This window comes from Cellulosimicrobium sp. MI9406 (assembly GCF_040595865.1).
Lineage (GTDB): Bacteria > Actinomycetota > Actinomycetes > Actinomycetales > Cellulomonadaceae > Cellulosimicrobium > Cellulosimicrobium funkei.
Genome location: NZ_JALIZI010000005.1, coordinates 341,231 through 393,555 on the forward strand (window position 1 = coordinate 341,231; position 52,325 = coordinate 393,555).

The 52,325-nt window shown below is 74.8% G+C and carries 49 protein-coding genes (1 of these 49 cut by a window edge); 28 read left to right on the forward strand and 21 right to left on the reverse strand.

Going from position 1 to position 52,325, the window contains the following annotated elements; all coding sequences use genetic code 11:
- Both nrdG and nrdD read right to left on the reverse strand, forming a co-directional pair.
- Positions 1–67 carry the beginning of an anaerobic ribonucleoside-triphosphate reductase activating protein gene (gene nrdG, locus MT994_RS11770; RefSeq protein WP_354806397.1) on the reverse strand. It extends 506 nt beyond the left edge of the window, so 67 of the gene's 573 nt are visible here — the first part of the coding sequence; its start codon is at positions 65–67; its stop codon lies off the left edge, out of view.
- Positions 68–69: 2 nt separating this feature from the next.
- Positions 70–2,268 carry an anaerobic ribonucleoside-triphosphate reductase gene (gene nrdD, locus MT994_RS11775; RefSeq protein WP_021482385.1) on the reverse strand — a complete coding sequence of 733 codons (2,199 nt, stop codon included), beginning with the start codon at positions 2,266–2,268 and terminating at the stop codon, positions 70–72.
- A gap of 256 nt (positions 2,269–2,524) precedes the next feature.
- On the opposite strand from nrdD, the gene MT994_RS11780 reads away from it, so the two are divergent.
- From MT994_RS11780 to MT994_RS11815, 8 genes are all read left to right on the forward strand, one after another.
- A complete protein-coding gene (locus tag MT994_RS11780; RefSeq protein WP_354806398.1) occupies positions 2,525–3,298 on the forward strand; it encodes a YwiC-like family protein in 774 nt (257 codons plus the stop codon).
- Positions 3,299–3,399: 101 nt separating this feature from the next.
- A complete protein-coding gene (locus MT994_RS11785; protein ID WP_034655042.1) occupies positions 3,400–3,744 on the forward strand; it encodes a MazG nucleotide pyrophosphohydrolase domain-containing protein in 345 nt (114 codons plus the stop codon).
- A 34-nt stretch (positions 3,745–3,778) separates the two neighbouring features.
- Positions 3,779–4,309: a DinB family protein gene (locus MT994_RS11790; RefSeq protein WP_354806400.1), complete on the forward strand. Its 531-nt coding sequence runs from the start codon at positions 3,779–3,781 to the stop codon at positions 4,307–4,309.
- Between the two features lie 48 nt (positions 4,310–4,357).
- Positions 4,358–4,735, forward strand: coding sequence for a hypothetical protein (locus tag MT994_RS11795; RefSeq protein WP_354806401.1), 378 nt, complete (start codon positions 4,358–4,360; stop codon positions 4,733–4,735).
- A gap of 203 nt (positions 4,736–4,938) precedes the next feature.
- Positions 4,939–5,097, forward strand: a complete 159-nt coding sequence (locus tag MT994_RS11800; protein WP_009861736.1) for a hypothetical protein — start codon at positions 4,939–4,941, stop codon at positions 5,095–5,097.
- Positions 5,094–6,248 (forward strand): glycosyltransferase family 2 protein, encoded by a 1,155-nt coding sequence (locus MT994_RS11805; protein ID WP_354806402.1) that lies wholly within the window; start codon positions 5,094–5,096, stop codon positions 6,246–6,248. Before MT994_RS11800 ends, MT994_RS11805 begins: the two co-directional genes overlap by 4 nt.
- Before the next feature lie 65 nt (positions 6,249–6,313).
- The gene (locus MT994_RS11810; protein WP_354806436.1) at positions 6,314–7,138 is read left to right on the forward strand and encodes a MerR family transcriptional regulator; all 825 of its coding nucleotides are present in this window, start codon (positions 6,314–6,316) and stop codon (positions 7,136–7,138) included.
- 104 nt (positions 7,139–7,242) lie between these two features.
- Complete coding sequence (locus tag MT994_RS11815) at positions 7,243–9,339, forward strand: elongation factor G (protein ID WP_354806403.1); 2,097 nt, start codon at positions 7,243–7,245, stop codon at positions 9,337–9,339.
- Here MT994_RS11815 and MT994_RS11820 read toward each other — a convergent pair.
- From MT994_RS11820 to MT994_RS11845, 6 genes are all read right to left on the reverse strand, one after another.
- The gene (locus MT994_RS11820) at positions 9,336–10,280 is read right to left on the reverse strand and encodes an Abi family protein (RefSeq protein WP_354806437.1); all 945 of its coding nucleotides are present in this window, start codon (positions 10,278–10,280) and stop codon (positions 9,336–9,338) included. The genes MT994_RS11815 and MT994_RS11820 overlap by 4 nt on opposite strands.
- 243 nt (positions 10,281–10,523) lie before the next feature.
- Entirely contained in the window at positions 10,524–11,396 is an 873-nt protein-coding gene (locus MT994_RS11825) for a heme ABC transporter ATP-binding protein (RefSeq protein ID WP_354806405.1), read from the reverse strand.
- Positions 11,393–12,403 carry an iron ABC transporter permease gene (locus tag MT994_RS11830; protein WP_061269396.1) on the reverse strand — a complete coding sequence of 337 codons (1,011 nt, stop codon included), beginning with the start codon at positions 12,401–12,403 and terminating at the stop codon, positions 11,393–11,395. The genes MT994_RS11825 and MT994_RS11830 overlap by 4 nt, the downstream gene beginning before the upstream one ends.
- 152 nt (positions 12,404–12,555) lie before the next feature.
- The gene (locus MT994_RS11835) at positions 12,556–13,719 is read right to left on the reverse strand and encodes an ABC transporter substrate-binding protein (RefSeq protein WP_354806406.1); all 1,164 of its coding nucleotides are present in this window, start codon (positions 13,717–13,719) and stop codon (positions 12,556–12,558) included.
- Positions 13,720–14,041: 322 nt separating this feature from the next.
- Positions 14,042–14,710: a biliverdin-producing heme oxygenase gene (locus MT994_RS11840; protein ID WP_354806407.1), complete on the reverse strand. Its 669-nt coding sequence runs from the start codon at positions 14,708–14,710 to the stop codon at positions 14,042–14,044.
- Positions 14,711–14,851: 141 nt separating this feature from the next.
- Positions 14,852–15,466 carry a TetR/AcrR family transcriptional regulator gene (locus MT994_RS11845; RefSeq protein WP_021483301.1) on the reverse strand — a complete coding sequence of 205 codons (615 nt, stop codon included), beginning with the start codon at positions 15,464–15,466 and terminating at the stop codon, positions 14,852–14,854.
- Between the two features lie 87 nt (positions 15,467–15,553).
- Here MT994_RS11845 and MT994_RS11850 point away from each other — a divergent pair, with 87 nt between their 5' ends.
- The 5 genes from MT994_RS11850 (at position 15,554) to MT994_RS11870 (ending at position 20,965) form a co-directional block, all read left to right on the forward strand.
- Positions 15,554–16,126 carry a DinB family protein gene (locus tag MT994_RS11850; protein WP_354806408.1) on the forward strand — a complete coding sequence of 191 codons (573 nt, stop codon included), beginning with the start codon at positions 15,554–15,556 and terminating at the stop codon, positions 16,124–16,126.
- An 83-nt stretch (positions 16,127–16,209) separates the two neighbouring features.
- Positions 16,210–17,277 carry a hypothetical protein gene (locus MT994_RS11855; protein WP_354806409.1) on the forward strand — a complete coding sequence of 356 codons (1,068 nt, stop codon included), beginning with the start codon at positions 16,210–16,212 and terminating at the stop codon, positions 17,275–17,277.
- A gap of 644 nt (positions 17,278–17,921) precedes the next feature.
- Positions 17,922–19,013, forward strand: a complete 1,092-nt coding sequence (locus MT994_RS11860; RefSeq protein ID WP_354806411.1) for a pirin family protein — start codon at positions 17,922–17,924, stop codon at positions 19,011–19,013.
- A 23-nt stretch (positions 19,014–19,036) separates the two neighbouring features.
- A complete protein-coding gene (locus MT994_RS11865) occupies positions 19,037–19,861 on the forward strand; it encodes a DUF5926 family protein (RefSeq protein ID WP_061267219.1) in 825 nt (274 codons plus the stop codon).
- A gap of 345 nt (positions 19,862–20,206) precedes the next feature.
- Entirely contained in the window at positions 20,207–20,965 is a 759-nt protein-coding gene (locus MT994_RS11870) for a glycosyltransferase family 2 protein (protein ID WP_051028312.1), read from the forward strand.
- A gap of 12 nt (positions 20,966–20,977) precedes the next feature.
- Here the strand turns inward: MT994_RS11870 and MT994_RS11875 are convergent, their stop codons facing one another.
- From MT994_RS11875 to MT994_RS11905, 7 genes are read right to left on the reverse strand one after another with little or no spacing between them, the layout of a single operon-like run.
- Positions 20,978–21,544 carry a GNAT family N-acetyltransferase gene (locus MT994_RS11875; protein WP_354806412.1) on the reverse strand — a complete coding sequence of 189 codons (567 nt, stop codon included), beginning with the start codon at positions 21,542–21,544 and terminating at the stop codon, positions 20,978–20,980.
- Positions 21,541–21,882: a transcriptional regulator gene (locus MT994_RS11880; RefSeq protein ID WP_021482310.1), complete on the reverse strand. Its 342-nt coding sequence runs from the start codon at positions 21,880–21,882 to the stop codon at positions 21,541–21,543. The genes MT994_RS11875 and MT994_RS11880 overlap by 4 nt, the downstream gene beginning before the upstream one ends.
- Positions 21,879–22,304 carry a hypothetical protein gene (locus tag MT994_RS11885; protein WP_021482309.1) on the reverse strand — a complete coding sequence of 142 codons (426 nt, stop codon included), beginning with the start codon at positions 22,302–22,304 and terminating at the stop codon, positions 21,879–21,881. Before MT994_RS11885 ends, MT994_RS11880 begins: the two co-directional genes overlap by 4 nt.
- Before the next feature lie 18 nt (positions 22,305–22,322).
- Positions 22,323–23,765, reverse strand: coding sequence for a sugar porter family MFS transporter (locus MT994_RS11890; protein WP_354806413.1), 1,443 nt, complete (start codon positions 23,763–23,765; stop codon positions 22,323–22,325).
- A gap of 40 nt (positions 23,766–23,805) precedes the next feature.
- On the reverse strand, positions 23,806–24,228 hold the full coding sequence (locus MT994_RS11895) for a sensory rhodopsin transducer (RefSeq protein WP_354806414.1): 423 nt from the start codon (positions 24,226–24,228) through the stop codon (positions 23,806–23,808).
- Entirely contained in the window at positions 24,225–24,998 is a 774-nt protein-coding gene (locus MT994_RS11900) for an SDR family oxidoreductase (protein WP_354806416.1), read from the reverse strand. The genes MT994_RS11895 and MT994_RS11900 overlap by 4 nt, the downstream gene beginning before the upstream one ends.
- On the reverse strand, positions 24,995–26,137 hold the full coding sequence (locus tag MT994_RS11905) for a mandelate racemase/muconate lactonizing enzyme family protein (RefSeq protein ID WP_061267215.1): 1,143 nt from the start codon (positions 26,135–26,137) through the stop codon (positions 24,995–24,997). Before MT994_RS11905 ends, MT994_RS11900 begins: the two co-directional genes overlap by 4 nt.
- 111 nt (positions 26,138–26,248) lie before the next feature.
- Here MT994_RS11905 and MT994_RS11910 point away from each other — a divergent pair, with 111 nt between their 5' ends.
- The gene (locus MT994_RS11910; protein ID WP_021482493.1) at positions 26,249–26,890 is read left to right on the forward strand and encodes a GntR family transcriptional regulator; all 642 of its coding nucleotides are present in this window, start codon (positions 26,249–26,251) and stop codon (positions 26,888–26,890) included.
- Positions 26,891–27,012: 122 nt separating this feature from the next.
- A complete protein-coding gene (bsh, locus tag MT994_RS11915) occupies positions 27,013–27,960 on the forward strand; it encodes a choloylglycine hydrolase (RefSeq protein ID WP_021482494.1) in 948 nt (315 codons plus the stop codon).
- A 4-nt stretch (positions 27,961–27,964) separates the two neighbouring features.
- Here bsh and MT994_RS11920 read toward each other — a convergent pair whose 3' ends face one another.
- On the reverse strand, positions 27,965–32,635 hold the full coding sequence (locus tag MT994_RS11920) for a hypothetical protein (protein ID WP_354806417.1): 4,671 nt from the start codon (positions 32,633–32,635) through the stop codon (positions 27,965–27,967).
- Positions 32,636–32,806: 171 nt separating this feature from the next.
- On the opposite strand from MT994_RS11920, the gene MT994_RS11925 reads away from it, so the two are divergent.
- Positions 32,807–33,331 carry an FBP domain-containing protein gene (locus MT994_RS11925; protein WP_354806418.1) on the forward strand — a complete coding sequence of 175 codons (525 nt, stop codon included), beginning with the start codon at positions 32,807–32,809 and terminating at the stop codon, positions 33,329–33,331.
- Positions 33,331–33,897 carry a TetR family transcriptional regulator gene (locus MT994_RS11930; protein ID WP_222123557.1) on the forward strand — a complete coding sequence of 189 codons (567 nt, stop codon included), beginning with the start codon at positions 33,331–33,333 and terminating at the stop codon, positions 33,895–33,897. The genes MT994_RS11925 and MT994_RS11930 overlap by 1 nt, the downstream gene beginning before the upstream one ends.
- Before the next feature lie 71 nt (positions 33,898–33,968).
- On the opposite strand, the gene MT994_RS11935 is transcribed toward MT994_RS11930, so the two are convergent.
- A complete protein-coding gene (locus MT994_RS11935; protein WP_354806419.1) occupies positions 33,969–35,102 on the reverse strand; it encodes a diacylglycerol kinase family protein in 1,134 nt (377 codons plus the stop codon).
- A 137-nt stretch (positions 35,103–35,239) separates the two neighbouring features.
- Between MT994_RS11935 and serS the strand changes: the two genes are divergently transcribed.
- Positions 35,240–36,523, forward strand: coding sequence for a serine--tRNA ligase (serS, locus tag MT994_RS11940; protein WP_144721340.1), 1,284 nt, complete (start codon positions 35,240–35,242; stop codon positions 36,521–36,523).
- Positions 36,520–37,350, forward strand: a complete 831-nt coding sequence (locus MT994_RS11945; RefSeq protein WP_354806421.1) for an HAD family hydrolase — start codon at positions 36,520–36,522, stop codon at positions 37,348–37,350. The genes serS and MT994_RS11945 overlap by 4 nt, the downstream gene beginning before the upstream one ends.
- 45 nt (positions 37,351–37,395) lie before the next feature.
- Here the strand turns inward: MT994_RS11945 and MT994_RS11950 are convergent, their stop codons facing one another.
- Positions 37,396–38,412 carry a hypothetical protein gene (locus MT994_RS11950; RefSeq protein WP_354806423.1) on the reverse strand — a complete coding sequence of 339 codons (1,017 nt, stop codon included), beginning with the start codon at positions 38,410–38,412 and terminating at the stop codon, positions 37,396–37,398.
- A 59-nt stretch (positions 38,413–38,471) separates the two neighbouring features.
- On the reverse strand, positions 38,472–39,263 hold the full coding sequence (map, locus tag MT994_RS11955; RefSeq protein WP_021482979.1) for a type I methionyl aminopeptidase: 792 nt from the start codon (positions 39,261–39,263) through the stop codon (positions 38,472–38,474).
- Between the two features lie 170 nt (positions 39,264–39,433).
- Between map and MT994_RS11960 the strand changes: the two genes are divergently transcribed.
- The 5 genes from MT994_RS11960 (at position 39,434) to MT994_RS11980 (ending at position 45,273) form a co-directional block, all read left to right on the forward strand.
- Positions 39,434–40,462 (forward strand): LacI family DNA-binding transcriptional regulator, encoded by a 1,029-nt coding sequence (locus MT994_RS11960; RefSeq protein WP_021482978.1) that lies wholly within the window; start codon positions 39,434–39,436, stop codon positions 40,460–40,462.
- 270 nt (positions 40,463–40,732) lie between these two features.
- Positions 40,733–42,139, forward strand: coding sequence for an ABC transporter substrate-binding protein (locus MT994_RS11965; protein ID WP_086149324.1), 1,407 nt, complete (start codon positions 40,733–40,735; stop codon positions 42,137–42,139).
- Between the two features lie 178 nt (positions 42,140–42,317).
- The gene (locus MT994_RS11970; RefSeq protein WP_034652574.1) at positions 42,318–43,301 is read left to right on the forward strand and encodes a sugar ABC transporter permease; all 984 of its coding nucleotides are present in this window, start codon (positions 42,318–42,320) and stop codon (positions 43,299–43,301) included.
- Complete coding sequence (locus MT994_RS11975) at positions 43,298–44,248, forward strand: carbohydrate ABC transporter permease (protein ID WP_021483010.1); 951 nt, start codon at positions 43,298–43,300, stop codon at positions 44,246–44,248. The genes MT994_RS11970 and MT994_RS11975 overlap by 4 nt, the downstream gene beginning before the upstream one ends.
- Before the next feature lie 110 nt (positions 44,249–44,358).
- Positions 44,359–45,273: an EamA family transporter gene (locus MT994_RS11980; protein WP_354806424.1), complete on the forward strand. Its 915-nt coding sequence runs from the start codon at positions 44,359–44,361 to the stop codon at positions 45,271–45,273.
- 12 nt (positions 45,274–45,285) lie between these two features.
- Here the strand turns inward: MT994_RS11980 and MT994_RS11985 are convergent, their stop codons facing one another.
- The gene (locus MT994_RS11985; protein WP_354806425.1) at positions 45,286–45,918 is read right to left on the reverse strand and encodes a bacterial proteasome activator family protein; all 633 of its coding nucleotides are present in this window, start codon (positions 45,916–45,918) and stop codon (positions 45,286–45,288) included.
- A gap of 54 nt (positions 45,919–45,972) precedes the next feature.
- Positions 45,973–46,950 (reverse strand): NAD(P)H-quinone oxidoreductase, encoded by a 978-nt coding sequence (locus MT994_RS11990; RefSeq protein ID WP_031315140.1) that lies wholly within the window; start codon positions 46,948–46,950, stop codon positions 45,973–45,975.
- Positions 46,951–47,180: 230 nt separating this feature from the next.
- Here MT994_RS11990 and MT994_RS11995 point away from each other — a divergent pair, with 230 nt between their 5' ends.
- The 4 genes from MT994_RS11995 to MT994_RS12010 form a co-directional block, all read left to right on the forward strand.
- The gene (locus MT994_RS11995; protein WP_354806426.1) at positions 47,181–51,116 is read left to right on the forward strand and encodes an ATP-binding protein; all 3,936 of its coding nucleotides are present in this window, start codon (positions 47,181–47,183) and stop codon (positions 51,114–51,116) included.
- 36 nt (positions 51,117–51,152) lie between these two features.
- Positions 51,153–51,602 carry a roadblock/LC7 domain-containing protein gene (locus MT994_RS12000; RefSeq protein WP_021483502.1) on the forward strand — a complete coding sequence of 150 codons (450 nt, stop codon included), beginning with the start codon at positions 51,153–51,155 and terminating at the stop codon, positions 51,600–51,602.
- A gap of 10 nt (positions 51,603–51,612) precedes the next feature.
- Positions 51,613–52,023 (forward strand): DUF742 domain-containing protein, encoded by a 411-nt coding sequence (locus MT994_RS12005; protein ID WP_021483501.1) that lies wholly within the window; start codon positions 51,613–51,615, stop codon positions 52,021–52,023.
- A 97-nt stretch (positions 52,024–52,120) separates the two neighbouring features.
- On the forward strand, positions 52,121–52,325 hold a 205-nt coding region (locus MT994_RS12010; RefSeq protein ID WP_354806428.1), incomplete at its 3' end, for a hypothetical protein.

Sequence of the window (52,325 nt, forward strand, 5' to 3'; positions counted from 1 at the left end):
TGTAGTCCGCGACGTACCCCTGGCTGACGCGGTCCGAGCGCCAGCCGGGGCCGGGGGTGCGCGCCACGGTCACGCCGACGCCGAGCCCGGCAGGTGCTTCACGCGCGCGGAGATCTCCGCGTGGCGGCCGTGCACCATGGGGCGCTGCTGCGGGTTGCCGAGGTACCCGCACGTGCGCTTCACGACGTCGCACGTGCGCGGGTCGGCGTTGCCGCACGACGGGCACGCGAAGCCGCGCGCGGTCGGGTCGAAGTCGCCCGTGAACCCGCACGCGTAGCAGCGGTCGATGGGCGTGTTCGTCCCGAGGTAGCCCACGCGGTCGTACGCGTAGTCCCAGACGGCCTCCAGCGCCCGCGGGTTCTGCTGGAGCACGGGGTACTCGCAGTAGTGGATGAACCCGCCCGACGTGTACCGCGCGTACTCGGCCTCGAAGTCGAGCTTCTCGAACGGCGTCGGGCTCTTGCGGACGTCGTAGTGGAAGCTGTTCGTGTAGTAGTCCTTGTCGGTGATGTCGGGCACCGCGCCGAACCGCTCCCGGTCGAGGCGGCAGAACCGGTCGGTGAGGCTCTCGCTCGGCGTCGCGTAGACGCTGATCCGGTAGCCGAGCCGCGCCGTCCACCCGGCGGCGTGCGCGTGCAGGGACCGCAGCACGTCGAGCGTCAGCTCCTTCGCCCGCGGGTCGTGCTCCCAGACGCCGCCGAAGAACGCGGCGGCGACCTCGTACAGCCCGATGTACCCGAGCGACACCGTGGCGCGGCCGTCGCGGAAGAGCCGGTCGACGTCGTCGCCGGGAGCGAGGCGCTCCCCGAACGCCCCGTGGACGTAGAGGATCGGCGCGTTGCCCGGCGTCGCCTCCTTGCAGCGCTCGATGCGGAAGACGAGCGCGTCGTGCACGGTCTCCAGGCGCTCGTCGAGCAGGCGCCAGAACGCGTCGAGGTCGCCGTCCGCCTCGAGCGCGATGCGTGGGAGGTTGAGCGTCACGACGCCGAGGTTCATGCGCCCCTCCGAGACGTCCCGGCCGTGCTCGTCCTGCCAGCCCTGAAGAAACGACCGGCAGCCCATGGGCACCTTGAACGACCCGGTGAGCTCGACGATCTTGTCGTACGACAGCACGTCCGGGTACATGCGCTTCGTCGCGCACTCGACCGCGAGCTGCTTGAGGTCGTGGTTGGGGTCGCCGGGGTCGAGGTTCAGCCCGCGGCGCAGCGTGAAGATGAGCTTGGGGAAGATCGCGGTGCGGCCCTCGCTGCCGAGGCCGCGGATGCGGATCTGGAGGATCGCGCGCTGGATCTCGCGCTCCAGCCAGCCCGTGCCGAGCCCGAACCCGACCGACGTGAACGGCGTCTGCCCGTTCGACGTGAACAGGGTGTTGATCTCGTACTCCAGCGACTGCATCGCGTCGTAGATGTCCTTGCGCGTCTTCTCGCGCGCGTACTCCTCGTGCGCGGACTCGTCGGCGATCCACCGGCGCGCGTCCGCGAGGTGCTTCTCCAGGTTGCGCTCGGCGTACGGGGCGAGGAGCTCGTCGATGCGGTTGACCGAGCACCCGCCGTACTGGCTGGAGGACACGTTCGCGATGATCTGGCTGATCTGCGCCGTCGCGGTCTGGATCGAGCGCGGCGGCTCCACCTGCGCGTTCCCGATCCGGAAGCCGCTCGACAGCATCGACCGGAAGTCGATGAGGCAGCAGTTCGTCATGGGCGCGTAGGGGTGGTAGTCGAGGTCGTGGTAGTGCAGGTCGCCCTTCTGGTGCGCGTTCGCGACGTGCGGCGGCAGCATCCGCAGCCCGATCGCCTTGCCCACGGTCCCGGCCGTGAGGTCGCGCTGGGTGTTGAAGACCTCGCTGTCCTTGTTCGCGTTCTCGTTGACGACCGTCGAGTCCTTGTCCAGCAGCCGCACGATCGAGTGGTTGAGGTCCGTCGCCCGGCTGCGCGCGAAGTCGCGCTGCACGCGGTAGTCGATGTAGGCGCGCGCGACGTCGTACTCGTGCGACTCGAGGAGCACGTGCTCGACGACGCCCTGGATCTCGTAGATCTTCACGGTCGCGTCGAACCGCGCGGCGATCTCCGCGTCGACCCGGTCGACGACCTCCGCAACGCGGCGGCGGTGCGTCGCCGTGAGGTCGCCGTGCACCTCCGCGAACGCCTTCGTCACGGCGGCGCGGATGCGGGCGTCGTCGAACGGCCGTCGTCGGCCGTCGCGCTTGAGGACCTCCAGCGTGGCGGTCGTGCGGTGCGGTGCTGCCTGGTCGAGCTCGATGGCGGTCATCGCTCGTCCCCTCTGCCCACCGGGTTCTCGCCGGCACGCAGGGGTTGCGCGACGGACCGTACCCCAACATGTGGGGTGTGAATCACGGCTGCGCCACCATATCTAGTCCGACGACCGCGCGTGACGGCGGACGACGGCGCGCCGCGGGACGCCGTCGAAGGTCAGGACGAAGGTCCCGCGCGGCCGGGACGTGCGGCCGCGCGCACGGGGGACTCCGCGCGGCCGGAGCCGGCCCCTGCGGCGCTAGCCTCGGGAGGTGGCCCGACGTCCGCCCGGCTGGGTGCCGAACCAGCACGGCGCGTGGCCCATGCTCCTGCTGCCGTTCGTGGTCGGCACGGTGCGCGGCGTGCAGGACGCCGGGTTCCGTCCGGTGACCCTCGCGCTCGGCGCGCTCTGGCTCGTCGGGTACCTCGCCTACTCCGCGGCCGGGCTGTGGCTGAAGTCCCGCCGCCGACCGCGCTACCGGCGCCCGATGCTCACGTATGGCGCGGCTGCGGCCGTGCTCGGGACGGTCGTGCTCGCGCTCGACCCGACGCTCGCGGCCTGGGCGCCCGCGTTCGTGCCGTTCCTCGCGCTCGGGCTGTGGGCGTCGGCGCGGCGCACCGAGCGGTCGGTCGCCGCGGGCGGCGCCCTGACGGTCGCGGCGTCGCTCATGACGGTCGTCGCGTACGCCGCGTGCCGGCCCGCGGGTGCGTCCGTGCTCGCCGTCCCGGCCGTCGTCTGGCTGGTCGCCGCGCTGCTCCTCGCGTACCTGTTCGGCACGGTGCTCTACGTCAAGACGATGATCCGCGAGCGCGGCGTGCGGTCGTACGTCGTCGCCTCGGTCGCGTACCACGCGGCGGTCACCGTCGCGGCAGGCGTCGTCGCCGTCGTGCACGACCCCACGTGGTGGTGGGCGACGGCGTTCCTCGCCGCCGCGACCGTCCGGGCGGCGGTGCTGCCGGGCCGACGGCTGAGCCCGCGGGCCGTCGGGATCGGGGAGATCGTCGCGACGGTGCTGCTGCTCGTCGTCGCGCTCGTCGTGCGGTAGGTCCGCTGTTCGGCAGGTCGTGCAGGGTTCGGCACCTCGTGCTGCCGAACGGGGACGGTGGGTGCCGAACGGTCGAGGGCGCCGGGTGGTTCACTGGCGCGATGGACGACGACGCACCCCTCACCCTGCCCGCGCTCGGCGAGCGCGTCGAGGCGGTATCTGCGCTGTACGCGCGCAAGTTCGGCGTCGACCGCGACCCGGACTGGTTCATGCTCAAGCTCACCGAGGAGGTCGGCGAGCTGACCCAGGCGTTCCTCGCCGCGACGGGGCGCACCCGCCCGCGCGGAGGCGCGGGGACGCCCGGGCCCGACGGCGGAGCCTCGCCGCTCGCGGACGAGGTCGCCGACGTCCTGGCGCACCTGCTCCTGCTCGCGCGCTCCCAGGGTGTCGACGTCGAGGCGGCGGTGCGGCGGAAGTGGCTCGCGTGGGAGGCCGACCTGCCCTGAGCGGGCGCACCGGCGCGGTCGCTAGGGTGGCGCCGTGACCGACCACCGCACCGACCCGCCCGTCGCCGCCGACGAGGTGACCACGCTGCGCGGCTTCCTCGACTTCCACCGCGACACGCTCCGCTGGAAGACGGCCGGGCTCGACGCCGCGGAGCTCGCGCACCGGCTGCGGCCGTCGTCGATGACGCTGGGCGGGCTGCTCAAGCACCTCGCGTTCGTCGAGTCGCAGTGGTTCTCGCAGGTGTTCCGCGGCGAGGAGCTCATGCCCCCGTTCGACACGGCGGACTGGGCCGAGGACCGCGACTGGGACTGGACCTCCGCGGCGGGCGACTCGCCGGAGGAGCTGCGCATGCTGTTCGACCGCGCGGTCGCGGCGTCGGACGCGGTGCTCGACGCGGCGCTCGCGGACGGCGGGCTCGACCGGCTGAGCGCGCGCGCCGACCGGCACACGGGCGAGCGCTGGACGCTGCGCTGGATCCTCGTGCACCTGGTCGAGGAGTACGCGCGGCACAACGGTCACGCCGACCTGCTGCGCGAGGCGATCGACGGGACCGTGGGGGAGTAGCGCCGCGGTCGGTTGCCGCGGGGGCCGCCGCCCGGGACGATGGCGGACGTGACCGCCCCCGAGCAGCCCGCGCCCCGTCCGGTCCGTCCGCGCGGCGCCGCCGTCGTCCTGGTGGCGCTCGTCGTGCTGGGGGTGGGCCTGCTGCTCGCCGCGCTCTGGGTCGCGAGCCGCCCGACGTGGTTCGGCTGGTTCGCGTACGCGCCGGTCTCCGGGACGACGTTCGTGCCCGTGGGCGCGTACCCGCCGGGTGCCGCGGCGCTCCTCGCGGGAGCCGGCGCCCTGCTGGTGGGAGGGGCGGTCGGGTTCGTCCTCGGACGGCGCCGCGCCGCCCCGGCGCAGCAGAGCTCCGCGCCCTCACCGGCACCGTCCGACGGCCCCGGCCCCGGCTCCGCCCCGTCCGACGGCGGGACGGCGCCGACCGCCTGACGCGCCACCACTGACGCCCGGTCCCCGCACGCCGCGGGGGCCGGGCGTCGTCGTGTACCCACCGCCCGACGGTCGGGCACTCCTCCGCGGCCCCCGCGTGCTCACCCGACGTCCCGGGCGGTGCTCCACCGCCGCCCGGGCCCGGATGGGTACCGGCCCCTGCGACGGACGGCGGAACCACCGACGACGACAGGAGGTGGATCGTGTACCAGCTCGGTACGACTCAGGCAGGGACCGTGCTCGCGACGACGGGAGCGATCGCGGGCTTCTACGTGGTGGGAGCCTGGACGCTCGTCGTGGCGGGGCTCGCGCTCGTCATGACGGCGCGCGTCCTGCGCAAGCGGCTCGCGGAGCACCGATGAGCGCGGCGACGCTCCCACGGGTGGTGGTCGTGGTCCCGGCGCACGACGAGGCCGCGGCCCTGCCGACGACGCTCGCGTCGGTCCGGGCGCAGACGCGTCCGGTCGACCGGGTCGTCGTCGTGTCCGACCGCAGCACCGACGCGACGGTCGAGACCGCGCGCCGCCTGGGCGCCGACGTCGTCGAGACGGTCGGCAACACCGGACGCAAGGCCGGGGCGCTGAACCAGGCGCTGCGCGGGGTGGAGGCGGAGAACGTCCTCGTGCTCGACGCGGACACGACCATCGCCCCGACGTTCGTCGAGGACGGCCTCGCCCTGCTCGACGCGCGCCCGGAGCTCGGCGCGGTCGGTGGCGTCTTCCGCGGCACACCGCCGCGCTCGGTGCTGGAGCAGCTCCAGTCCGACGAGTACGAGCGGTACGGCGTGCAGATCGACGTGACCGGGCGGACGTCCGTCCTCACGGGCACGGCCGCGCTCGTGCGGACCGAGGCGCTGCGCGCGGTCGCCGCCGCGCGCGGGGACCGGCTCCCGGGGCGGCGCGGCGACGTGTACGACGTCGGCGCCATCACCGAGGACTCCGAGCTCACCCTCGCGCTGCGCACGCTCGGCTACGAGCTCGCGTCGCCGGTGCGGATGTCCTGCACGACGGAGCTCATGCCGACGTGCCGCGACCTGCACCGCCAGCGCGTCCGCTGGTACAAGGGGATGCTCGACAACCTGCGCGCGTACGGGTTCACGCGGGTCACCGCCCGGTACGTCGGGCAGCAGGCGATGCTCGTGCTGAGCACGCTCATGCTCGCGAGCCTCCTCGTCCTCACCGCGCTGACCGTCGTCGCGGGCACGTTCCGGGTGGTCCCGGCGTGGCTCGCCGTGGGCGCGGTCCTGGTGCTCGAACGGGTCGTGACGGTGTGGCGGAACGGGCCCCGGGGCCGGCTGCTCGCCGTGCTCGTGCTGCCCGAGCTGCTCTACGACCTGTTCCTCCAAGTGGCGTTCGTCCGGGCGTGCTTCCTCGCCGCGACGTCGCGCGACGCCGGGTGGCACCACGTGGCGCACGTGACCGTCCCCGGGAGCGCGGCCGAGGACGCCCCCGAGACCGGCCCCGCGAGCAGCATCGAGAACACCGAGAGCCCGAAGCAGTTGACCTTGACGTGACGTCAACTTCTACCGTGGTCCCGGTGCCGCACGAGAGCACCACCGACGCACGGGAGGAGCGGGAGATGGGCACGACGGGCGCCCGCACGGCCGACTGGTCCATCCAGGAGGTCGCGCGCCTGGCCGGGACGACGAGCCGCACGCTGCGCCACTACGACGCGGTCGGGCTCCTGCCCCCGAGCCGGGTCGCGGCGAACGGCTACCGCCACTACGACGCCGACGCGCTCGTCCGGCTCCAGCGGATCCTGCTCCTGCGCGACCTCGGTCTCGGCCTCCCCGCGATCCGCGAGGCGCTCGACGGCCCGCCCGCCCGGCAGGGTGACGGGCCGCCGTCGGGCACCGCGCGGCGCGAGGCCCAGGTGCGGGCGCTGCGCGGCCACCTCGAGTGGTTGCGGGCGGAGCGGCAGCGGCTGGCGCGGCAGATCGCGTCGGTCGAACGGACGATCACCACGATGGAAGGAGGTGGCGAGCTCATGGTGGACGACATGTTCGACGGGTTCGACCACACGCAGCACCGCGACGAGGTCGAGGCTCGCTGGGGGAAGGACGCGTACGCGCGGAGCGACACCTGGTGGCGCGGGATGTCCGACGACGACCGCGCCGCCTGGCAGGACCGCACGCGCGCGCTCGGCGCGGACTGGGCCGCCGCGGCCGCCCGGGGCGTCGACCCGGCGTCCGACGCGGCGCAGGAGCTCGCGCGCCGCCACGTCGAGTGGCTCGGCGGCATCCCCGGCACGCCGGGTGCCGGCGCGGCGCCGGTCAAGGAGTACGTCGTCGGCCTCGGCGAGATGTACGTCGCGGACGAGCGGTTCGCGAAGAACTACGGCGGCGTCGAGGGTGCGACGCTCGTGCGCGACGCCCTGCGCGTCTACGTGGACGCCCACCTGTAGCCCCGTGCCCGGGCCGGGACCTCCGGCCCGGGCACGATCCGTTCGACGTCACTAGCCTGGAACCCCGGCGGGACACGGCGCCCCGCCGCCGCCAGGAGGCAGCCATGGCCACGACGTCGACGTCCACCGGCCCGGCCACGACCCGCAACGTCGCCCTCGTCGGGCACAGCGGCTCGGGCAAGACCACGCTCGCCGAGGCGTTCCTCCACCGTGCGGGCGCCGTCCCGCGCCCGGGCTCCGTCGCGGAGGGCACGACCGTGTGCGACCACGAGCCCGAGGAGGTCGCGCGCGGCATCTCCGTGAGCCTCGGCGTCGCGCACCTCGACTGGCGCGCGCCCGACGGCACGACCTACCAGGTCACGCTGCTCGACACCCCCGGCTCGCCCGACTTCGCGGGGTCCGTGGACGCGGCGCTCGCGGTGGCGGACCTCGCGGTCGTGGTGGTGAGCGCCGTCGACGGGGTGCAGTCGGGCACGGAGGAGGTCTGGCGACGGTGCGACGAGGCGGGGATCCCCCGCCTCGTCGTCGTCTCCCAGGAGGACCGCGCGCGGGCGAGCTTCCGCGCCGTCCTCGCCGCGCTCCGGGCCGCGTTCGACGCGCCGTTCGCGCCGCTCGAGCTGCCGCTCGGGGAGGAGCAGACGCTGCACGGCGTGGCCGACGTCCTCACCGAGCGCGCCCGCGAGTACGGGGGCGGCGGTCAGGGGGTCTGGCAGGGCCACGAGGAGGAGGTCCCCGCCGACGTCCGCGACGAGGAGCACGCGCTGCACGACGAGGTCGTCGAGGAGATCGTCACCCACGACGACGACCAGCTCGAGGCCTACCTCGGGGGCGACGAGCCGGGCCCGGCCGACCTGGAGCGCACGCTCGCGCACGAGGTGCTGACGGGCGAGGCCGTGCCGGTGCTGCTCGCGTCCGCCGTCACCGGCGTCGGGGTGGACCGCGTCCTCGACCTCGTGTGCGAGCTCGGGCCGTCGCCCGCGGACCGCCCGGCCGTCGTCGCGCTGTCCGACGCCGCCGGGTCGGGCGAGGCCGTGACGTCCGAGGTCGTGGCCGACCCCGCGGGCGACGCGCTCGTCCACGTCTTCCGGACCGTCGTCGACCCGTTCGTCGGGCAGGTGTCCGTCTTCAAGGTGCTGTCCGGGACCGTCGCGACGGGCGACCGGCTCGTGAGCACCGCGACCGGCGCGGACGACCGCGTCCACGGGCTCTTCCGGCTGCGCGGCCGCGAGCACCTGGCCGTCGACCGGGTCGTCGCGGGCGACGTCGCCGCCGTCGCGAAGCTCTCCGCCGCCTCGACCGGCACGCTCCTCGCGGGCCGCCGGATGCCCGTCGCGGCGCGCGACCTGCCACCGCGGCCCCCGGTGTACACGCTCGCGCTGCGGCCCGTGTCGCAGTCCGACGACGACAAGCTGTCCGCCGCGCTCACCCGGCTGCGCGCCGAGGACGCGACGCTGCACGTCGACCTCACCGGCTCCCAGGCGGTCCTCGGCGGCCTCGGGGACACGCACCTCGCGGTGGCGGTCGAACGGCTCGAACGGTCCTTCGGTGTCCGCGTCACGACCGAGCCCGTCCAGGTCGCCTACCGGGAGACGATCACGCGCGCCGTCGAGGTCGAGGGCCGCGTGAAGAAGCAGTCCGGCGGGCACGGGCAGTTCGCCGTCGTGCAGCTGCGCGTCTCCCCGCTCCCGCGCGGCGAGGGGTTCGCGTTCGTCAGCTCCGTCGTCGGCGGGTCGGTGCCGCGCCAGTACCTGCCCGCGGTCGAGCGCGGCGCGCGCGAGGCCATGGAGAGCGGCGGGCCGCACGGCTACCCCGTCGTGGACCTGCGCGTCGAGGTCCTCGACGGCAAGGCGCACTCCGTCGACTCGTCCGACATGGCGTTCCGCACCGCGGGCGGCGTGGGGGTGCGGGAGGCGCTCGCCACCGCCGGGACGGTCGTGCTCGAGCCCGTCTCCGCGGTGACCGTGACCGTCCCGCCCGACGCGCAGGGCGACGTCATGGGCGACCTCTCCGCGCGGCGCGGCCACATCACCGCGACCGACTCCCTGCCCGACGGCCGCGTGCGCGTCGACGCGCTCGTGCCCGAGGCCGAGCTGACCCGCTACGTCCTCGACCTGCGCTCGATCACCGGCGGGCGAGGGTCGTTCACGGCCGCGCCCGACCGCTACGAGGTGCTCCCCGGCGGCGTCGGGGCGAGTCGCTAGGGACGGCCTTCTCGACGGGTGGTGCTCACGGCAGCGAGGTGGTGCGACCAGAACGGGTCGGAGCGCCAGCCCTGCGGGATGCCCATACCTGCGAGCGGCACGTCGGGGTGCTGGTCGAGGAGGAGGCCCAACCGCCGAGCCCACGAGGAGCGGGGTGACACCACCGCCAGAACGCTCTGGAGCGAGGCCAGTACCGGATAGAGGCGTTTGCGGCGATCAGACGACGAGAGGACCTCCTCGTCGGTGAGCCACCGAACCGAGGACGAGGTCGGGATCGCGGGGTAGACGCCGAGGCCGACGTTCCAGAGCCGCCCGTGATGAGCGCAGACGTTCCGCACCCGTACGTACGTGCGCAGCCAGGACAGCAGCAATGGGCCGGGAAGGCCCAGCGGGCGCGCCACCCGGCCGACGTCGGAGGCGCGACGCAAGTTGCCGACGAGGCCAGACAGCTGGCCCAAGGTGAGCGTCTCGACCATCAGCCACGACGGCGGCAGAGCTGGTTCGCCGTAGGTCGTCAGGTAGTGCTCCAGCGCAGAGGCGTGAGCGAGGTCGCCCCCAGCGCTCTCGGGTGCGCTCGCCAGCCGGTCCTCACAGGTCTTCCGGACCATCTCCAAGAACCGCTGATGCCGACGCTCGTCCCTGAAGTGCTCCGGCTCGCAGTACCACGAAGGACCACCGCGGTGCACGGACATGTGGTCGGTGAGACTGGACCGGACCGCGACCTCGATGCGCTCCAGGGCGTCCATGACGAGCAGACGGAGCTTGCGGTCGAAGACGTACAGGTCGAGCACCTGGTCGAACGTCGTTCCGCCGCGCAGCGCCTCGGCGCCCGGTTCCTTGCGGAAAGGGATGAGGTACGGCGAGAACCGGTAGTAGCCCACGTGGCGGACGTACCGGGCGGCGCGCTCCGGCTCCGGGACGACGAGCCCGCGCTCGATCATCCTCGCCACCAGCTCGTCGTGCGTGAGCGCTGGCTTGGCGTAGCGGTGCGGCCCCCGAGGTCGCGTCGGTCGTGCTGGCATCTGCTCTCTTCGCCCCCCGCGCAGAGAAAATCCCCCGGGTTGCGCATCGTTGAGAGGCGTGGGGGATGTCGTGATCCCGACCCTATCGTCCTCGAGGACGGCGGACAAGGGCGGCGGTCGCCGGCGCCTCACCACGCGCTGCCGGGCGCCGACCGCCCGCGCTCAGCGGCGCGGCACGACGATCGGCGCGCCGCCGCCGGGGTGGTCGACGACCTCGACGGGGTAGTCGTAGACGCCGCTCAGCAGCTCGGCGGTGAGGACGTCGCGCGGACCGCCGTCGGCGACGACGCGCCCGCCCGCGAGGACGGTGACCTGGTCGGCGTACGCGGCCGCGAGCGAGAGGTCGTGCACGACGACGACCACCGCACCGCCCGCGGCGGCGTGCGCCCGGGCGAGCTGGAGCACGAGCTCCTGGTGCTTGAGGTCGAGCGCGGCGGTCGGCTCGTCGAGCATGAGGAGCGCGGTGCGCTGGGCGAGGACGCGCGCGAGCGCGACGCGGGCCTTCTCCCCGCCGGACAGCGACGTGAAGTGCCGGTCGGCGAGGTGCTCGACGTCGGTCGCGGCGAGCGCCTCGGCGACCGCGGCGTCGTCGTCGTCCTCGAACGGGGTGCCACGCCACGGCGAGCGGCCCATGCGCACGACGTCCACGGCGGTGAACGGGAAGCTCAGCGAGACCTGCTGGAGCATGACCGACCGGCGCAGGGCGAGCTCGGTCGGGGTCCACGCGGCGAGCGGGCGGCCGTCCACGGTGACGTCCCCGGCCTCGGGGCGCAGGTCGCCGGTGAGGACGCCCAGCAGCGACGACTTCCCGGCCCCGTTCGGGCCGAGCAGCGCGCGGACCTCGCCCGCGCGCACGTCGACCGACACGTCGCGCAGGACCGGCGCCTCGCCGAGGGTGAGGGACACGCCCTGCGCGGCGGTGACCACGTCGCCGGGCGCGGCACGCCCCGGGAGGCGGGGCCGCCGTCGGGCACCGGTGACGGCGGTGCGCAGCGTGCCGAGGAACGACGACCCCTCGTGGCGCAGGTCGCTCATGCCCAGCCTCCCTGGCGCGAGCGCGTGCGGCGCAGCAGGTAGAAGAAGAACGGCCCGCCGACGAGCGACGTGATCATGCCGAGCGGCAGCTCGACGTTCGCGACGGCGCTGCGCGCGAGGAGGTCGGCGGCGAGCAGCACGACGGCGCCGCCCAGCACGGACGCGGGGACGAGCGTGCGGTGGCTCGGCCCGCACACCATGCGCACGAGGTGCGGCACGACGAGCCCGACGAACGCGATGATCCCCGTGAACGCGACCCCGGCGGAGACGAGGAGCGCGACGAGGACGATGACGAGCTGGCGCAGCCGCTCGACGTCGACCCCGAGGTGCTGCGCGGCGCGCTCGCCGAGCGCGAGCAGGTCCATCCTGCGGCGCACGAGCATCGCACCGGTGACGCCGACGACGGCGATCGGCAGGACGACCGCGACGGACTGCCACGTCGCGCCGCCGAGCGACCCGAGCTGCCAGAAGACGATCTGCTCGCGCGCGGCCGGGTCGGCCACGAACGTGAAGAACGCGAGCATCCCGCCCGCGAACGCGTTGACCGCGATGCCCGTGAGGACGAGCGTCACGACCTCGGTGCGACCACCCGCGCGCGCGAGCGCGTAGACGACGAACGTGGTCACGAGCCCGCCGACGAACGCCGCCGCGGCGACCCACGTGCCGGGCACGAGCGCGCCCGCGGTGACGATGACCGCGCACGCGCCCACGGCCGCGCCCGAGGACACCCCGATGACGCCGGGCTCGGCGAGCGGGTTGCCGAACACGCCCTGCATGAGGGCGCCCGAGCACGCGAGCGCCGCGCCGACGACGATCGCCAGGACGACGCGCGGGAACCGCACGACCCACAGCGCGTTCTCGCCCTGCGGGTGCGACGGCATGGGCCCCCAGTCGAGCCCGACGTGGTGCGCGAGCGAGCCGAGCACCTCCGCGGGCGACACGGGCACCTGCCCCGTCATGCCGGACACGACGGTGAGCACCGCGAGCGCCACGCCCAGCCCGACCATCAGCCACCGGGCGGCGTGGCGGCGCTGCTGCCCGACCGCGGGCCCCACCCGGGCGGGCCGACCACCGGGGCGCGGGGCGCCGTCGGGCGCGGCGACGCCCTCGGGACCGGGTGCACCGTCGGGCGTGCCGAGGGGGCGGGTGGCGGGCGCGCTCACGACGCCGGGAGCTCCGGCGCGGGCACGCCGTAGAAGGCCTCGACGAGCGACGCGATCGTGGAGCCGGTGCGGGGGCCGAACGTGAGCAGGCGCGAGCCGTCCATGTCGACGACGCGGCGCGCCTCGCCCGCGGGCGTCTGCGCGAGGCCGGGGATCGCCATCATGGCGTCGAGGCCGCCCATCGACTCGAGCCCGTCGGTCATGACGAGGTAGGCGTCGGGCGCGGCGCTGATGATCGCCTCGCTCGTGACCGGCGCGTACTGCTGCGTGAGGCCGATCGCCGTCCCGGCGTCCTCGCCGCCGATCTCGCGGATCAGGTCGTCGGCTCCGGAGCCGGGCCCGAACAGCATCTTGATGTTCGCCCCGCGCAGGTAGAGGAACGCGACGCGGGGCGTCCCCGTGTCCTGCGGCACCGCGGCCAGGGCCGCGCAGATCTGCCGGTCGGTGCGCTCGACGAGGGCCTCGCCCTGCTCGGGCACGCCCAGCGCGGTCGCGACGGCACGGATCCGGTCGTCGACGCCGTCGAGCGTGCGGGCCTCGTCGAAGTACACGACGGGGATGCCCGAGCTCTCGAGCTGGCCGCGCACGTCGTCGGTGAGGATCGTCGCGTCGGTGAGGATCACGGAGGGGTCCAGCCCGAGGATCGCCTCGACGTCGAGCGCGTGGCCGGCGCCCGTGACGACGGGGACGTCCGCGGCCTCGGGGAAGCCGGTCGGCAGGTCGCGGCCCACGACGTTCGCGCCCAGCCCCAGGCTGTAGACGATCTCGCCGAGCGTCCCGTACAGGTCGACGGGGATGATGCGGCTCACGTCGGTGATCTCGACCTGGCGCCCGTCGACCGACTCGACCGTCACCGGGAGCTGCGGGGCGGGCGCGTCGGCGACCGGGTGGATCGCGTCGTCGGTGAACGTCGCGCTCGTGGGCCCGGTGGGGAACGACGCGGGGTCGACGTCGGAGCCGCCGCCCGCGGCCCGGGACTCCTCGAGCGTCGTGCAGGCGGGCGCCGTGGTCGCCGGGGTGTCGGTCGGGGTCGCCTCGACGGGTGCGGCGTCCTGGCTCGCCTCGGCCGACGGCGTCGCGGGCGGCTCGTAGGGGAGCGGCGAGCACGCGGCGACCAGGCCCAGCAGGACGACGGCGCCCGCCCCGGCCAGCGCGGTCACGGTCCGGCGTGCGCGGCGGGGCGCGGCACTCGGCGTGCCTGCGGGCGACGTCGGGCGGCGCGGCGACGAGCCGGGGTGCGGCGCAGGGCGGGCAGCGTGAGGCATGGGGAGTTCTCCAGGAAGCGGTCCGAGGGCGCGGCCGCCACGGCCGCCGCCACCAGGTAAGACGAGCCTAACCTGACCCGCGGACGTTTCTCGACCGTCGTGGAGGTAACTCACCTCACGAACGCGCCCCCGGCGCGCGGTCGAGCATGGCGACGTGGCCCGTCGGCTGGGTGGGACGGGCCGCGACCGCATGGTCGGCGGCGGGGGGCGGGGCAGGTCAGGGGTGGGCGGCGCCGAGGTCGGCGAAGAGGTCGCTGTTGAGGCGGAAGGCGTGCTTGGCCTCGGCGACGGTCTCGTCGAGCTGCTCGGGGGTGAGGACCAGGGCGTCGAGGCGCTCGCGGTAGACGTCCTTGAACGGCTTGGACTTGGGGATCTCGACGAACGTGTAGAAGGCGAGGCCGTCGCCCGAGAGCCCGTAGTGGCGCTCGAGCATGCGCTTGATGATCTGCCCACCCGAGAGGTCGCCGAGGTAGCGCGTGTAGGCGTGCGCGGCGTACGCGGGCAGGGACCCGCCGACCGTGCGCAGACGCGCGACGTAGCGCTCGGTCGCGGGGTGGATCGTCACGCGCTCGGCCCAGTCGTCGCCGACGAGGAACGTGAGGTCCTTCTCGATCTCGGGGGTGCGCGTCAGCTCGTCGAACACGAGGCTCGCGCCCTGGGCGTCGTCGCGCATCGCGGCGCTCGCGTCCTCGAGCGCGCCGTAGATGGCCCACTGCTGGGCGGCGAGGTCGGCGTACGCGGCGACGTCGAGGCGCCCGGACATGAGCCGCTCGACGAACCCGGAGCCCTCGGCCTGCTCGTGCTCGGGGCGCGTGCCCTCGCGCAGCCGCTGCGACAGCGGGACGGACTCGTCGGCGCGGTGGAGGTCGTGGGTGAGGGCAGTCACGGGGTGGCTCCTGCGGGTGCGTCGGGGCGGGACAGCACGTCCTGACGCCGTGTCATGACGATGCGTCAGGAACTGTAACCCACGGAGGTGAGGCTTGCCTATCCTCTGTCCGTCATCCGGCCCGGCCGAGCGGGCAGGGCGTCAGCCCGCGAGCGCGGGCGAGGTCGCGTCGGCCCCCACGGCGCGCAGCACGAACGCCTCCGTCGCCTCGATCGCCTGCTCGCGTGCGACCGGGTCGTCGGGCACGAGCCGCCCGGACAGGCACGCGTTGACGAGCTGGACGGTCGTGTCGATGTCCTGCGCGGGGAACTCGCCCGCCTCGATCCCCGACCGGACGATGCGGCGCAGGATCGCCTCGACGAGCTCGGCGTGCTCGCGCAGCCGCTGGCGCGTGGTGCGCGAGAGCACGGTGCGCAGGTCCGGCCCCGGGGCGAGGTGGAAGATGCGCTTGAGCTGCGCCTGCTGGCGGATGTACGTGCGCAGCTGCTCGACCGGGTCGTCCACGTGCTCCAGCGCGCGCTCCAGCGTCCCGACGTACTGCTCCGTCTCGTGGGTGATGAACCCGAGGAGCAGGGCCTCCTTGTCGGGGAAGTGGTTGTACACCGCGGTGCGGCCGACCCCGGCGGCGGCGGCGATGTCCGCGAGCGAGATGGCGTCGAAGCCCCGGTCCATCATGAGGGTCGAGAGCGCCGCGAAGAGCTTCTGCCGGGTCTGGGCGCGGTGCTCGTGGAGAGACCCTCCGATGATCTTGGGCATGCTGACATCATAGGCAGTTCGTGTCAGAACGCTAATCCCGGGCGACCGGCCCGCGGAGGGCGCTGCGCCGTCTGGCACACTGCCGCCATGGACACGACCGCGTCGCCCGAGGGCGTCCCAGCCACCCCGGACCCGGAGTTCCCGCCCGTCCCCGCGGACACCAAGGACTGGACGTGGGTCATGGAGCGGCCGTGCCCCGAGTGCGGTTTCGTCGCAGGCGGGGTCGCGCCCGACCGCGTGGGCGCCGCCGTGCGCGACGCCGTCCCGCGCTACGTCGCGGCCCTGGGCCGCCCCGACGCGCGGACCCGCCCCGACCCGACGACCTGGTCGGTGCTCGAGTACGCCGCGCACGTCCGCGACGTCTTCTCCGTGTTCGACGTGCGCGTGCAGTCCATGGTCGAGGGCGACGACCCGCGGTTCGCCAACTGGGACCAGGACGCGACCGCGGTCGCGGAGGACTACGCGCACCAGGACCCGGCCGTGGTCGCGCGCGAGCTCCGGATCGCGGGCGACCGCGTCGCGGGCCGCTTCGACGCGCTCGTCCCCGACCAGTGGGAGCGCCCCGGCCGGCGCTCGAACGGCTCGGTCTTCACCGTCCGGACGCTGGGGCAGTACTTCGTGCACGACGTCGTCCACCACCTCCGCGACGTCGGCGCCTGACGTCCGCGGGGTCCCCGTGAGCGGACCCACGCTCGTGACACCGCCGTAACACCGTCGCCTCCGGGGCGCTCTACGTTCCGGTCATGGACGCCCCCGTCGCCGGCCTGGTGCCGGACGCGCACGCCGGTGCGCACCTGCTCGCGACGCCCCGCTCGCGCGGCGCGGCCCGCACGCCCGTGGACGCGCTCGCGCGCGCCTGGTTCGTCGGCGCGGCCTGGACGACCCCGCCGGGCGGCGGGGGAGCGGCGCGCCCCATGGCCGGTGCGCGGTTCCGTGGCGTGGTGCCCGACGGCGTCGTCGCACCGGGCGAGCTGCGCCTCGCCGAGGGGGCGCGCGTCGTCGGGCCCTTCGCGCTCACGCCGCCGCAGACGCAGGCGCTCGGCCTCGCGGGCGGGGGCGCCGAGGCGTTCGCGCTGCACGTCGACCACCCCGACGCGCGGCTCGCGCCCGTCGCGCGGACCGGCGCCTGGGCCGACACGTCGACCGGCACGTCGACCGGCACGTCGACCGGCTCGGTGACCGACGACCGCGACGGGCTGGTGCGCGCGTTCCCGGCAGGGCTGCCGCAGGGGCTCGAGCTCCGCGTGCTGGGCTGGGCCGTCGCCGCGGCCCGGCGCGTCGGCGGCGCGGTCGTCGCGGACGGCCGGACCGTGCTCACGCCCGACCCGGCGTCGGGCGTCGACCTCACGCTCTACAGCGCCCACGTGCTCGGGCCCGACGACGCGCTCGGCGTCCTGCGCACGACGGTCCCCGGCGCGGGGGTCGTCGCGGTGCGGCCCGGCGCGGACGGCCTCGCGGAGTACGTGCTGTCGGGCGAGACCCCGTACGACGGCGCGGTGCGGCTCGAGGCCCGACGCGTCGCGCGGGTCCCGCTCGCGCTCGACGGCCTCGACTGGCGCGAGCACGGGCCGCACGCCTACCGCCTCACGTGGGTGCCGACCGAGCCGGACGAGCTCGCGGTCGAGCGGCCCTCGGGGCTGCACGTCATCGCGCGCTCGCGCGCCCGGGTGCTGCTCGCCCGGCTCGCGGCGATGCTCCAGGGCCGGCTCGCGGGGACGCTCGTCGACGACGGCGGGTTCGTCGTGCGCGACCTCGACCTCGACGAGCGGCTCTCCCCGGCGGCGGCACCCACGGCGCGGTTCTGGGTCTGAGCGCGTGCGCACGGGCCGCGCCGCGGGGTCGGACGGGCCTGGCCCGCGGCGAGGCCTGTCCACAGAATTCATCCACAGGCCTGTGGGCGGCGTGGGAACGGCGCGGGCCGTCCTGTGGACGAACCTGTGGTCATCCGGCCGGCCCAAATGACAACGGTGGGAACTCTTGCAGACCCCCGGGCCGAGGACTACAAACGTCCGTAACGGCCCGGACGGGCGCACACGGACGACGGGGTTCCGGCACGCATCACGCAGGGGTCTGAGGGCCTCGCCAGGACCGCACGACGTCTCGCCGCGCACGCGAGGGCACGGCCGACCGGAGAACGGTGGACGACCCGCCACCCCCTGCTGCGGGGCTGCGCGCGACGGCGCAGGTTCCTACCGGACCCGGAAGGCCGACCGCGATCGGCGTCACCGCACCTGCCCGGGCACCCGGGCGGACGCGAGGGCGCCGGGCCGCCACGTCGCGAGCGGCGCCCCGACGGGCCACCCGGCCCGACCGCCCCGGGGTCGCGCGGACACGGCGAGGCCCCTCGGAATCCTGCTCCGAGGGGCCTCGTCCCCATTCTCCCGCGGGCACGGCTCGACGCGAAGACCGTCGACAGGCGCAGGACGGCTCCGCCCGGCGCGCCTACGCTCGTGCCATGAGCAACCTCGAGACCCGGCCCGAGGAGCGCGTCTGCTCGGCGGGCGCGCCCCACGACGACGGCGGAGGCGCCGCGGTCGAGATCCTCGAGCACCGGGACGTCCCGCTCGGGGGCACCCGGGCGATGCGCGTGCGGCGCACGATCCCGCAGCGTGCGCGGTCGCTCGTCGGCGCATGGTGCTTCCTCGACCACTACGGGCCCGACCCGCTGCCCGCGATCGGTGACGGCACGGACGGCATGCAGGTGCCGCCGCACCCCCACACGGGGCTCCAGACCGTCACGTGGCTGTTCGCCGGCGAGATCCTGCACCGCGACGCCGTCGGGTCGCTCCAGACGGTGCGGCCCGGCGAGCTCAACCTCATGACCGCGGGCCGCGGCATCTCGCACTCGGAGGAGTCGCCGCGCGGTGAGCGGCCCCCGGTCCTGCACGGCGTCCAGCTCTGGGTCGCGCTCCCGGGCGACCGCCTCGCGGACCCGCCCGCGTTCGAGCACCACGCCGACCTCCCCGTCGCCACGGTCGACGGCGCGCGCGTGCAGGTCTTCCTCGGCGCGCTCCGCGTGGGCGGCGCCGCCCTGCGCTCGCCCGCCACGACGTACACGCCGATCGTCGGGGCGCAGCTCGACCTCGCGCCCGGCGCGCGCGTCACGCTCGACGTGGACCCGACGTTCGAGCACGGCCTCCTCGTCGACGAGGGCGTCGTGCGGCTGGAGGGCTCGCCGGTGCCGCCGTCGTCGCTGGGGTACGTCGAGCCCGGCCGCACGACGCTCGTCGTCGAGGCGGGGCCGGACGCCCCGGCGCGGGCCGTGCTCGTGGGGGGCGAGCCGTTCGGCGAGGACATCGTCATGTGGTGGAACTTCGTGGGCCGCTCGCACGACGACGTCGCGCGCGCCCGCGCGGACTGGCAGGCCCAGCTCGTCGTCACGGGGGACCAGGGCCCGAACCGCGGCGGCACCCGGTACGCCGACGGCGCGCGCGAGCGCCGCTACGGCGAGGTCGTCGGGTACGACGGCGGACCCCTGCCCGCGCCCGCGCTGCCCGACGTCCGCCTGCGCCCGCGCACCCGGCCCGCCACGCCGCCGCGCCGGTAGGCCGCGCCAGTAGACTGCCGCGCATGGCCAAGAACACCACGCCCGACTTCGTGCTGCGCCCGTTCGAGGGGCTCCCCGGCGAGACCGACTGGGTCGCGATGCGCGAGGTCGTCCCCTCGGCCACCGCGACCGCGCGCACGACCGCCGAGCACGGGGCGCGCGACGTCCTCGTCGTGACGGTCCTGCCCGCCGGCTGGGCCGCGCTGCACCGCCAGGACGGCGCGATCCTCCTCGCCGTCCAGACCCTCGCCGGCTCGGGCGACACGAGCCGCGACCTCGCCGCCGCGCTCCTCGAGGCGATCGACGCCGAGCCCGGCACGTCCATCGAGACGAGCGCCCTGCCCGACGCCGGCCCGCGCCTGCAGGACGTGCTCGACCTCTCCGTCCCGTTCGACGTCACGGTGCACGAGGACTTCGCGTTCTGGCTCGACCCGTCGGCGGAGATCACGCCCGACCTGCGCGCCTCGCTCGACCAGGCGGCCGAGTCGATGGTGCCCACCGTCAAGCTCGACGCCGTCGAGTCGGCGTACTGGTGCCGCATGTCGCGCGAGTTCCTGCGCTGGGCCCGCCCCGAGCCGGAGGACGCGCTCATCGACGCGATCTCGCGCCTGCACGCGAAGCGCGAGTCCGGTCTCGCGGGCGGCAAGTTCGTCGGTGCCTTCCGGTCGAGCGGCCTGCTCGTCCCCGTGTGGGAGCTGCCCCGCGGCACGGAGGCGGACGAGCTCGAGGGCCCGGTCGCGGAGCTCGACGCGCGGCTCACCGAGGCGCTCGCGGTCACGGAGCCGCTCGACGCGAACGAGCGCCGTGCGCGCGCAGGCATCGTGTCCCGGCAGGTCACGCTCCGCTGACCCGGAGCAGGCTGATCCGCAGCCCCCGCGCGTGAGCGCACGACGCGGGAGCGCGACCACGCCGAGAGCCCGCCGACGCCCCTGTCGGCGGGCTCTCGCGTCGAGTAGGATCCGGGAGACCTGGGAACGCAGCCCGGTCGACCTGCGGAGATCCCGAGCGGATCCGCTGGTGGAACGACGACACATCTGCGGCCAACTCTTTGCACTACTAGGCTGGACGGCGTGAACGCGGACCATCGGTCGACCGATACGGGGAAGAACACGGGGAGTACCCCCACGAGCACGGCGAGCACGCCGCCGACGTACCTGTCGGCGTCCGGCACGCGGGCGCGCACGCCGCGCCCCGTGACCGGCGACGGACGCACGGGTCGCGCCGTCCGCCAGCGCGTCGCGGTGATCATCCCCGCGAAGGACGAGTCCCGCCGCATCGCCGCCACCGTGCGCGCCGCGAAGGCCATCCCGCACGTCGACCTCGTGCTCGTCGTCGACGACGGGAGCGAGGACGACACCCAGCACGTCGCGCGCGAGGCGGGCGCCGTCGTCGTGCGGCACTCCCACAACCGCGGGAAGGCCGCGGCCATGGAGACGGGCGCCGCCGTCGTCGCGATGCGTGACGCGGCCGACCGTCCGCCGCGCCTCCTGCTCTTCATCGACGGCGACCTCGGCGAGACCGCGGTGAACACCGCGCCGCTCGTCGCGCCCGTGCTCGACGGGTACGCCGACGTCGCCATCGCGCTGCTCCCGCCGCAGCCGGGCGCGGGCGGCCGGGGGATCGTCGTGGGGGCCGCGCGCCGCGCGATCCAGTCCCTCACGGGGTGGACCCCGACGCAGCCCCTCTCCGGGATGCGGTGCCTCACGCGCGAGGCGTTCGAGGCCGCGACGCCGCTCGCGCGCGGCTGGGGCGTCGAGACGGGCATGACGATCGACCTGCTCCGCAAGGGGTACGTGGCGGTCGAGGTGCCGTGCGACCTGCGCCACCGCGCGTCGTCGAACGACCTCAAGGGCCAGCTCCACCGCGCCGCCCAGTACCGCGACGTGCTGCTCGCGGTGAACGCGCGCAAGATGCGCTCCGCCGTCGACCGCGTGCGCGCGGGCGACCACTGACCGAGGCGGCGCTCAGGGCGTCGGCGTGCGGACCATGCCGTGCACGACGGGACCGTCGTGCACCTGCGTGGTCGCGGTGCGCACGAAGCCCAGCCGCTCGTAGAAGGTGACGTTGCGCGCGTCGGAGGTCTCGAGCGCGACGGGCGCGTCCCCGAGGGCGGGGTCGCGCAGGGCGGCCCGGCACACCGCGCTGCCGAGCCCGGTGCCCTGGAGCGACGGCAGGACCCCCACCGTCGCGAGCGTCCACGCGTCCGGCGGGGACGGCGGGAGCTCGGCGGCGGCCACGGCCTGCAGGCGCGGGCCGTGCAGCGCGGCGACGCGCTCCTGGACGTCATCGGGGGGAGCGGGGGCGTCGGGCGGCATGAGCGCGACGACGGCGTCCGCCGGGTCGTGGGCGACCACGATCCCGTGCGCGAGGGCGTGCTCGAGGTAGATCTTCTGGAGCGCGGCGAGACGCTCGGGGTAGTCGTCCTCCGGGACGGCCCAGCGGGTCCAGGGGTAGTCGTGGAACGCGGCGGCGAGGGTGCGGGCCGCGGCGGGGACGTCGGCGGCGGTGGCTCGACGGAACGTCGGCGTCATGGTGCGGTGCCTCTCGGGGTCGGGTCGGGCTGGGGCTCGATCGCACCGGTGCGGGCGATCTGCTCGAGGGTGCGCACGTGCTGCCGGAACGCGTCGAGCCCGCGGTCGCTGATGCGGACCCACGTGCGCGTCCGGCGTCCGGCGGCCTCCTTGCGGATCTCCACGAGGCCCGCGTCGGAGAGCGCGGTGAGGGCCTGGGAGAGGGACGAGTCGCTCAGCTCGACCAGGTCGGCCAGGAAGCGGAAGTCCGCGCTCTCGACGTTCGCCAGGGCGGCGAGGATCGAGAAGCGCACGGGCGAGTGGATGAGCGCGTCCAGGCCCTTGCGCGGGTGGCTCACCGGCGTGCGCTCGCGAACGCGCACGCCGCGAACGGGGACGCGGCGACGACGCCGGCGACGACCCACCAGGCGGGCGACGTCGCGCCGACGAGCTGGAGCGCCGGGTCGAGCATCACGAAGTACAGCACCGCCCAGGTGATGAGGGCGATGCCCATGTCGCGCACCCAGTGCCGGGGCGCCGTCCGGTGGTGCCGCGCGACGGCGGACCACAGCAGCGCGAGGACGACCACGAGCACCGTGGTGGCGGGCCACCACGGTGCGTCGAGGGCGTCGATCGCGATCGTGTACGCGAGGGCGGCGACGGCGTGCCCGACGCTGAGCCAGGGGTACCAGCGGGTCGCGCGGTGGGCCTGGGCGGCGACCTCCTCCGCCTGGCCGAGCTGACGACGGGCCTGCTCCGGGGTGATGGAGTTCTGGATCATGCAATCACTTTAACACTCCTAAAGTGATTGCTGTCCACCCGACGCGGTGTCCTCCCGCATCTCCTCGAGCGGGCGGTTCGCCGTCTCGGGCAGCGCGCGGAGCACGAGCACGAACGACGCCGCCGCGAACACCGCGTAGAGGGCGTAGCTGCCGGGGAGCGACAGGTCCCGGAGCGAGGGGAACGTGAGGTTGACGGCGATGCCCGCCGCCCAGTTCGCGGCGGCGGCGAGCGACGCGGCGCGGGCGCGCAGCAGGTTGGGGAACATCTCCCCGACGAGGATCCACACCACCGGACCCCACGAGACGGCGAAGGCCACGACGAAGACGTTCGCCGCGACCAGGGTCACGACGCCCCACGCGTCGACGAACGCGACGCCGTCCGCGGTCTGCTGCGCCTGGGCGAACCCGGTCGCCATGACGGCCAGGGCGACCGTCATGCCCACCGACCCCACGAGCAGCAGGCGACGCCGACCCACGCGGTCGACGAGGAAGATCGCGACGACGGTCGCCGCGACGTTGACGAGCGACGTGAGGGCCGAGAGCCAGAAGGCCTGCTGCTCGCCGAAGCCCACCTGCGCCCAGAGCGACGTCGAGTAGTAGAAGATGACGTCGATCCCGACCAGCGCCTGGAGCGCGGCGAGCGCGATCCCCAGCCAGACGATGGGCTTGAGGCGGCCCGGGCCGGAGAACAGGTGGGACCACGCCGGCCGCGCCTCGTGGAGCGTCCCCTCGATGGTCGCGACGCCCAGCAGCGCGTCGCCCTCCGGGACGCGGTGGAGGCGGCGCAGCGTGCGGGCGGCGCCGTCCCGGTCGCCGCGCATCACGAGGTACCGCGGCGACTCGGGCAGCAGGACCGCCGCGACCACGTACGCGAGCGACGGCACGACCGCGACGAGGAACATCCACCGCCAGGCGGGCAGGCCGAGGGCCAACTCCGCCTCGGCCCCGCCCGCCGCGCGGACGAGGAACGCGTTCGAGACGAGCGCGGCGAAGATGCCCAGGACGATCGACATCTGCTGCGCCGTCGCGAGCCGCCCGCGCAGCCGGGCGGGGGCGATCTCGGCGATGTAGAGCGGGGCGACGACGGACGCCATCCCCACCCCGACGCCCCCCAGGAAGCGCCACAGCGCGAGGGTCGGGCCGTCGTGCGCGACGGCGCACAGCACCGACGTGGTGACGAACAGGGTCCCGGCGACCATCATGAGGCGCCGTCGCCCGAAGCGGTCCGCGATCGTGCCCGCGGAGAAGGCGCCCACGGCCGCGCCGAGGAGCGCGCTCGCGACGATCACCCCGACGAGCGCGCTCCCGACGCCGAGCTCGGCCTTGAGAGCGTCGACGGCGCCGTTGACCACGGCCGTGTCGAAGCCGAACATGAACCCGCCCAGCGCCGCCCCGACGGTCGACGCGACGACGAGCGGGGTGAGGGCGCCGTGGCCGAGCCGGCCCGTCGCGGCGTTCACGGCGTGCCCCGGCGGGCGGTCGTCGGGGTGGAGGTCTGCGTCATCGGAGGTCCTCTCGGAAGGTGTCGACGGGGTGGGCGATCGTGCTGAACAGGGCGTTGGCGGCCTGCCGCGAGTCGAGCCGCGTGTGCTGGACGACGACCGGCGCCGACGCGACGACGACGGCCGAGTAGTCGGTGCCGCGGGGCACGGGCTCGGGGTCGTCGAGGTCGTTGAGCGTCACGTGGCGCACCCGCTCGGCGGGCACCACCGCGACGTAGGGGCCGGCCGGCGGGCGGTCGGCGAAGTAGAGCCGGATCTCGACGCGCGCGTCGTCGGGGCCGGCGTTGAGCAGGCACAGGCTCTCGTGGCTCGCGAGGGTCGGGTCGTCGCCCGTGCCGTACGGCGGGATCCAGCCGTCGCCGATCGCCCAGCACGTCGCCCCGACCCGGGGGCGACGTGCCGGGGCGTCCGGCGCGCTCATACGCTGATCGACGACTTGGCGAGGACGCCGCCGTCGCACCCGACGAGCGACCCGGTCGTGTACGACGAGCGGTCCGACAGCAGCCAGAGCACGGGCTCGGCGATCTCCTCGGGCCGCGCGAGCCGACCCAGCGGGACCTCGTGCTCGATCTGCGCGCGCGTCGCGGCGATCTCGTCGGTGGGCACGTTGGCCCACATGAGGGGGGTCTCCGTCGGGCCGGGGACGATCGCGTTCACCCGGACCCCGTGGCGCGCGTAGTCGACCGCGAGGGTGCGGACCATGGACGACACCGCGCCCTTCGAGGCGCCGTACGCCGTCGCGCCCCCGGCCGCGAAGCCGACCGTCGCGGCGGGCGAGCTGCACAGCACGACGCTCCCGCCGTCGCCGTCGATCATCGCGCGCAGCACCTCGCGCACGACGAGGAACGTGCCCGTCACGTTGACGTCGAGCACGCGGCGCCACGTGGCCGGGTCGAGCTCGTGCGCCGCCCCGCCCACGTCGATCCCGGCGCCCGCGAAGAGGCCGCGCAGCGGCGGTCCGGATTCCGCGACCGTCCCGACCGCCGCCGCGACGGCGGCGGCGTCGGTCACGTCGAGCACGTGCGCGCGCCCGTCCCCGCCCGCCTGCCGGGCGAGGTCCACGGTGGCCGCGGCGCCGTCGGGGTCGAGGTCGAGCACGTGCACGAACCAGCCGTCGCGCGCCGCGCCCACGGCGACCGCGCGGCCGATCCCCGACGCCGCGCCCGTCACGACGAGCGACCGCGGGCTCACGACGCGCTCCCGAGCAGCGCGTCGACGTCGCAGTAGCGCGCGAGGCGGTCGCGGTCGAGCGTGATGCCGAGGCCCGGGCCGTCCGGGATCGGGAGCATCCCGTCCGCGTCGAGCGTCCAGCGGTCGGTCGTCAGGTCGTCGATGTAGGGCGAGCCGGTGACGTACTCGACGAGGTCCGTGTCCGGCAGGGCGGAGGCGAGCTGGAGGTCCGTGGCGAGCCCGACGGCGGTGTTCCACCCGTGCGGCACGAGCTTGACGCCGTGGTCGTGCGCGGACCACGCGATGCGCCGCAGCTCGCTCGTCCCGCCGACCTTCGTGACGTCGGGCTGCACGATGTCGAGGGCGCCGCCCTCGATCCACGGCTGGAACGCCTGCCGACGCGTGAGCACCTCGCCGCCCGAGATCGGCACGGGCGAGCGCCGGCGCAGGTGCGTGTAGTCCTCGATCGCGTCCGGCGGGAGCGGCTCCTCGAACCACGCGACGCCGTACGCGTCGAGCATGCGCGCGGTGCGCAGGGCCCACTTGTAGCCCTGGCTCCACGCGCTGTCGCTGCCGCCCGCGTCGACCATGAGCATCGCGTCGGGGCCGACGGCGTCGCGCGCCGCGGCGACGATGCGCTCGTCGAGCCGCTCGTCGACCCGGCCGAAGGGACCCCAGCCGATCTTGAACGCGGTCCACCCCTCGGCGCGCAGCGCGGTGAGGTGGTCGCGCAGCGCGTCGGGCTGGTCCATGAGCAGGGACGCGTACGGGCGCACCCGGTCGCGGTACCGCCCACCGAGGAGGCGCCCGACGGGCTGGCCCGTCGCCTGGCCGAGGAGGTCCCACAGCGCGGTGTCGACGCCGCTGATCGCGTGCGTGATCGACCCGCCGCGGCCCATCCAGAACGTCGTGCGGTGCAGGCGCTCGCTCGTGCGCTCGGGCTCCAGCGCGTTCGCCCCCAGGAGCAGGGGCCGCAGGACGTCGAGCGCGCCGCGCACGAGGTCCTCGGTGGTGAACACGCTGCCGACGCCGACGAGACCCTCGTCGGTGTGGACGGCGACGAGGGTGTGCACGACGTCGTCCTGCCGCAGCTCCTCCTGCCAGCCGCCCTCGGGGGTGGCGCCGCGCAGCCCGGCGGCGGTGATGGCGGTGATCCTCATGGGTGTCCTCTCGTCGGTGCCGTGGACCGCGACTCTAGGTCGCTCGATGGTAGATGGTCAACCATCGGCCACCCACTAGGGTAGAGCCCTCCCGAGTGAGAGGTCGCCGTCGTGCCCGTCCTGCCCGCATCGCCGCCCGAGTCCCGGCGCGACTGGGTCCTGCGCCACCTGCGCGAACGCATCGCCTCCGGCGACCTGGCCGCCGGGGACCGCCTCGTCGAGCGCGACCTCTCCGCCGCCTACGGCATCAGCCGCGGCCCGGTGCGCGAGGCGATCATGGTGCTCGAGCAGGAAGGGCTCGTCGTCTCCCACCCGTACCGCGGCGCCGTCGTGGTGGACATCTCCCAGGAGGAGATCGCCGAGATCCTCGTCCCGGTGCGGACCGTCATCGAGAAGGTCGCGTTCCGCTCGGCGGCGCGTGCGCAGGACCCCGCGCTCCTGGACGCGCTCGACCGCACGGTGGCGGCGATGGAGCGCGCGGCGGACCCGCTCGACGCCCGTCGCCTCGCCGACCTCGACCTCGAGTTCCACGAGGCGGTGATCGCCGCCGCGAGCCACACGCAGTCGCTGCAGATCTGGCGGCTCATCCAGCCGCGCGTCCGCGCGTACTTCGTCCGCGACGCGCCGCACCACGAGGACCCGCACGCCGTCGTCGAGCAGCACCGGGACCTGCTCGCGGCGCTGCGGTCGGCCGACCCGGACCGCGCGGAGCGGGCGGTCGAGGAGCACATCGCCGTCTACCTGCAGCCCTGAGCAGCGCCCCGGCCGGTGGCCCCGATCGGTGCCCGGACGCACCATGGGAGGACGGGGCACGACGTCGTGACCCGGCGGCGCGCGGTCCCGCGTGCCGCGCCGACGACGACGGGGGCAGCGCGATGTGCACAGGGATCAGGTTCTCGGACGACCAGGGCAGCGTGTACCTGGCACGCAACCTCGACTGGACGAGCGGCTACGGGCAGCAGGTCGTGGTGACGCCCACGGGCTACGCGCCACGCTCGCCGTTCGGTGCCGTGCGCGCGATCGAGCACGCGGTCATCGGCATGGGCATCGTGGAGGAGGACACCCCGCTCTACTTCGACTGCGGCAACGACGCGGGCCTGGCCGTCGCGGGGCTCAACTTCCCGGGCTACGCGGCCTACGCGCCCGGGCCGGTCGACGGCGCGGTCAACGTCGCCGCGTTCGAGCTCCCGCTGTGGGTGTGCGCGCAGTTCGCGAGCGTGGACGAGGTGGAGGCGGCCCTGGCGGACGTGGTGGTCGTCGACCGGCCCATCAACGAGAAGTACCCCAGCTCGATGCTGCACTGGATCGTCGCCGACGCGCAGCGCGCGATCGTGCTCGAGCACACGGCGGACGGCCTGCACGTGTTCCAGGACGACGTCGACGTGCTCACGAACCAGCCCGGGTTCGACTGGCACCACGAGAACCTGCGCAACTACCTCAACGTCTCGCCCGACTTCCCCGAGGACACGGTCGTGGGCCGGGCCCACCTCGCCCCGTTCGGCTCGGGCTCGCACATGCGCGGCGTCCCCGGCGACTACTACTCGCCGTCCCGGTTCGTCCGGGCCGCGTACGTCAACTCCCACTACCCGACGAAGGGCACCGAGGAGGAGAACGTCAGCCGCGCCTTCCACACGCTGCAGCAGGTCGCGATGGTCGACGGCTGCGCCGCGATGGGGTCGGGCGAGTTCGAGATCACGGTGTACACCGGGCTCTTCTCGTCCCGCACCTCGACGTACTACTGGAACACCTACGAGGACCCGGCGATCCGGAGCGTCGCCCTCGGTGACCACGCCACGGGCGGCACGGAGCTCGTGCTCGTCTAGCGCGTCACGACGCGGCGCTCTCGACGCGCGACGCGGAGTCCGCCCCGGTGCGCTCGTCCGGGTCCTCGCGCTCGCCCTCGGCCGTGCCGTCGGCCTCGTCCGCCGCGTGGAGCGCGGCGACGGTGAGCAGCGGCACCGCCGGGATGAGCGCGATGAGCGCGATCCGCACGCCGAAGTCGTTGACGAGGGAGCCCGCGACGGCCACGATCCACAGGGCCAGCAGGGTCGGGCGCACCAGCGGCCACGCGGCCTCCGTCCGCGCGAACCAGCGCGGCGTGAAGCGTCGGGGCCAGAACAGCAGCAGCGCGGCCGCGACGAGCACGGCGATCGTCAGCCACACCGGCACCCCGCCGAGCACGGACCGTGCCGCGTAGCCCGCCTTGCGCAGCAGCGTCTCCCACGCCGACCCGTCGACGACCTGCCCGACGAACCGGCCCAGGTGCGAGCGCTCGTCGGCCGGGCGCAGCCAGTCGAGCACGCCGACGGCGGCGACGAGCGCGACGCCCGCCGTGGCGACGAGCAGGAAGCGGCGCCACGTGACGCGCGCGCCCGAGGCGGCGAGGCCCAGCACCGCGAACGCGGGCACGACGACGAGGCCGCCGCCCAGGTCGGCGCCGAGCGTCGGCCACACGTCCACGACCATCGTCACGAGGCCGATGACGCCCACCGTCGCCGCGGCGGCGTACCGGTGGCCGCGTGCGACGAGCCACTGCGCGAGCGCCGCGGCGACGACGAGCGCCGCGACCGCGTACACGGAGAACGTCGGGTTCCCGAACCCGTAGAACCGGGCGCCGAACGTGGGTGCCGAGCCGAGCGGGCTCGCCCGGTTGAGCGGGGTGCCGACGAGCGCGTCGAGCGTGAGCACGGCGAACGTGATGCCCGCGACGATCCCGGGCCCGAGCCACACCGGCCGACGCGGGGCGAGCGCGCCCAGGCCGGCGACGGCCGCCGTCGCGAGGACCGTGGAGACGACGATCGCGAGGGTCTGGTTCCCGAACCGCCACCAGCCCGTGAGCGACACGAGGAAGGCGGCGGTGGGCACCGCGGCGACGACGAGCGCGGACCCGCGGGCCCAGTGCGCCGCCCGCGCCCAGCGGGCGCGCGCACGGTCGCCCGTCGCGCGCGCGGCGCGCGGCGCGAGCAGGAGGCAGAGCCCGGCGATCACGAGCCCCGCGTAGAGCGGCACGTCGACGAACGCGGTGTAGACGGCGCGGCGCACGTGGTCGCGGGTCGTGAGATCGGCGAGGGCGTCGGCGGTCGACGTCGCGTCGGCCGGGCGCGGCGAGCCCCAGGCCAGGGGGGTGTCCTGGATCCGCGCCGGCGTGGCGGCGCCCGCGGCGTCGAGCACCGTCGCGGGGACGTCGAGCACGCGCGCGACGCCGTCGGTCCGGGTGGCGGCGCTCGTCAGGTAGCGCGACTGGTCGGGGCCGTCGGACGACGGGCGCACGAGCGTCGTGCCGAGCGCGGGCCGCGTGCCGGGCGTCCCGGCGACGTCCACGACGAGCACGGTCGTGCCGCTCGGAGCGGCGTCGAGCACGGCGCCGACGGTCGCGTCGACCGCGGTGAGGCGGTCGGCGCGCAGGGTGCTGCGCAGCGTGGCGCGCTCGTCCGCCGGGAGGTCGGGGTCGACGACCGGCGGGGTCGCGTCGCCCGCGTCGACGACGGTCACGGGGCACGCGAACGCGTCGGAGCCGGGTGCGGTCGCGTCCGCGAGGTCCCGGTAGCGCGCGACCTGGCCCGCGGAGTCCGCGAGCGCGACCGCCGCGCCGGGGCCCACCGCCGTCGCGCACACCGCGCCGTCGGCGCCGGCCGCGGCGAGCGCGTCGCCGAGGACGCCGAGGCGCGCCTGGTAGCCCGAGCCGCGCTGGAGCGCGACCAGGTCGTCCCAACCCTCGACCTGCGCCCCGTCCGCGCCGTCGGGGGCGGGCTGCGCCGTCGGGCACGCCCACGCGCCGTCGGGCGCGCGCTCGGTCGCGACCTCGGCGAGCTGCCCCGCGGAGAGCGCGAGCCAGCCGCCGACGGTGCAGCGGCTCGCCGCGCCCGTGGGCTGGGAGACGCCGCCGGCGCCCGCGCCGTCGGTGAGCAGGGCGTGGAGGGTCGGCGTGGCGGACGACGTGACGTCGCTCCACGTGACGCCCGTGGTCCCGACGACGACGACCGGCCGGTCCGTCGCGATCGCGTCGGAGCGGGTCACCGACGCCTCGCCGCCCGCCGGGGCGGCGCTGGCCGCCGGTCGGAGCCCCGTCGAGGCGAGCACCGTGGCGGCGAGCAGGACGACGAGCAGGAGCCCGCCCCCCACCGTCGCGAGCATCGTCGGCATGCGCCGGATCCCCGGCTCGGGAACGGCTCCCGCGATCTGCCGGGGAGCGGGCCGCGCGAGGAACCCCGGGACGATCATCGCGGTCGCGACCACCACGACCATGACGGCGATGATGACGCCCGAGTCGTTGAGGACGGAGCCGACGCCCGCGACGACGACGAGCGCGACGACGAGCGGGCGCAGCACGGGCCAAATCTCGTAGGCCCGCGCGACCTCCGGGAGGCGGAAGCGCTCGGGGCGCAGCACGGCGACGGCCACCAGGACCACCAGCACCGCGGCGACCGCGCCGAGCGGGTTCGCGAGGGTCGCCCACGCGCCGAGCGCCTTGCGGCCGATCACGTCGAGCGCGGCGCCGTCCACGACGGACTGGACGAACCCGCCGAGGTGGGACCGCCCGCCCGGCAGCAGCCAGTCGACGACCGCGACGACCACGACCACGAGCACCGTCGCGAGCGCGACGACGAGCGCGCGCAGCCACGTGATGCGGATGCGGCCCACGAGGAGCGCGAGGACGGCGAACGCGGGGACGAGGGCGAGGATGCCGCCGAAGTCGGCGCCGAACGCGGGCCAGCCGTCGATGACGACCGTGACGACCCCGACGGCGACGACGGACCAGGCCGCGAGCCGGCGTCGTCCGCGGGCGGTCGCGGCCGACGCGAGGCCGCCCGCCAGCACGAGGGCGGCGACGGCGTACACGGCGAAGGTCACGTTGTTGAAGCCGTAGAAGCGCGTGAAGCCCACGACGGCGGACGTCCCGAGCAGGGACGCCTGCTGGAGCGTCGTGCCGGTCGCGCCGTCGACGGTGAGCACGAGCCACGTCACCCCCGCGAGGGCCGACGGCAGCGCCCAGGGGCGCCGCGGGAGGAGACGTGAGACGACCCACGCGACGAGGGCGACGACGACCGCGCTCACCGCGAGCGCCAGCGTGAGCGCCGGGGCGGGCGCGCTCCACACCCACCAGCGGGACAGGCTCGCGAGCGACGCCGCGACGGGAGCCGCCGCGACCACCATGAGCACGGCGGAGAGCACGCGCAGGCCGCGCGGCCCCGGGCCGGGCTCGCGGCCGCGGCGGACGGCGGCGCGGCGCGCCCACAGGACGCCGCCGAGCGCGACGACCAGGGTGGCGACGAGGAGGCCCACGAGCACGGGGTAGAGCGTGGGGATGGTGCTCGTGAGGACGTTGAGGTACTGCCGGTTCTCGACCGTCCGGGCCACGTCCATGCGCCGGACCTCGCCCTGCTCGAGCGCGGCGCCCTCGAGCCCCTCGGTGCTGCCGCCCGCCGACTCCACGACGGTCGCCGTCAGGTCGGTGAGCTGGACGATGCCGTCCTTCTGCGTGCTCGGCGAGTGGAGCCACCGGCTCGTCGGCTGCCCCTTGCGCCAGTCGACGACGACCTGGAGCCCCGTCTCGCCGACCGGTCCGGCGGACACGCCGGCCACGACGACGCGCGTGCCCCGATCGACCTCGTCCATGATCCGGGCGAGGGCCTCGTCGAGCTCGTCGAGGCTCTCCCCGCGCCCGGTGGCCGAGTCGACGATCTCGCCCTGGTCGACGACCGTCACGTCGCACGCGTCGAGGCCGCCGGCGGGGAGGGCGGCGAGCGAGGGCGTGTACCGCTCGACGTGACCGACGGCGTCTGCGAGCATCACCGCGGCACCCGGCCCGACGGCGGTCGTGCAGACGCCCGTCCCGGCGATCCGGGCTGCGGCGGTCCCGGGGTCGTGCCGTGCCGCCTGCGCGGGCGTCTCCTCCGTGGCAGGCGCCGTGAGGACGGCCCAGCCGGGGACGTCCGCGGGGCGTGCGTCGGGCGTGGTCGTGCCGGTCGTCGCGACGGCGGGCACGGGCACGGGGAGGCAGCCGCTCGCCGGCTCCTCGGCGTCGGCGGGGAGCGGCTCCGCGGGCTGCTCCGCCGTCTGGGCCGAGACCATGCGCCCCGCCGACAGCGTGAGCCACGCGTCGGTCGTGCACACCGTGCGCCCGAGGTTGAGCGACGCGACGGACCCCGTCCGGATCATCGACCACAGCGTGGGCGTCGCGGTGGGGGAGACGTCGCTCCAGTACAGGCCGGCCACCGCGACCAGGACGACGGGCCGCGGGTCGTGCGTCGGCGCGGCGGCGAGCGGGCTCGCGGTCTCGGCGACGCCGGCCGCTGTGCCCGGGCCTCCCGACGCGACCGCCGGGGGCGCCCCGGTCGTCGCCGCCGCGGTGGTCGCCGTTGCCGGGCCCGCCGTCGCGAGGAGCGTCAGCAGCAGCGCGACGGCGGTGGCGAGCGCCGCCGTCCGCCGCCCGAGGCCCCGGTCCCGGCGGACGGGCTGGGTGCGGGCAGGGGGGAGCGCGGCGGCCGGGAACGTCACCGGACCAGCCTACGGGGGCGCGACGCGCCGCCCCCGACCGCCCCGGCCGCGTCCGCGCAGGTCCGCGCGCGACGCTCACGCGGCCTCCACGGGGGCTGCGCGCAATCTTCTGGACGGGCAGACTTGGGAACGTGTACAAATTGTATCCATGTACAAGTTGAAGGAGCGACGGTGCGTGCGCTGACCCGCGCCGAGGCGCGGTCCGCGATCGTCAACGTCGACCCGGCGGAGGGGAAGGTCCGCCTGCCCGGCCACTTCGACGCGCTGCGCTGGGAGGAGCTCGACTACCTCGGGTGGCGCGACCCGCGCGCGCCCTCCCGCGCGTTCCTCGTCGCGGACGTCGACGGGCGCGCGGTCGGGGCGCTCCTGCGCCAGAGCCCGAGCCACGCCGAGGCCGGGTCGCGCGCCGTGATGTGCGCCCTGTGCCGCTTCTCGCGGCGCTTCAACGAGGTCGCGCTGTTCGCGGCGCACCGGCCGTCGCGCGACCCGCGGAAGCGGCTCAGCAGCGTGGGCCTCCTGCTGTGCACCGACCTCGACTGCCATCGCAACGTCCGGACCGTCCGGTCCGGCGGTCCGCTCGACCCCCCTCCCGACGAGGTCGTGCGGACTCGTCGGGAGGGCCTGCGTGCGCGTACCGTCGCGTTCCTGCACACCCTGACCGCCGGCGCCCCGACGGCGCGGACGAGGAGTCGTTGATGGCCTACCTGCCGCGCGCGGAGCGTCGGGACTCCATCGTCGCGGCAGCGGCGGCCGTCGTGCGCCGCGACGGGCTCGGCGCCGTCACCGCGCGCGTCGTCGCCGACGAGCTCGGCGGGTCACCCGGGCAGATCCACCACCACTTCGCGTCGACCGACGAGCTCGTCGCCGAGGCGTGGCGGCGGTACGCCGACGTCGAGATCGGCGCCTTCGAGGAGGCTGCCCGCGGCCGCTCCGCCCGTGCCGCGCTCGAGCTCTTCTTCGAGGACCTGCTCGGGCCCGACGGTGACGGCCAGGCGCTCGCCCGGTGGGCGGAGGCCGGGGCGCACGCGCAGCTGCGGCCCGCCGTCGCGCGGGCGTACGTGGAGACGCTCGGGCTCCTGACCGACGTCCTGGCGGACGTCCTCGGCGACCGCGGCGACGCGCGACGTCGGGAGGCCGCGGGACGGCTGCTCATGGTCGGCGTCGGCCTCGCGGGCCTCACCCGCGTCGGCGGGGAGCGGGTCGTCCCGCCGGCGGCCGTCATGCGGTCGGCGATCGACGCGGAGACGGCCCGCGCGGACTGACCGCGTGGACCGACCGCGTGGACCGACCGCGGCGCCGACCGCGGACCGGGCCTGTCGCCCGCCGCCGCGCGTCAGGCCGTGCGCACCACGAGGGCACCGGGGTCGACGCGCGTCTCGATCTCGACGGCGAGGCCCAGCACGTCGCCGTCGACCTGCGCCTGCTCGCCCTCCTCGACGCGCACCCGGACCTGCCGGGCGCGCGCGTGGTCGATGCGCCCGATCTTGGCGGGCAGGTCGTTCCGCACGCCGAGGCCCTGCATGACGACCTCGCCGAAGAGCTGCGCCCACCCCACGACGCCGCCGCGCGTGTCGACCGCGGCGACGTCGAGCACGCCGTCGTCGATCACGGCGTCGGGCAGGAGCGTGATGCCGCCGGGGAGCCGCCCGCAGTTGCCGATCATGATGGAGCGCAGCCGCGCGTCGACGGGCGGTGAGTCGTCGAGCTGGATGCGGGCCCGCATGCGCCGGCCGTGCAGGTGGCGGATCCCGGCGACGAAGTACGCGACCCAGCCGACCTTGGCCTTGAGCTCGTCGTCGGCGTCGGCGACCATCGCGGCGTCGAACCCGAGGCCCGCGATGACGAGGAAGATGTGCTCCTTGCCGGGCTCCCGGACGGGGTCGAGGGTCGTGCCCTCCACGTCCCCGGGGCCCGCAGGGTCCGCGTACCGCAGGACCGTGACCCAGCCGACGTCGATCGGGCGGTCCGACCCCGCGATCACGACGGCGAGCGCCGCGCGAGCGTCGCCCACGGGCAGGTCGAGGTTGCGCGCGAGAAGGTTGCCGGTGCCGACGGGCACGAGGCCCATCGTGCGGCCGCTGCCGACCATGCCCTCCGCGACCGCCCGCACGGTGCCGTCCCCGCCCACGGCGACGACGACGTCCGCCCCCTCGGCGAGCGCGGCACGGGTCTGCCCGACGCCCGGGTCGGCGACCGTCGTCTCGAACCACAGCGGGTCCGGGAGCGCGGCGTCGGCGAAGGCGCGGCGCACCACGGCCTCCAGCCCGACGACGTCGGGCTTCGACGGGTTGGCGACGAACGCGACGAGCTCGCGCGGGTCGTCGTCGGGGGGCGTCTCCTCGACGGGGAGATCCCCGCCGTGCGCGCGCCGCAGGCGCGACTGCTGGGCGCGCAGCCCTAGCGCGACGACGAGGGCCACGACGGCGACGGCGAGCGCCGCGATCGCGACCCAGAGGGTCCAGGCCATGGCGACACCGTATCGGGGTCGTGGCTGTGGAGGACCACGACCGCCGCACCGCCGGGTTCGTGAGGCTGCTGGCGTGATCGACCTCCGCCTGTGGAGGACCACGACCGCTGCGCCGCGGGGTTCGTTAGGCTGCTGGCGTGATCGACCTCCGCCTCCTGCGCGACAACCCCGACATCGTCCGTGCCAGCCAGGTCACCCGTGGTGACGACCCCGCGCTGGTGGACGCCGCCCTCGACGCCGACGCGCGCCACCGCGCCGCGCTGAGCGAGTTCGAGAGCCTGCGTGCCGAGCAGAAGTCCCTCGGCAAGCAGGTCGCGCAGGCGCAGGGGGAGGAGAAGCAGGAGCTGCTCGCGCGCACCAAGCAGCTCGCCGCCGACGTCAAGGCGCGCCAGGCCGACGCCGACGCCGCGTCGGAGGAGCTGCGCGGGCTGCTGTTCCGCATCTCGAACGTCGTCGAGGGGGCGCCTCCCGGCGGCGAGGACGACTACGTCGTGCTGCGCGAGGAGGGCACGATCCGTGACTTCGCGGCGGAGGGGTTCACGCCGCGCGACCACCTGGAGCTGGGCGAGGGCCTGCGTGCGATCGACACCGAGCGCGGCGCGAAGGTCTCGGGCGCCCGGTTCTACTACCTCACGGGCGTGGGCGCGCGCCTCGAGCTCGCGCTGCTCAACGCGGCGATGGACACGGCGGTCGCGGCGGGCTTCACGCCCGTCATCACGCCGACCCTCGTGCGGCCCGAGGTCATGCAGGGCACCGGGTTCCTCGGCGCGCACGCGGACGAGATCTACCGCCTGGAGAAGGACGACCTCTACCTCGTCGGCACGAGCGAGGTCGCGCTCGCGGGCTACCACGCGAACGAGATCGTCGACCTGTCGGGCGGCCCGCTGCGGTACGCCGGGTGGAGCGCGTGCTACCGCCGCGAGGCCGGCTCGCACGGCAAGGACGTGCGCGGCATCATCCGCGTGCACCAGTTCCACAAGGTCGAGATGTTCTCCTACTGCGACCCGGCCGACGCCGCCGCGGAGCACCAGCGCCTGCTCGGCTGGGAGGAGCAGATGCTGCGCCTCGTCGACCTGCCGTACCGCGTCATCGACACCGCGGCGGGCGACCTCGGGTCGAGCGCCGCGCGCAAGTTCGACTGCGAGGCGTGGCTGCCCACCCAGCAGCGCTACCTGGAGCTCACGTCGACGTCGAACTGCACGACGTTCCAGGCGCGCCGCCTCAACGTCCGCGAGCGGGTCGAGGCGGACGGAAAGACGGAGACGCGGACCGTCGCCACGCTGAACGGCACCCTCGGCACGACGCGCTGGATCGTCGCGATCCTCGAGAACCACCAGCAGCCCGACGGGTCGGTCCGCGTGCCCGAGGGGCTGCGGCCGTACCTCGGTGGCCTCGAGGTCCTCGAGCCGGTGGTGGCGTGACGGACCCCCGGGAGACCACCGATGCGGCCGAGCCGCTGCTCGTCGCGCTCGACATCGACGGCACGCTCATGTCCTACGACCAGGAGCTGTCGGAGGACGTGCGCGACGCCGTCGCGGACCTGCGCGCCGCGGGGCACCACGTGGTGCTCGCGTCGGGCCGGTCGCTCATCGCGATGACGCCCGTCGCGGAGATCCTCGGGATCGACCGCGGCTGGGTCGTCGCGTCCAACGGCGCCGTGACCGCGCGGCTGGACCCCGACGAGCCCGACGGGTACGTCCTCGAGGACGTCGTGACGTTCGACCCGGGCCCGGCCCTGCGGCTCCTGCGCGAGCACCTGCCCGACGCGCGGTACGCCGTCGAGGACGTCGGCGTCGGGTTCCGCATGAACGAGCTCTTCCCCGACGGCGAGCTCGACGGCGTGCACCGCGTCGTCGAGTTCGACGAGCTGTGGTCCGGCGAGGTGACGCGCGTCGTCGTGCGGGCGCTGGGGTCGACGAGCGAGCAGTTCCACGAGCTCGTGGAGCGGCTCGGCCTCGACGACGTCACGTACGCCGTGGGCTGGACGGCGTGGATGGACCTCGCGCCCCTCGGCGTCACGAAGGCGACCGGCCTGGAGCTCGTGCGTCGCACCCTGCACGTCCAGCCGCACCGGACCGTGGCCGTCGGCGACGGGCGCAACGACGTCGAGATGCTCCGCTGGGCGGCCCTCGGCGTCGCGATGGGCCACGCGGACGACGTCGTGCAGGCGGCGGCCGACGAGGTGACGGGCACCATCGAGGACGACGGCGCGGCGCGCGTCCTGCAGAGCCTCCTGCCCGCGCGGTAGCCGCCCGGGCGCCGAGGGAGAGGCGCCCGACCGGGGCCGCACGCCTCAGGGTCGGGTGAAGGTGACCTTCCCCGCCGCGTCGCGCGCGACGGTCCCGGTGTACGAGGCGCGCACCTCGACCGGCAGGTCGCCGTCGTCCCAGAGCAGGACGGTGTACTCCGCCGTCGCCTCGTACGCCCCGTCGACGTACCGGATCTCTGGCCCGGGCTCGGCGAACCACTCCGTGCGGGAGGTCTCGCGTGCGTTCTCGACGAGCTCCGACGGGCACGACGGACCGGTGAGACTCTCGTCCTCGCAGGCGGCCCGCAGACCCTCGATCGCCTCCTCCACCCCCGGCTCGACGTCGGGCCGCAAGGTCGGGGTGAACGCGAAGCCCTCGGCCACGACCCCGTCCTCCCGGACGACGTCGGGCACGTAGGCCGTGAACGACGAGCCGCGTCGCAATCCTTCGAGGAGACCGGTCGGGTCGGTGTACTCGACGGCATAGGCACCGGGGAGCAACGTGACGGGGGTGAGCTCTGCCGCTGGGTACTCGACCTGGCCGTTGACCGTCAGCGTGCCGGACACCGGCTGACCCGCACCGATCGTGTCGGCGGTGCCCAGGTCGCTGATCGTCGTGCGGTCGCCGTCGCGGGTCGTCCGGACCTCCAGGCTCACGGGGCCGTCGACGCCGTCGAGGGTGAACTCGACCGTCACGCTCGCGCCGGCCGACGAGCCGGAGGACGTCACCACGCGCGCGTCGGTGGGCCGAGCCACGGAAGCACGGTAGAAGTCGTCGTCGACGAGGTCCTCGTCGAGGTCGATCGTGGTGAGCGCCGCGGCGTCGCTCGCCCTCCCGGCCTCCAGGCTCGCGAAGAAGTCCTCGACCACCGCGACGCTCTCGGTGGTGTCGGTGTCGACCGTGCCTGGTGCGCACCCGGCGAGCACGACGGAGACGGCGAGACCGCCGGTGAGGCGGGCAGCGGCTCGCCGCCGCCGAGCGTCGCGGGGGCGGCCGGCCACCGTGGTCCGCGCCTCCCCGGAGCCTCGGGCGAGGTCGCGTCCGTGAGCGTCGTGCGTCATCCCTCCATCCTCTTCGATCGGCGCTACCTCGCGGTACCGGGGCTCTCCCTCGGGGACGGTCAGTCGCGGGGCTCGCGCGCGGTGAGCACGACGGGGCCGTCCTCGGTGATCGCGACGGTGTGCTCGCTGTGCGCGCCGCGCGACCCGTCGGCGGAGCGGAGGGTCCAGCCGTCGGGGTCGGTGTAGATCTCGTCGGTGGTCTCGAGGAACCAGGGCTCGATCGCGATGACGAGGCCGGGCTTGAGCGGGAACCCGCGCTTGCGGCGGCCGTCGTTGGGGATGTGGGGCTCGCCGTGCATGGTGCGGCCGACGCCGTGCCCGCCGAAGTCGGTGTTCACCGAGTAGCCCGCGGCGTGCGCGACGTCGGCGATGGCCGCGGAGATGTCGCCCACCTTCTTGCCCGGCTGCGCGGCGGCGATGCCCGCCTCGAGCGCGCGCTCGGTCGTCTGGATGAGCCGGGCGTCCGCCTCGCCGAGCGCGCCCGCGCGCGGCGTGCCGACGACGAACGACAGCGCCGAGTCCGCGACCCACCCGTCGACGGAGGCGGCGAAGTCGATGCTCAGCAGGTCGCCGTCGCGCAGCGCGTAGTCGTGGGGGAGGCCGTGCAGCACGGCGTCGTTCACGGACGTGCAGATCACCTTGCCGAAGGGGCTCGCGCCGAACGACGGGTGGTAGTCGATGTAGCAGGACTCGGCCCCGCGGTCGCGGATCATCCGGTGCGCGACCTCGTCGAGCTCGAGCAGGTTCGTCCCGACCTTCGTGGCGGCGCGCACCGTGGTGAGGACGTCGGCGACGAACCGTCCGGCGGGCCGCATCTGCTCGATCTCCCGCGGGGTCCTCAGCTCGATCATCGTGGTCCTTCCGGTTCGCAGGTGGTGGTGCCCGACGACGGCGTGGCGGGCTCGGGCGTGCCGAGCGGTGCCGAGGCGGGCCCGACCACGATATCGGTCCCCGCGGGAGCAAGCGCTTGCATCGATCTGCTCACGATGCGGCACGGCGCCTCGCCAGGGTCCGTCCCGGCGTGGCAGCATCACCCGTCGTGGCAGGTATCGACGACGTCGCCCAGGCCGCCGGGGTGTCCACGGCGACCGTCTCGCGCGCCCTGCGCGGCCTGCCGAACGTCTCGGAGGCGACGCGCCTGCGGGTGCTCGCGGAGGCGGCGCGGCTCGGGTACGTGCCCACGCCGTCGGCGTCGTCCCTGGCCACGGGGCGGACCCGGACGATCGGCGTGCTGACCCCGTGGGTGAACCGGTGGTTCTTCGCCAACGTCATCGAGGGCGCCGAGCGCGCCCTGCGCGACCTCGGCTACGACGTGCTGCTCTACACGTTCGACGTCCGTCGCACGTCGTCGCGCCGGCGGGTCGACCCGAGCGTGCTGCGCCACCGCGTGGACGGGACGCTCGTCGTCGGGCTGCCGCTGGACGACGACGAGGTGCGCTCGCTCGTCGGGCTGGCGCGCCCGCTGGCGTTCGTGGGGTCCGGGCCGGCGGAGCAGGTCACGGTCCGGCTCGACGACGTCGCGACCGGGCGCGCGGCGACGCGCCACCTGCTCGACCTCGGGCACCGGGTGATCGGGCACGTGACCGGGGTGCCGGACCTGGTGTCGTCGTGGTCCCCGCCCGTGGAGCGCGCGCGGGGGTACGTGCGCGCGCTCGAGGAGGCGGGCGTCGTCGTGCAGCCGGACCTGGAGGTGAACGGCGACTTCGACGTCGCGGGCGGCCGCGAGTCGACCGCGGAGCTGCTGCGCCGTCGCCCGGACGTGACCGCGGTGTTCGCGGCGTCGGACGAGATGGCGATGGGCGCGATCCTCGCGGCCCGCGACCTGGGCCGGCGGGTGCCGGAGGACCTGTCCGTCGTGGGCGTGGACGGGCACGACCTCGGCGAGCTGGTCGGCCTGACCACGATCGCGCAGGACGCCTACCAGCAGGGCTTCGACGCGGCGCTCCTGCTGCTCGACATGATCAACGGTGCCCCGGTGCCCGAGAGCCTGACGTACCCGACGGAGCTCGTCCGGCGCGGGTCGACGGCGCCGCTCGCCCCGGGCGCGTAGGCCCGGCCGCGTCCCCGGCCCGCGCCGGCGCCGCGGCAGGAGCACGGTGTGGGAGCGCGGCCAGCCTTGCGGGCCCCGAGAGAGCGCGCACCCGCCGCGCGTGACGGAATCGTTACGCAAACTCACCTCCGCTGTGCTTGCACCCCGAGGATGCAACCGCTTGCATGGGGGGAGGGCGAGAGCGCACCCGCGCTCGCGACGTCGCGATGCGCCCGGTCCTCACCGGACCGGGGTGACGGCGTCCGGACCCACGACGAGGTGGAGGCTGAGATGACCAGGACCACGAGGACCAGCGCGGCGCGTCGCCGCACGCTGGCGGTCGCCGCCGGCGGCGCGAGCCTCGCGCTCGTGCTCGGGGCGTGCAGCAGCGGGGGCGGCGGCGGGGGCGACGACGAGTCGCCCAGCGCCGAGGTGGACTGCGCCGACTTCGAGCAGTACGGCGACCTGTCCGGCAAGACCGTCTCGGTCTACTCGACGATCGTCGACACCGAGGCCGAGCAGCAGCAGGCGTCGTACGAGCCGTTCGAGGAGTGCACGGGCGCGACGATCGAGTACGAGGGCTCCAAGGAGTTCGAGGCCCAGCTCCCCGTCCGCATCCAGTCCGGCAGCGCGCCCGACATCGCGTACCTGCCGCAGCCCGGCCTCCTGCGCCGCATCGTCGCGGACTTCCCCGACGCGATCCAGCCGGTCGGCGAGCAGGCCGCGGCCAACGTCGACCAGTACTACACCGAGTCCTGGAAGGACTACGGCACCGTCGACGGCACGCTGTACGCGACGCCGCTCGGTGCGAACGTGAAGTCGTTCGTCTGGTACTCGCCGTCCATGTTCGAGGAGGCGGGCTACGAGGTCCCGACGACGTGGGACGAGCTCATGGAGCTCTCCGACCAGATCGTCGCCGACAACCCGGAGGGTGACGTCAAGCCCTGGTGCGCCGGCATCGCGTCCGGCGAGGCGACCGGCTGGCCGGCCACCGACTGGATGGAGGACGTCGTCCTGCGCACGGCGGGCCCCGAGGTCTACGACCAGTGGGTCAACCACGAGATCCCGTTCAACGACCCGCAGATCGCCACGGCCCTCGCCACGGTCGGCGACGTGCTGAAGAACGAGGACTACGTCAACGGCGGCCTGGGCGACGTGAGCAGCATCGCGACGACCGAGTTCACCGAGGGCGGGTACCCGATCATCGACGGCCTGTGCTACATGCACCGCCAGGCCACGTTCTACCAGGCGAACTGGACGACCCTCGACCCCGACCTCGAGGTCGCCGAGGACGGCGACGTGTGGGCGTTCTACCTGCCGGGCGAGTCGGCCGACGACAAGCCGCTGCTCGGTGGCGGCGAGTTCGTCGCAGCGTTCAACGACCGTCCCGAGGTCCAGGCCTTCCACGCGTACCTGTCGAGCCCCGAGTGGTCCAACGCCAAGGCGAGCGTGACCCCGCAGGGCTGGATCAGCGCCAACAACGGCCTCGACCCCGAGCTGCTGCAGTCGCCGATGGACCAGCAGGCGTACGAGCTGCTCACGGACGAGAGCTACACGTTCCGCTTCGACGGCTCGGACATGATGCCCGCCGCCGTCGGCGCCGGCTCGTTCTGGTCCGAGATGACCGAGTGGATCGCGAGCGACAAGTCCGACCAGGCCGTGCTCGACGCCATCGAGGCGTCCTGGCCGACGTCCTGACCCGCGAGCGGCCCGGGGGCTGACGGCGCGGCGCGAGCCACGTCGTCGGGCCCCGGGCCCGCGCGTCGACCCCGGGGGCGGGTCGCCCGGGCAGGACCCGGGCGGCCCGCCCTCGCCGACCGTCCCTCGTCGTCCACCTCGTCCTCCCGGCCGTCGCCGGCCACCTCAGGAGCCTCACATGGACTGGTTGCTCGAACCCTCCGGGACGGGGGGCAAGCTCGCGGTGATGGTCGTCGCGATCCTGCTCTTCGTCGTCGTCATGGGTCTGATCCTCTTCCTCGTCGACCGGCCGAAGCGTGTGCCCGGTTGGGTCGTCGCGATCGCGTTCGCCGGGCCCGCGGTCGTCATGCTCGCGTTCGGCCTGCTGTACCCGGGGCTGCGCACCATCCGCGACTCGTTCTACAACCGCACGGGCTCCGCGTTCGTCGGGCTCGACAACTACGTCACCGCGTTCACGCGGGACGAGTTCCAGATCGTCCTGCGCAACACCGCGATCTGGGTCATCGTCGTCCCGCTCGTCTCGACGTTCCTCGGGCTGGTGTACGCGGTCGTCGTCGACCGGTCCCGCTTCGAGAAGCTCGCCAAGACCCTGATCTTCCTACCCATGGCGATCTCCATGGTCGGCGCGGGCATCATCTGGAAGTTCATGTACGAGTACAAGCCGGCCAGCCAGCCGCAGATCGGCCTGTTCAACCAGGTCCTCGTGTGGCTCGGGCTGGAGCCGCAGCAGTTCCTGCTCAGCGCTCCGGCGAACACGTTCTTCCTCATCCTCGTGATGATCTGGATCCAGGCCGGGTTCGCCATGACGATCCTCGCCGCCGCGATCCGCGCCATCCCGGACGACATCGTCGAGGCGGCCCGGCTCGACGGCGTCGGCGGCATGCGGATGTTCCGCTACATCACGGTGCCGAGCATCCGCCCGGCCCTCGTCGTCGTTCTCACGACGATCGCCATCGGCACGCTCAAGGTCTTCGACATCGTCCGGACGATGACCGGCGGCCGGTTCGAGACGTCGGTCGTGGCGAACGAGTTCTACACGCAGGCGCTGCGCCAGGGCGAGCAGGGTCTGGGCGCCGCGCTCGCCGTCATCCTCTTCGTGCTCGTCATCCCGATCATCGTGTACAACGTGCGGCAGCTGAAGCAGGCGGAGGAGATCCGATGAGCACCCCACTGTCCGCCTCCGTGCCCGACGCCCCGCTCGTCGACGAGACGGTCGAGGAGGGCAGCGGCAAGGGCGTCGTCGCCGGCCTCGACGCGCGTGCCGACAAGGTGCGCCGCAAGGTCTCCTCGCGGCCGGCGTCGATCATCGCGATCGTGCTCGCCGTCCTGTGGACGATCCCCACGTTCGGGCTCCTCGTCACGTCGTTCCGGCCGCCGCGCGAGATCCGCCGGTCAGGGTGGTGGGAGGCGTTCGCGAACCCCGAGTTCACGGTCGACAACTACACGGACGCGCTGTTCGGCGGCTCGACGAGCTTCGCGACCTACTTCGTCAACTCCCTCGTCATCACGCTGCCCGCGGTGATCATCCCGATCACGCTCGCGTCGCTCGCCGCGTACGCGTTCGCGTGGGTGAACTTCAAGGGCCGCAACCTGCTGTTCGTCGCGGTCTTCGCGCTCCAGATCGTGCCCATCCAGGTCACGCTCGTCCCGCTGCTCACCCAGTACGTGGACTGGGGCATCGACGGCTCGTTCTGGCCCGTGTGGCTGTCGCACTCGATCTTCGCGCTGCCGCTCGCGATCTTCCTGCTGCACAACTTCATGAAGGACATCCCGCGCGAGCTCGTCGAGGCCGCCCGGGTCGACGGCGCGGGGCACGTGAAGATCTTCTTCCAGGTCCTCATGCCGCTCCTCGTCCCCGCCATCGCGGCGTTCGGCATCTTCCAGTTCCTCTGGGTGTGGAACGACCTGCTCGTCGCGCTGACGTTCGCGTCCGGCCAGGACACCGCACCCATCACGGTGCGGCTCGCCGAGCTGTCCGGCTCGCGCGGCGCGAGCTGGCACCTGCTCCCGGCGGGCGCGTTCATCTCCATGGTCGTGCCCGTGGTCGTGTTCCTCGCGCTCCAGCGGTACTTCGTGCGCGGCCTGCTCGCCGGCTCGGTCAAGGGCTGACGCCGGCCGCAGCGAGCCGGTGGCGGCGGCCCGTCCCGCACGGCGGACGGGCCGCCGTCGCACGACCGGCGTGCGACGTGCCCGGGCGGGCGCGGTCGTAGAGTCGGTCGGTGCCCACCCGAACCGCCGCCCTCGACCGCGTCCCGGCACCGGCGCTGTTCGTCGTCTCGGGCCTCACGCAGTACCTCGGCGCGGCGATCGCCGTCGGGCTGTTCGCCGTCGCCGGGGCGGTCGAGGTGGGGTGGCTGCGCATCGCGGCGTCCGCGCTGCTCCTGCTGGCCTGGCGCCGCCCGTGGCGGCGGCGCTGGACGCGGCACGACCTCGCGTGGGCCGCGGTCTTCGGGGTCGCGCTCGCGGCGATGAACCTCGCGTTCTACGTCGCGATCGACCACCTCCCGCTCGGCACCGCCGTCGCGATCGAGTTCCTCGGCCCGGTCGCGGTCGCGGCGGTCACGGGCAGCGGCTGGCGCGAGCGCGGCGCCATCGCGGTCGCGGCGGCCGGGGTCGTGCTGCTCGCCGGCGTGACGGTCGGGTCCGACCTCCCGCACGACGACGCCGTGCTCGGTCTCGCGGCGATCGGCGTCGCTGCCGCGTGCTGGGCCGCGTACATCGTGCTCGGCCGCCGGGTCGCCGTGGGGGGCTCGGGCGTCACGTCGCTCGCGGTCGGGATGACCGTGGGCGCGCTCGCGTTCGCGCCGTTCCTCGCGCCGGACGCCGTTCCGGTGCTCGGCGACTGGCGGCACGCCCTGGCCGTCGCGGGGATCGCGCTGTTCTCGTCCGTCGTGCCCTACGCGCTCGAGCAGGTGATCCTGCGCCGCGTCAGCGCGGCGACGTTCTCGGTGCTCCTCGCGCTGCTCCCGGCGACGGCGGCCGTCGTGGGCGCCGTCGTGCTCCGGCAGGTCCCGAGCCCCCTGGAGCTGGTCGGCCTCGTGCTCGTCTCCGGGGCGATCGCCATGACCGCCGCCCGCCCGGGAGCGCGCGGGGAGCCGGACGGCGCCCCGCCGACCGACCCCCCGCCCGCCTGAGCGGCCGGGACCTCAGAGGTACTGGCCGGGGGAGGGGCGGCCGTCGTGCTCGTCCGGGCGCGGCTGCTGCCCCGGCATCCCGCCGGGCGTGCCAGGGCCCATGGGCGGCAGCGAGCCGGGCGGCAGGGCCCGGCGCATCTGCGAGAGCTGCGCCTGCGCGGCCATCTGCTGCGCGACGAGCGCCGTCTGGATGCCGTGGAACAGCCCCTCGAGCCACCCCACGAGCTGCGCCTGCGCGACCCGGAGCTCCGCGTCCGTCGGGACGCTGTCGTCCGAGAACGGCAGCGTGATGCGGTGCAGCTCGTCGACGAGGTCCGGCGAGAGGCCCTCCTCGAGCTCCGTGAGGGACCGCTCGTGGATCTCCGCGAGCCGCGAGCGCGCCGCCTCGTCGAGCGGGGCGTCGCGCACCTCGTCGAGGAGCTTCTTGATCATGCCGCCGATGCGCATGACCTTGGCCGGCTCCTCGATGACGGTCGCCGGGTTGCGGTCGGGGTCGGTCGAGTCGTCGCTCTCGACGACGCTCACCCCCGTGCCGTCGGGCATGACCACGGTGGAACGGCCGGGCTCGTCGTCGCCCTGCGCGGTCGCCGCGGGGTCGGGAGCGGTGGGCTCGTCGGGACGGGGGTCGCGCGGTTCGTCAGCCATGGGTCCAGTCTTGCGCGTGCCACCCCCGCGCGCACCGACGGGCGCGACCCGCCGTCACGGGACGAGCAGCACCTTGCCGAACACCTCGCCCGAGTCGAGCAGCTCGTGCGCGCGCGCCGCCTCGTCGAGCGGCAGGCGCGCGTGCACGACCGGCCGCACCCGGCCGTCCTCCACCAGCGGCCAGACGTGCGTCAGCACCTCGTGCACGATGCGCGCCTTCTCCTGCGGCGGGCGGGCCCGCAGCGTCGTGCCGGCCACCGTGGCGCGCCGGGCGAGGAGGAGGCCGAGGTCGAGCTCCGCGCGTCGGCCCTTCTGCATGCCGATGACGACGAGGCGCCCGCCCGTGGCGAGGACCTCGAGGTTGCGTGGCAGGTAGGCGGCCCCGACGACGTCGAGCACCACGTCCGCGCCGTGGCCGCCCGACGCGTCCCGCACCGCGGCGACGAAGTCCTCCTCGCGGTGGTCGACGGCGAGGCTCGCCCCGAGCGCCAGGCACCGGTCGGCGCGGTCGCGACCGCCCGCGGTCACCGCGACGTGCGCCCCCAGCGCCGCACCGAGCTGGACGCCCACCGTCCCGACGCCGCCCGAGCCGCCGTGCACGAGCAACCACTCGCCGGGCGCCAGGCGGCCCACGTCGACCACGTTGCTCCAGACGGTGCACACCGCCTCGGGGAGGGCGGCCGCGTCCACGAGGTCGACCCCCTCGGGGACGGGGAGCACCTGCGTCGCGCGCACCCGCACCTGCTCCGCGTACCCGCCGCCGTCGAGCAGCGCGACCACCCGGTCGCCGACCGACCAGCCCGACACCGCGTCCCCGACGCGGGCCACCGTGCCCGAGACCTCCAGGCCCGGCCAGTCGGGTGCGCCGGGCGGGGGAGGGTAGGATCCAGCGCGTTGTAGCAGGTCAGCACGGTTCACGCCAGCGGAAGCGACGTCGACCACGAGCTCGTCCGGCCCAGGGGTCTGGTCAGGGAGCGTGGAAACCGTTAGTTTCTCAGGGCCACCGGGGCCCGATATCGTGACGCCTCGCATCTCGCCGAGACTACGCGGAGGGCCCGGGAGGCGCCGGATCACCGACGGGGGCACCGCGGGGCGAGGGCGATTGTTCGCGTTCCTCGCGGATTAGGTGTCCGGGAGCTGTGCACCGATAGTTAGTACGCACGACCGGGGAGCGAGCCCGGGAGGCGCCGCTGCCACGCGCGTCGACCATGCCGCCGAACGGGTGGACCAGGTGATGGAGGCAGGTTCGTATGCTCCGCAGGTTGAGCGTCCGCGGGAAGATCCTTGCGGCACTCGCGGTGCCCGTCCTCGTCCTCTTCGCCGCCGCGGCGATCATCTCGGCGCAGGCCATCGGGTCCGCGCGCGACGCGAGCCAGACGAGCGCGCTCGTCGCGGCGCTCGCGGCGCAGGACGCGGCAGGGACCGAGATCGCGGCCGAGCGCACGTACTCGTTCCTCGACGCGAACAGCACGCGCGACACGGCCGAGGAAGCCACGGCGCAGATGATGGCGCAGCGCGAGAAGACGGACCGCGCGCTCGACGCGCGCGACCGGGCGTACGAGCGGCTCAACACGTCGGCGCTCGACCCCCGCGTGCGCAAGGCGGTGGCCGACACGATCGGTGACCGGTCCGAGCTCACAGGTGTCCGCCAGGCGATCGACCGGTCCGGCCTCGGCCAACTGCAGCGCAACTCGATGTACGGCGACCTCATCGACGCGGCGCTGGACGTGCCGCGAGCGCTCGCGGACACGACGCCCGACCGCAGCCTTGCGCAGTACCTCGACACCTACGTGCTGCTCGACGAGCTGCTCGCGCAGCAGGCGCTCGAGCAGCCGCTCGCCGGGGCGGTGCTCCAGGCCGCGCAGGCGGGCCAGCAGAACACCGTCACCAACCAGCAGGCCGCCGTCCTCGTCACCACCGGAGACGCGCTCGCCGCCCGCGCGCGGGCCGCGGTCCGCCAGCTGCCGGGGGAGGCCCGCCTCGAGACGCCGACGGCGACCTACAACCAGATCCGGCAGAACCTCATCGGGTCCCGCCCTGCCGCCACGCCGCCCAGCCAGGCGGAGCAGTGGCCAAACCTCTCGCAAGAGGATCGCGACCAGACCGCCCCCGTGCGCGACGCCGTGCGCACCGAGACCGCGGAGAAGGCCTCGGACCTCGCCGGAGCCGCCACGACCCGCGCCGTGATCACCATCCTCGTGACGCTCGCCGCGGTCGTCGCCTCGATCCTCGTGGCGGGCTTCATCGCACGCGCGATCGTCAACCCGCTGCGGCGTCTCACCGACGCCGCCGAGGACGTCCGTGACCAGCTGCCCAAGCTCGTCGAGCAGGTCGCCGTCCCCGGCCAGGGCCCGGGCATCGACCTCGCGCCGATCACCGTCGAGTCCAGCGACGAGGTCGGCCAGCTCGCGACCGCGTTCAACGACGTGAACCAGACGACGATCAAGGTCGCCCGCGAGCAGGCCGCGCTCCGTGGCTCGATCGCCGAGATGTTCGTCAACGTGGCCCGCCGCGACCAGGTGCTCCTCAACCGCCAGCTCGCGTTCCTCGACGACCTCGAGCGCTCCGAGGAGGACGCGGGCACGCTGTCCAACCTCTTCCGCCTCGACCACCTCGCGACCCGGATGCGCCGCAACGCCGAGTCGCTGCTCGTGCTCGCCGGCATCGACTCGGGCCGCCGCGTGCGCCAGCCCATGCCGGCCTCCGACGTCATCCGCACCGCGTCCTCCGAGATCGAGCTGTACGACCGCGTGCGCCTCAACCTCGTCGTCGACCCGCTCATGCTGGGGCACAACGCGCTCAACGCCGCGCACCTGCTCGCCGAGCTCCTCGAGAACGCGACGATGTTCTCGGAGCCGCACACGCCCGTCGAGGTCACCACGGGCCGCGACGCGGACTTCGTGCACATCACCGTCCGCGACCACGGTCTGGGCATGACGGCCGAGGAGATCGCCGAGGCGAACCGGAAGGTCGCGACGCACGCGGCCTCGGACGTCGTCGGCGCCCAGCGCCTGGGCCTGTTCGTCGTCGGTCGCCTCTCGGAGCGCCTCGGCGCCAAGGTCCGCTTCAGCGCGGGGGGCGACGAGCAGGGCACCGAGGTCGTCGTGTCCTTCCCGGCGGTCCTCTTCGTCCCGGACTCGAACGTCCCGCTCCCGCAGCCGACGGACCCGCTGGAGACGCGCACCCAGGCCGCGGCGCAGCAGCTGACGAGCACGGGCGTGATGCCGGCGCTCCCCGCCGAGCCCGCCGCTCCCGCGCCCGTCCCGACGGCGTCCGTCGCGGCCGTGGAGCCCGAGGCACCCGCCGGTGTGCCCGTCGACCTCGACGCGCTCACCGACGGCACCACGCAGACCGGCATGCCGCGTCGCCGCTCCCGCACGGTCGACCCGGCGGCGGCCGCGCCCAGCGCGTCGTTCGCGTCGGGCCCGCAGACGGGCGCGATCGTGCTCCCACCGCTCGCGACCCCGGCGCTCCCGGACGAGCTGCCCGCCGCGGACGAGGCCTGGACCCCGCCCGCGGAGGTGGCTCCCGCCGCGTCGGCGCTCCCGAGCCGGTCCCGCGCCGCCGCGACCCCGGTCGAGCCCGTCTCGGCCGAGATCCCGGTGCTCGACGTCAGCACCCGCAGCGCGCTCTTCTCGAGCTTCCGCCCCGTGGGCGAGCGGCCGGTCACCGAGAACCCGGTCGAGCTGCCGGTCGCGCCGGACGTCACGGCGACCGACATCCCGCTGGTGAGCGACGTGCCGACGGCCGAGGCCGCCGTCCACCACGAGGTCGTCTGGACCCCGCCGGAGGTCGCGGAGCAGCCGGCCGCCCCGAGCGCGGCCACGGGCACGGAGCAGGCCTGGGGGCCCGAGCAGGCCTGGGCCCCGGAGCAGCCCGCCGAGCAGACGTGGACGCCGCAGCAGCCCGCCGAGCAGGCGTGGGAGCCCGAGCCCGTGCAGGAGACCGCGTCCGCGAGCTGGGCGCCGTCGTCGTTCGCCGACGCGCCGCTCGACGCGACCCGCGTCGTCCCGCCCGTGGCGGCGCAGCCCGAGCAGCCCGCGGCCGAGCGCGCACCGCTCGCCGACCGGAGCCAGGCCGCGACCGAGGTCCGGCCCGTGGCGCCCTCCGCCCCGGAGCAGACGGACGTCCCGGTCGTGGCCGAGGGTCGTGCCGGGGACGGCGCCGAGGAGATCCCCGCCGAGCTCTCGTTCGAGGCGCTGCCGCGCTTCGAGGAGCTCATGGCCGACCTCCCGACGCGCCGATCGCTGCGCGAGAGCCAGGCGCGCAAGCGCGGTCTCTTCGGGCGTCGTCCGCGGACGACCGCCACGCCGCAGGCGACGCGACCCGCCGGCCCCTCGGCCGAGGCGCTCGCCTCGCGCCCGGCCGGGTCGACGCCGGCACCGGCGGCGGCCGCACCCGCGGCGTCGAACCCGGTGGCACCTGCGCCCGCGGCGCCCGCCCCGGTCCAGGCGGCCCCGGCCGCGCGGCAGGAGCCGGGCGCGCCGGCACGCACGTCCGCGTTCGCGCCGCGCGCCGACCTCCCTGCTGCGCCCACGCCGCCCTTCGCCCCCGAGGCGCCGGCGGCTCCGGTGCAGGAGACGCGCAGCCTTCCGCCGGTCCAGGACGCCCCGTACCGCGCCGTCGACCGGCCGTCCGCGCCGGAGCCTGCGGCGGCTGCCGCGTCGGCGTGGGCACCGGCAGAGCCGCGCCCCGAGCCGGCTCCTGCGGCCGGGTGGGACGCCGCTCCCACCGGGGACGCGACGTCGGGCTACGGGCCGCCGAGCCCGCTCGCCCGGCGCCCGGTCGCGGAGTCCCTCGAGCCGCTGGACGCGGGCTACGTGTCCGACTCGGTCGAGGCGCGGTCGGACTGGATGGCGTCGGCGGTGCTGTACGAGGAGATGTCCACCCTGCTGCAGGGCAGCACCGATTTCCAGGAAGCGACCTTGGCGGACCCGAACGACGGCATCTACCAGCCGCTCAAGGTCGACGCCGCGGCGTCGGGCCTCGCGCGACGCTCGCGCGGCGAGGAGCGCGACGGGTACGTCGACCGCTTCACGGCACGGATCGACCGCGACCCGGAGCAGCTGCGGGCGCGCCTGTCGGCGTTCCAGTCGGCGACCGCCCGCGGGCGCGTCGAGGGGCAGGACGAGACGAGTTCGACGTGGAACCCCGAGGCCATGGATTATGTCCCTGATTCAGCGCCGCAGGCGCGGTGACGACATGCCGTCTGCGGCAACTGACGAGGAGGAACAGTGAACGCGCTCAGCACCGAGGCCACGAACTTCGGGTGGCTGCTCGACAACTTCGTGCGGACCGTACCGGGCAGCCGGCACACGCTCGTGGTGTCGGCGGACGGCCTGCTCATGGCGATGTCCGACCAGCTCGACCGGACGAGCGGTGACCAGCTCGCCGCCATCGTCTCGGGCATGTCGAGCCTGACCCGCGGTGCGGCCCGCCAGCTCAACGGCGGGAACGTCCGGCAGGCCATCATCGAGATGGACAACGGGTTCCTGTTCCTCATGAACGTGTCGAACGGCTCCGTCCTGGGCGTGGTGGCCGAGGCGAACTGCGACATCGGCCTCATCGGCTACGAGATGGCGCTCCTCGTCTCGCGCACGGAGGCGACCCTGACGCCGCAGCTCATCTCGGAGATGCGGGGTAGCCTTCCGGTCGACGGTGCGACCCGAACCCCGGTGGGATGAGGACTGATCGATGACGAACGTACCTTTCGGCAGCATGGGAGCCCACGACGGGTACGAGGCGGCGACCGTCCGCCCGTACGCGGTGACGGGTGGTCGCGTGCGGTCCGCCACGTCCGACCTCCCGCTCGAGGCGCTCGTCGAGGTCATGCCGGGTGCCGTGAACAGCTTCGGGCTGCCGCCCGAGAAGCGCTCGATCCTCCAGCACGCCGCGCACACGTACGTCTCGATCGCCGAGCTCTCCGCGCTCCTGCGCCTGCCGCTCGGCGTGACGAAGGTGCTCGTCGCGGACCTGCAGGAGGACAACTACATCACCGTCCACACGTCGACCCCGCTCAACGTCCACACGGGTCACGGCAGCAACCACTCGGGTCTGTCCCTGAGCGTCTTGGAGAGTGTTCTCAATGGCATTTCCACCCTCTGACGGCTCGGGGAGCGGGCCGCAGGCAGGGCAGCCGTCCGGGGCGAGCGGGGGTGCGCCCGGCGGTCAGCCGGCGCTGCGCCAGACGGCGTGGGCTCCGGTGAGCGCACCCGTCGGCGTGCCGACCCAGGCGGCTCCGGCGACGCCCGGCCAGCCCGCAGCGCCGCAGCAGCCGGCCGCGGCCCAGCCCGTCGCGCCGGTGGCGACGCAGCCCGCGGCGGCTCCGGCCGCACCGCAGCCGGTCGCTCCTGCTCCGGCCGCCGCGCAGCCCGCCCCGGCTCCGGCCACCGCGCAGCCGTCCCTGG

What these genes read in the sequence shown, in the direction of transcription:
- MT994_RS11830 (WP_061269396.1), bottom strand. Translation starts at nt 12,403, where the DNA reads ATGGTCGGGCTGGGCGTGGCGCTCGCGGTGCTCACCGTCGTGTCCGGC.
- nrdD (WP_021482385.1), bottom strand. Translation starts at nt 2,268, where the DNA reads ATGACCGCCATCGAGCTCGACCAGGCAGCACCGCACCGCACGACCGCC.
- MT994_RS11885 (WP_021482309.1), bottom strand. Translation starts at nt 22,304, where the DNA reads ATGATCCAGAACTCCATCACCCCGGAGCAGGCCCGTCGTCAGCTCGGC.
- bsh (WP_021482494.1), top strand. Translation starts at nt 27,013, where the DNA reads ATGTGCACAGGGATCAGGTTCTCGGACGACCAGGGCAGCGTGTACCTG.
- MT994_RS11860 (WP_354806411.1), top strand. Translation starts at nt 17,922, where the DNA reads ATGAGCAACCTCGAGACCCGGCCCGAGGAGCGCGTCTGCTCGGCGGGC.
- MT994_RS11975 (WP_021483010.1), top strand. Translation starts at nt 43,298, where the DNA reads ATGAGCACCCCACTGTCCGCCTCCGTGCCCGACGCCCCGCTCGTCGAC.
- MT994_RS11990 (WP_031315140.1), bottom strand. Translation starts at nt 46,950, where the DNA reads ATGCGAGGCGTCACGATATCGGGCCCCGGTGGCCCTGAGAAACTAACG.
- map (WP_021482979.1), bottom strand. Translation starts at nt 39,263, where the DNA reads ATGATCGAGCTGAGGACCCCGCGGGAGATCGAGCAGATGCGGCCCGCC.
- MT994_RS11865 (WP_061267219.1), top strand. Translation starts at nt 19,037, where the DNA reads ATGGCCAAGAACACCACGCCCGACTTCGTGCTGCGCCCGTTCGAGGGG.
- MT994_RS11950 (WP_354806423.1), bottom strand. Translation starts at nt 38,412, where the DNA reads ATGACGCACGACGCTCACGGACGCGACCTCGCCCGAGGCTCCGGGGAG.
- MT994_RS11985 (WP_354806425.1), bottom strand. Translation starts at nt 45,918, where the DNA reads ATGGCTGACGAACCGCGCGACCCCCGTCCCGACGAGCCCACCGCTCCC.
- MT994_RS11825 (WP_354806405.1), bottom strand. Translation starts at nt 11,396, where the DNA reads ATGAGCGACCTGCGCCACGAGGGGTCGTCGTTCCTCGGCACGCTGCGC.
- MT994_RS11895 (WP_354806414.1), bottom strand. Translation starts at nt 24,228, where the DNA reads ATGAGCGCGCCGGACGCCCCGGCACGTCGCCCCCGGGTCGGGGCGACG.
- MT994_RS11965 (WP_086149324.1), top strand. Translation starts at nt 40,733, where the DNA reads ATGACCAGGACCACGAGGACCAGCGCGGCGCGTCGCCGCACGCTGGCG.
- MT994_RS11850 (WP_354806408.1), top strand. Translation starts at nt 15,554, where the DNA reads ATGGACACGACCGCGTCGCCCGAGGGCGTCCCAGCCACCCCGGACCCG.
- MT994_RS11815 (WP_354806403.1), top strand. Translation starts at nt 7,243, where the DNA reads ATGGCCACGACGTCGACGTCCACCGGCCCGGCCACGACCCGCAACGTC.
- MT994_RS11785 (WP_034655042.1), top strand. Translation starts at nt 3,400, where the DNA reads ATGGACGACGACGCACCCCTCACCCTGCCCGCGCTCGGCGAGCGCGTC.
- MT994_RS11935 (WP_354806419.1), bottom strand. Translation starts at nt 35,102, where the DNA reads ATGGCCTGGACCCTCTGGGTCGCGATCGCGGCGCTCGCCGTCGCCGTC.
- MT994_RS11970 (WP_034652574.1), top strand. Translation starts at nt 42,318, where the DNA reads ATGGACTGGTTGCTCGAACCCTCCGGGACGGGGGGCAAGCTCGCGGTG.
- MT994_RS11930 (WP_222123557.1), top strand. Translation starts at nt 33,331, where the DNA reads ATGGCCTACCTGCCGCGCGCGGAGCGTCGGGACTCCATCGTCGCGGCA.
- MT994_RS11805 (WP_354806402.1), top strand. Translation starts at nt 5,094, where the DNA reads ATGAGCGCGGCGACGCTCCCACGGGTGGTGGTCGTGGTCCCGGCGCAC.
- MT994_RS11845 (WP_021483301.1), bottom strand. Translation starts at nt 15,466, where the DNA reads ATGCCCAAGATCATCGGAGGGTCTCTCCACGAGCACCGCGCCCAGACC.
- MT994_RS11820 (WP_354806437.1), bottom strand. Translation starts at nt 10,280, where the DNA reads ATGATCGAGCGCGGGCTCGTCGTCCCGGAGCCGGAGCGCGCCGCCCGG.
- MT994_RS11875 (WP_354806412.1), bottom strand. Translation starts at nt 21,544, where the DNA reads ATGACGCCGACGTTCCGTCGAGCCACCGCCGCCGACGTCCCCGCCGCG.
- MT994_RS11905 (WP_061267215.1), bottom strand. Translation starts at nt 26,137, where the DNA reads ATGAGGATCACCGCCATCACCGCCGCCGGGCTGCGCGGCGCCACCCCC.
- MT994_RS12005 (WP_021483501.1), top strand. Translation starts at nt 51,613, where the DNA reads ATGACGAACGTACCTTTCGGCAGCATGGGAGCCCACGACGGGTACGAG.
- MT994_RS11855 (WP_354806409.1), top strand. Translation starts at nt 16,210, where the DNA reads ATGGACGCCCCCGTCGCCGGCCTGGTGCCGGACGCGCACGCCGGTGCG.
- MT994_RS11810 (WP_354806436.1), top strand. Translation starts at nt 6,314, where the DNA reads ATGGGCACGACGGGCGCCCGCACGGCCGACTGGTCCATCCAGGAGGTC.